Source organism: Acinetobacter sp. YH12135 (assembly GCF_013418565.1).
GTDB lineage: Bacteria > Pseudomonadota > Gammaproteobacteria > Pseudomonadales > Moraxellaceae > Acinetobacter > Acinetobacter towneri.
In genome coordinates this window covers 1-57,671 of sequence record NZ_VPBU01000019.1, presented here as the reverse complement: position 1 = coordinate 57,671, position 57,671 = coordinate 1, and the positions used below count along the sequence as shown (strand labels likewise).

Here is a 57,671-nt window from a genome sequence, read left to right as displayed (position 1 = left end):
CTGGCTGATCATGTTCCTGCCATTTCAGTGCGCGGCAGTCGATATATTCACAATAGCCTCCTTCTCCTTGTTGTTGATCTCCATTTATAGCCAACTGATATTGAAAACTTCCGACATAACCTGCTGCAGCCCCAAATTTAAAATCACCACGACTCTGCGCCTGTAAATGAATTGAGGTGCCATCTTCATCTTGATAACGCCATTCAAACTCACGTGGCAAATACATACACTGACCTGTTGGCGTTTTTACTTTTGGATAAACCCGTTGAATATTAAATTGTACTTGCCCATCAAATACCCGAGTTTGCTCCGTGTTCGCATTTCGCAGATAGATTCGAGATTGCAAAATTCGATTCAACACATCACGACTTTGTAGCAATATCATTTGTTGCTGATGATTCAGATTAATCACTTGATAGCAAAAAAATGCCACAGCGAAATAAGGAAACTGGATTGAGCGGGCAAACTCAAAACTACCCAATTGCTCAATCTGAAAATGCTGATCTTTATAGCGTACACTTCCCTGACACTGACACAGCAAAGACCAATGTTCTGCCAAATTCATTCGCAATTTAGTGAAATATGAAATTGTAGAGCTTGTGGTGATCTTTAAATCAAAGCTAAGTTCGCTATCTTCACGTTGAATATGAAATTGCGGAAAGTGTCCAGTAATGCGCTCTTTATTGGCAAACTGAAAATACTCTGCAGTAAATACGCAATCATGTTGTATTGAATAATGATTGGACTGCCCCACCATGTGTGGGCTGCTACTACAAAGAATACTGGCTGTGTCTAAAGCTGAGGTTGTAATCACATTTTCAGGGCGCAGCATTGCGGTATTTAGGCTGCCCAATAAACCAATAAAGTTGAGATAATGTAAGGGTGCAGGCAAATTAGGAAGAATTAAGCCCTGATAGATAAATTTATAATGATGTTTTGGGGCGTGATAAGGCAGTTTGGCGGTTGCCGCAGGAGTTTGATTGAGTTGTTTGGAACGATCGAGAAAATCTTGAAACAGCTGCATATCAAACTCCTTGTGAGTTGATGCTTTTATGAAAGCTTAATTAACTCACTGCATTTTTTCTTGCCATAAAAGTGGTCACAAAACCTGAAAGTGCATAAATAATTGAAATCACTAAAATTCCAACAGGAATATTATAAGTCATGGCTGCAAGGATAAATACTGCGATTGGCAATACAAAAAACGGCACACGCTTACGATCAAAGGTTTTAAATGAATAATATTTAATATTGGAAATCATCAACAATCCTACTGCAATAATAATCACAGCATTGAGGATTTGTAGACCAATTTCACGAATATCATACAGTTCAGGAAAATCCCGTCCTACCCAAACCAGCGACACGATAATCAGCGCAGCCAAAGGACTTGCAACACCAATAAAGTAGCGTTTATCGACCACACCAATTTGCACATTAAAACGCGCCAAACGGAATGCGGCACAAGCCGTATAAACAAAGCAAGCCGCCAAGCCGATACGACCTAAATCATGCAAACTCCAGCTATACATCAAAATCGCAGGTGCAACACCAAAGGCGAGCATATCGGATAATGAATCAAACTGTTCGCCAAATGGACTTTGCGCACCAATCGCACGTGCCACACGACCATCTAAACCATCAAACAATGCTGCTAGAAAAATGGCATAAATCGCTTGGCTAAATTCGCCATTCATACTGGCAATAATGGAGTAAAAACCCGACAGCAAGGCTGCCGTGGTAATCAGGTTTGGCCACAGATAGATACCACGACGTTTCACCTTTTGCCCTTCACGGGTATGTTCTTCTTCCACCACTTCAAATGTAATTCCGTCATGCTCAAGATCACGGGAACTATATTCTCCTTCGGGTTTGGATGTGTTTGTCATTATTTTGTGTCCTAACTGTAACCTGAACGTCTATTTAAATTTTTTATTCGCCAACTAACCAACGCACTGCAGCATGTCCACCATGTTCTTGCATACGCAAGTGCGGGAACAACCATTGCAGGGCTTCATCTGCATCTTCAGAGAATTTCCATGGTGGATTAATCACCAATAAACCACAACCGTTTAAGCCCACAGGAGTATCGTCAGGCCACACACAAATTTCACAAATGAGTTGACGGCGAATACCTGTTTTAAACATTTTCTTTTCAAAACGTTCAATCATGGCGCGGTCTTTAATTGGATACCACACCGCAAATACGCCTGTTGGCCATTTTTTATGTGCAGCTGCCAATAATTCAACCAACTGAGGGAAATCTTTACGTTCCAATTCATACGGTGGATCAATCATCACCAAACCGCGTTTTTCTTTTGGTGGAATGACGCCCAATAAACCTTCGTAAGCATCACGCTCATGTAAACCTGCGCGTTTGTCACGAATGTTATGACGCAATTGCTGGAATACATCGCGCTGCATTTCAAAAATAGTTGCTTTGTCGATGTCACGCATACCTTGTAAAGCAAACCATGGCGAACCGGGATATGCACCTTGCCCATCCGTTTCACGCATTGCTTCAACCAGTTTTAAATACTGCTGTACGCCTTCTGGTGCCTGACGTTTGATTGAATCATCTAGTTTCACTAAACGATGAATACCATTTAAAAATTCGCCCGATTTTTGTGCAGGTGCTAAAGATAAGTCATATTTACCCGCACCGCCATGTGTATCGACATAGCGATAAGGTTTATCTTTGGCATTTAAACGTGTCAGAATTTGCAGCAATAAAACATGCTTCATGACATCGGCAAAGTTGCCCGCATGGAAATGGTGACGATAATTCATGTTTGGTTCATTCCTAAAATCAACCGACATTTTAGCATGAAAAAAAGTTTCATTCAGGAGCTTGTATTCCTCTAAAATAATCAGCTTGTCTTGCATTTTGTCTGAGTATCTATTTTATGGACGCCACACTGCTTCCAAAATCTTGGAATATTGATCAAATTCTTGAAGATTTAGATTTGCATGGTTTTGCCATGTTGGATGATGCCTATTCACCTGAATATCAACAACAAGTTCTCGCAGAGTGTAGTCAAAATTTAGATCAATTTCGTGAAGCCGCCATTCAAAATGGTGTGGTCAGCAATATTCGTAGCGATCATATTTTATGGATTCATGAAAACTTAAGCACAGCCCATCAACATACCCAAACGCTTTTAGCCTTAGCTGAGCAATTCAATCAGGCGTTTTATTTGGGTATTCGTGAGGTCGAAGCGCATTTTGCCAGCTACCAAGCAGGTTCTTTTTATGCCTTGCACCGCGATAACCCACAACAAAAAAATGATCGGGTGATTTCTGCTGTCTATTATTTACACCCTGAATGGCAGATAGATTGGGGTGGACAACTACGTTTACAAGACAAACATGGAGCATGGCAAATTATAGAACCACGCCCAAATCGGATTGCAATTTTCCAAAGTGATTTATTGCATGAAGTTTTGCCTGCGACACAGCAACGACTTTCTATTACTGCATGGCTACGCAGCGGCAACCAACTTTGGTAAAGATAGACCGCTTTTTTAAATTATTGGCTTTAAAACTGTAAATTTGCCCCGATGTAGAGCAAATATTGCTATCAGGAATTCACCCATGCGCAACTCGACTCAACAGCTTATTCAACGTATTGGGGAAACCGACCAACTTTTTTTACAAGGTAATACGCCTGAATTGGCATTAGAACGTGCCGATTTACGCTTACAATTGGTGAGTTTGAGCGAGTTACGCCAAGAACAGATTTACTTTTTGCAAGAAGCCATTGTGCTGTTAGAACAAGGTCGGGTTGAATTTGAAGAAATGCCAGTGACGTTATATATCAATTTGTCTTTGCATTTGGCCAAAGCCTATATGATGTATTTTGAGCTGACCCGCGATGCAAAATACGCCTTAATTACCCAACAAATTTTAAAAGCCATGACTCATTATGCACATGGAGATATTTTCTTTTTCTTGGCTTATGCCAGCGCCAGTAAAAATGAAAGTGCACTGTGTCGCCACTGGTTAGGCAAGTACAGTAAAACTGCCGAATTTGATTTGGAACTCTTACAAATTCACCCTGCCTTTAACGCCTATCAAACCGAAGTCTGGTTTAAACAAATTCTCAAAAGCAGAATGCATTAAAAAAACGCCTCGTTCTGAGGCGTTTTTAATGAAAACATATTAAATATGACGATGACTTAAACCTAAACAGCTTGTAAACGATAAGCATCTAAATGCAATTGTTGATTGAGTTCATCAATCCAAATGGCCCAATCATCGTCTTGTACCAAATGACTGATTAAAAATTCACGTTGTGATTTATTCCAAAACGGCGCTTCATGTAAATTAATATGTGCAGGTAATTGATGCGTACGTACATACAGTTCAATGGCTGCAGGGCTGCTGGCTAAACCGAGTTGGCTGAATAACATGGCTAATGATGGAGTATTTTGCATGAGCACCTTGCCCCCTTTTATTAGTTTCGTTGTAATTCCTTATTCAACCAACTTATAACACTTTGTATAAAAAACCCAGTCTTCCGACTGGGTTTGTTGTATCTTTTTGTGAGCACGCAGTTTACTGGCGCTTTTTAGATGAAAAGTATTTGATTTAACTTAAAAACTTTTAACTTAAATACCGATTAAACACTCGGATGTTGATCACTATGTAATTGCTCATTTAAGGTTTCAATCACAATGGCCCAATCATCATCTTTTTTCCAATGGCTTTGCAAAAATTGGCGCTGCCCTTCCGTCCAAAACTCGGCACAGTGTAATTTGGTTTCTGCAGGCAATTGATGCTCACGAATAAATTGATCAATTGCTGCATCGTCAGCATCTAGACCCAATTGTTGAAATAACAGTTCTAAAGTCGGTTGTTGGTCAAACATGGCATCCTCCTTTGATTCGTCTTGTACTTTTAATGACCTTAACCTGCTTCGAGCCGCAATTCAGCAGCAGCCGAGTTGCAGCATGTTATTTTTTGTACGATGCGATATACCTAAAGCATCCCACTCAATATTCTTAACACGATGACAGGCAACAAAAAAGCCAGTCAATGTAAACCGACTGGCTTTCATCTACTTAAATTAAAAGTTAGCAACCTGTTAGTTTTTCAGGCTGTGGCTTTTCATTTGGAAAGAAGATTGGGCGCAATTTCACACCAATGGCATTCCCCATAAATGCAAATACTAGCCATAACCAACCATGCACACTGCCCGAAGCAATTCCGCTAAAGTATGCGCCAATGTTACAACCGTAGGCCAAACGTGCACCATAACCAAGTAATAAGCCACCTATAACAGCCGCAACCAGTGAACGGCGTGGAATATTAAAGTTCGGGGCAAATTTTCCAGCCAAACTTGCAGCAAGCAATGCACCCAACATAATGCCAAAATTCATCATAGAGGTGATGTCATGCCACAATGAATTTGCCAATGCTTTAGCATTGCCTGACTGCTGCCAATAATCCCAAGCGCTTACATCTACACCCGCAAAAACAGCAACTTTTGCAGCCCAAACTGCAAGCGCAGAAGTCACGCCCCACGGACGACCAGCCAATACCAAGGTAGCAAAATTCAGCAGCGTTAAAATAAGCCCACCCCAAATTAACGGCCAAGGACCTTTGAGGAAACGCTTCCAACCATGGTACTGACTTTGCGGCTCGACTTCTAAACTGCCATGACGTTTCTTTTCAAAAAACACGGTTGCGGCAGCAATCACAGCAAAAATAACAAAGCTTAGAATAAGTGCAGGAATCACCCCAAAACTTTCGACAATCGAGATTGGCGCCAAATGCGGCAGATTAAACCACCAATCTAAATGCGAAGTGGCAATCAGTGAACCTAAGCAGAAGAAAAATAGCGTAACCAACATACGCGCACTGCCACCGCCTACCGTGTATAGCGTACCCGATGCACAGCCACCCCCAACTGCATGCCAATACCAAAAATAAAAGCACCAATCATGACCGACATCGACACAGGATTGACATTGCCCTTGACGGGATTGCCAAACAACTCACCTGCACCTAAAGCAGGAAAGAACAACAACACCGCCAAGCCCAGCATAATCATTTGAGCCCGCAAACCACGACCACGACGTTCTTTAATAAACACACGCCAGCTAGAAGTAAAACCAAAAGAGGCGTGATACAACGTCATCCCCAAAGCACCACCAATTAAAAATAACAGTGCTTGATTTAGACCCACGATTTGATAGGCGCCGATAGTACCGACAACAAGTAAGATAAAAGCCACCCAAACCGAAACATTCGATCTATGGGCACTTGCAACAATAACTGACATGACAGAGAGAAGATTTGAAAAAGGAAACCCGCGTATTTTAAGCAATTTCCCCTACCATGCAGGTCAATCGACCTATTTTATAGTCGCTTATCCATTCTGATATTTGATAAGCAATATGAGCTTAGCTGATGATAGGCTTTTAATTGCAAAGATAAAATCAAGCGCAAAAAAATGCCAGTCAACTTTTAGGTTGACTGGCATCACTCCCGAAGGAGTTTTAACTTAATCTAGCAGATTAAATTATTTAATCATGTCAGCAATTGCTGCGCGTTCTTCTTCAAGTTCGTTTAACGTGAAGTTGATACGCTCACGGCTGAACTCGTCGATTTCAAGACCTTGAACGATTTTGTATTCGCCATTTTCGCAAGTTACAGGGAAACCGAACATTACGCCTTCAGGAATACCGTAAGAACCGTCAGAAGGAATACCCATAGTTACCCATTCGCCGTTTGTGCCAAGCGCCCAATCACGCATGTGGTCAATTGCAGCGTTTGCAGCAGATGCAGCAGAAGATAAACCACGTGCTTCGATGATCGCAGCGCCACGCTTACCAACTGTAGGAAGGAATACGTCTTTGTTCCATTCAGCATCGTTGATTTTGTCTTTTAAGCTTTCTCCATTTGCAGTTGCAAAACGGTAGTCAGCATACATTGTTGGAGAGTGGTTACCCCAAACTGTCATTGTTTTGATGTCAGAAACAGCAACGCCAGCTTTTTGAGCAAGTTGAGTTAACGCGCGGTTGTGGTCAAGACGTAACATTGCTGTGAAGTTTTTCGCTGGAAGATCTGGAGCAGATTTCATTGCGATGTAAGCATTCGTGTTCGCTGGGTTACCAACAACTAGAACTTTAACATCACGGCTAGCAACTTCGTTAAGTGCTTGACCTTGACCAATAAAGATTTCACCGTTTACTTTAAGAAGGTCAGCACGCTCCATACCAGGACCACGTGGACGAGAACCAACCAATAACGCGTAGTCAGCATCTTTAAATGCCACTTTAGGATCATCAGTACCGATCATGCCAGCCAATAATGGGAAAGCACAGTCGTCAAGTTCCATCATTACGCCTTTAAGCGCAGCTTGAGCTTTCTCAAAAGGAACTTCTAATAATTGAAGGATAACTGGTTGGTCTTTACCCAACATTTCACCGCTAGCGATACGGAATAATAGGCTGTAACCAATTTGACCAGCAGCGCCAGTAACGGCAACGCGAACAGGTTGCTTCATGTAATTATCTCCAATTGAGAGGATAGTCAATGCGATTAAATAGCTGTTCTATCTAATCTTAATAATCATAAACGCGAAAGATTGTACTCCAATCATTCAGCGGATGCATGCAAAAGCGCATCAAATTCCACAAAAGTCTGATAGAAAATATGAATAAAATTTCTCAAAAAGCTTAAAATTCAGAAATTACAGTCACCTAGCAAACTAGTAAGAACCTTTAATGACAAACTGATTCGGGCAATTTGATTCAATCGCTGCACCGCACTGCTTATAGCGTCCTGCGGTGTTATAACAAATTTTGATTTCAGTTAAATAACTTTTACCTTGATGGTTAGAGCACTGAAAATGCACGCTTTTTGATGACATACCTGAATTGGACTTGAGAAACAAACTCCGTAGTTGTGACAATTGCACCGTCTGCGTGTCTTGGCCTGTCAATACCGAAGGCACGTTCATCCGATCTGCATTATTAATAATCATGCGAAAATACTGACTGGCATTCATGGGCACACAGCCGCCAATACCTTGCCACAATTGTATCCGTGCAGCTTCATCAGGCATGACTCGCGCCACTACCTTCGCTTGTAGCGGCGGTAACTTTGCCGATGAATGGGTGCTACATTCACGCGTGGCTACTTCGGGATATAAACCCTCAATATTCAGTGAGTAACCTTCTAAACATTTACGCTTTTTGCTTTTGCTCGAATCGATTAAACACACGGCGGGCGTCATTTGCACGGACATCACATAGCCTTGCACGGGGGCAGAAAATGTATTTTGCGTACACAAAACCAAAGCTGTACCACTCAAACCGAGCAATGTAACTTGAATTGGCTGTAAAACTGTACTCATCCACATTTTCAATGCTTCAGCCCCCTAAATTCTTATACACCCAATGACTCACGCATCTATATATCAACACGCATGATCATCTAACTGTATCACTTGTAACATTTTCCTAAGGTGTATTCCGAGATGGAATATGTTGCATACGGCTACTCATTGATTGTCCACCCTGCCCCAACAGCACACCATAGTGCGTGGCATTGGTCATGACATGCTTGACATAGTCACGTGTTTCTAACAGTGGAATACTCTCAGTATATTGGTCTGCAGCAATCGCCTGAAACTCGGGCTGCCAACGGCGTGCACGGTTCGGGCCTGCGTTGTACCCTGCTGTGGCCAGCACAGGACTATTGCTTAATTGTCGCTGAATGGTCGACAAATAAAATGTGCCATAACGAATATTGGTATTCATATCACTCAGCGCGGCAGGATTATAAGTTTCACCCATTTGTCGTGCAACCAAACGTGCCGTATCGGGCATGATTTGCATCAGTCCACCTGCGCCGACATGCGAACGTGCAGTGGTATTAAAACGGCTTTCCTGACGCATCAATCCATAAGCCCAAGCAGGGTCAATACCTGCATTTTGACTGTGGCTCACAACATAATTACGATGTGGCATAGCATAACGGTAACTATAGTTGTGCTTATTCACAGTACGATCTGCTGCATAAATGGCACGATCATACCAACCCATATCGGTTGCACGTTTAGCCGCTGCCAAAATCAAGCCATCATCTTGTCTTAAATACGCCTGACGCACCGCCCAGTTCCATTCACGATTGACATAATTGGCAGGTGCATTAATTTCACGCAAGGCAAAGGCACGGTTAAAGTGAATATCTTGATTCAAACGCTGTAAATCATTGGTACTTGGTTGGGTATTCGCAGGATTCGTATTGTAAGTTTGCCCAAGACGATCTTTCGCCAACAAGTTGTGATAATCATCACCCTGTGCCAGTTTTTTATAAATATTTTGTGCACTACGTTTTGATGCTGCATCATTGCGTTGTTCTGAAGCACGTGCCAACCAATATTGCCAACGATCTTCCTGTTTTTGGGTCACACTCATGCTATCTACAGCACGAATTACACTTTCCCATGCGCCAAAACGAATCGCCTGACGGGCATAAATTTCTGCTTCTTCGGGACTAAAAGGTAAGCCATAACTGGCATCTAAGGCACTTAACACTTCACGGTTAAAATTGTTTTTCATGACTGTAGTGCCGCCAATATATCCCACTGCACGATACAAGGCTTTTTGTACCGCTTCTGGCGTACCTTCTGCACTGCGTTTTAGTGAAGAAAGTGCCGAGTCTAAATCGCTATCGGCTAAACGTCCCATCGCATAAATAAGATAGGCATGATCTTCATTACTTGCTTTAGGTGCAGACCACAAATAATTCAGTGGATTGGCCTGAATACTGTTCAATTGTGCCAAACTGATATTCATACCTAAACTTTGCGCAGTCGCTAAAGCGAGTCCTGACTGCCCTGCACGCAATTGTGCCCATAAGCGTTGCTGCTTATCTTGCTGAGTCATTAACGGACTCGACAGCATCATCCGCCCTAAACCTGTACAAGATTCAGGTTGTGTACTGGTATTCAGCCACACATCTTTAAATTCCGCGACCACCAAAGGATCACCCGAACGGGTACGAACTTGTGCCATGGCACAGCTTTCGGCCTGATCAGCATTACTCACATAAGCAAGCACAGGTTGTGCACTGCTAAAATCGGCCTGTTTCACTTTTTCTTCGATGTAATCGGCTGCGAGTTTTTCTGCCATCGCTGATTGTGGATGGCGCTGTGCAAACTGAACAATTGCACTGGCAGGTTGCATGCCCAAATTGGTGTTCAATGCCCAGTATTCAGGATAGTAGCCCAAAACATCATTTTGCATGGCATATTGATACTGCTGCAATAAATCGACATCACCTGAATTGGCTGCACGCAGTGCATCATTAAACTGTTCATTTGCGGCATGCGTACCCGTCATCACGGCAAGCGAAACCAGACTTAGCACAAGCTTTTTCGTTAATTTATTATTTTGTTTCATCATTTGCAGCATTCGCTTGCCTTCAGTCATTTACTTCTGCCTCGAGATCCGCATCCAATCATTCAGCTTAGTTTAATTAGTCTAGAACCCAAGTTGTGTTCTGTTATGTAACCTTATGATTAGACACTATTAATCTTGAAATCAATCTTCCAACAATTTTACTTCACATTTCAAGTATGTGATGCACGGATTAAAGGCTGTCAGTTTAGCGTGAATTCCTGCTAAAATATGCGCCTTTCTTTTGTCTAATGACGTTTATTTTTTTAAACGATTTAGTGAACTATCTCTTAGGAGCCTACATGACGGTTCAAACCTTCATCCCCAATGGTGCCCAAGCTGCCTCAGAAAACACTGTTACCCAGCCACAGCACACCCCAGCCGACGGTTCAGTCAAAAAACTGTATATCGAAACGCAAGGGTGTCAGATGAATGAGTATGACAGTCACCGTATGGCAGACCTTTTAGGCGACTCGCACGGCTATGTGCTGACCAGCAACCCTGCCGATGCCGATATTCTGCTCATGAACACCTGTTCGATTCGTGAAAAAGCCCAAGAAAAAGTATTTTCTGAATTAGGTCGCTGGCGTAAGCTGAAAGAAAAAAATCCTGATTTGGTCATTGGTGTAGGCGGTTGCGTGGCTTCTCAAGAAGGCGACAACATTCAAAAACGCGCACCGTATGTGGATATGATTTTTGGCCCACAAACCTTGCACCGTTTGCCACAAATGCTTGATCAGCACCACGATCAGGTCGAAAAACCAAAGAAAGAAAAAATCAAACTGGTGGATATTTCTTTCCCAGACATCGAAAAATTCGACTTTTTACCTGAACCGCGTGTTGAAGGGTTTAAAGCTTTTGTGTCGATTATGGAAGGCTGTTCAAAATACTGTTCTTTCTGCGTAGTGCCTTACACGCGCGGTGAAGAAGTTTCACGTCCTTTAGATGATGTCTTGGCTGAAATTGCAACTTTGGCCGAAAAAGGCGTGCGTGAAATTAGCTTGCTCGGTCAAAACGTAAATGGCTATCGCGGTGAAACTTTTGACGGTAAAATTTGTACTTTTGCCGATTTACTGCGTTTGGTTGCCGAAGTACCTGGCATTGGACGAATTCGCTACACCACATCACACCCGCTTGAATTTAATGATGATTTGATTCAATGCTACCGTGATTTACCGCAAATGGTGTCGCATTTACACTTGCCTGTGCAAAGTGGTTCGAATGATGTGTTACAAGCCATGAAACGTAACCACACCATTGATGTGTATATCGACAAGATTGCCAAGTTACGTAAAGTACGCCCAGACATGCACTTATCTAGCGACTTTATTATTGGCTTCCCGGGTGAAACCGATCAAAACTTTGAAGAAACTTATCAGTTTATTCAAGATATGGATTTTGACCATTCTTATAGTTTTATCTACTCAAAACGTCCGGGAACACCTGCATCGGAACTCGAAGACACCACCCCTGAAGATGTTAAAAAAGAGCGTTTGGCCAAAGTTCAGCAATGGATCAAACAATCTAGTATTGATAAGACCGATGCCATGCTTGGGACGGTACAACGTGTCCTAATTGAAAATGTTTCCGACAAAGACCCGAACATTTTAGTGGGTACGGCCGACAATACACGTTTAGTAACATTTATTGGTGACCCTGCTTGGGTCGGACGCTTTGCGGAGATTGAGATTACCGAGATTAAAACTTTGAATTTAGTTTACGGTGAACTCTTGAATCTTGAGCCTGACGTGGCGTAATGTAGGAGCTAAAGTCCAATAACAGATTAAGGAATTCTCTTGACTGCAGCGATTCGACGTACAGTAACTTTTCCTGGCATTTCAATGGAACGTCTAAAAAGCATGCTCGGTGCTTATAACGGACATTTGAAACAAATCGAACAACGTCTAGACGTCCAAATTTCTCATCGTGGTGACGCCTTTTTTATAGATGGGGAAATTGATGCAGTTGAACGAGCCGAAACGCTCTTGCAACGCCTGCATGAAGAAGCGGAAAGCTCTGCACAAATTAGTGCAGACACGCTCCACATGATGATTCAGGGCAGTCAGACTGACCGTGAATTACAATCGGATGATGGGCAAGAGCATACTGGATTGGATGCTGTTTGGTTGCAAACCCGCAAAGGGCGCATTAATCCACGCGGTGCCAACCAAAAGCGTTATGTGCAACGTATTTTGCAAAGTGATATTTCATTTGGTATTGGCCCTGCAGGTACGGGTAAAACCTATTTGGCTGTTGCCGCTGCCGTAGATATGTTGGAACGCAATGAAATCCAGCGGATTCTATTGGTGCGCCCTGCGGTTGAAGCGGGTGAAAAACTGGGCTTCTTACCGGGTGATTTAACCCAGAAAATTGACCCGTATTTGCGTCCCCTTTATGATGCCCTGTATGAAATGCTCGGCTTTGAAAAAGTTGCTAAGCTGATTGAACGTCAAGTGATTGAAGTTGCACCACTGGCGTATATGCGTGGTCGTACCCTCAACCACTCTTTTGTGATTTTGGATGAAGCCCAGAACACCACGCCTGAACAGATGAAGATGTTCCTGACCCGTTTAGGGTTTGGTTCACGTGCAGTGATTACCGGTGATGTGACTCAGGTGGATTTACCACGTGGTCAGCAGTCTGGTCTGGCACATGCCTTACGTGTGATTGATAAAATCCCTGAAATTCATATTACTCGTTTCCATTCTCGTGATGTCGTGCGTCACCAGCTGGTTCAGAAAATTGTTGAAGCCTATGAAGGCTGGGACAGTGAGCAACAGCGTTTAAGTGCCGAAGCGCGTGCAGAACGTAAAGCGCGCCAGGAAGCATTAATTGCGGAAAATGATGCCGCAGCAGATGCACAGCACTAATCGCTGTGCGCTCTGCAACCTACTGAAGTATTAAGGATTCATTTTGAAATTAAGTCTCAGCCTGCAACAGGACATTCAAGCGCCTGAGCTGGTGTTAAAACGTGCCTATCTGAAAAAAGTAGTCGAAACCACTTTAAGACATATAGACACCCAAAGTGATTGTGAAATTGGAATTGCCTGTGTCGATCATGCCGAAAGTCACAAGCTCAATCTGGAATATCGCAAAAAAGACAAATCTACCAACGTCTTGTCTTTCCCAAGCGATTTACCCGATGAAATGGCACAAGTTTTGCCGAGCTTCCCTATTGGGGATTTGGTAATTTGTATTCCTGTGGTTTTACAGGAAGCAGCCGAACAAGCTAAAACACCGTTGGCACATTTCACTCACATGCTCGTACACGGCACGCTGCACCTCATGGGCTATGACCATGAAACCTCAGATGAAGATGCCGAAGAAATGGAAGCTTTAGAAATTGAGATTCTTGCCAAGTTGGGTTTAGAAAATCCATACGTGGAAAGAGATTGAATTTGAAGTCTAGAACACTATAAAAATAGCGGGCTTAGGCTCGCTTTTTTATTAAAAACTGTTCTACTTTTCATTCCCTCGCGAAGAAGAACGTGAGTTAGAGCCTATGATTGCTAAATACTAGAAGAACATTGCAGAGATCAGATTTTTATTACTTCGTCCTCTGAAAGCCCTTCCTCTAATTCCCTCGTAGGAAGGAGAATGGGGGTAGAATCCTATGATTTTAACATAACACAAAATTCTCTCCCTTTTGGGAGAGAGTTAGAGAGAGGGAAAAACTAGCGCACCTCAAACTCAGCTTCAGCAGGGTCAAAACGCCACGTCCGTACAATCCGCAATTCAGAAATATCTTTCATTTTGGCACCAAATGCACCAAAAGGTGCGGCTTTACGCACCGAAGCTTTGGCTGCTTCATCTAGCATGGCATGACCTGAACTTTCAATTAAACGAATGGCACGAATCCCACCATTGCTGTTTAAAACTACCATTAAACGCACCTCACCCGCTAAATTCTGTGCTTTGGCCTGTTCGGGGTAATAGCGGTTGCCATAAAACTCGACTTTTTGACGGAATTTTTCCATATAGCCCGCAGTATTATCTTGCTTGGCCTGAATTCCATCAATGGTTTTAATTTTTTGCTGACGGCTAAAGTTTTGTTGGCGTTGTAAATATTGCGCTTCAATACTGGCAACCATGGCCGCCTTAGCTTGAAATTGACTATTCAACTCCTGCATGGCTTTTTTGCGCTGATTTTCTGCCGCCTGTTTCTGCCAACTGAGCGTGGTCATCAACACTTTTTCTTCAAAGTTTAATTCACGCTGTTGCTGCATACGCTCTAAACTTTCCAATTGCTGCTCCCCTGCACTTTGTTCAGTCATGGGTGCAGGCATATCACTCGACATGCGATGTTCTTCACGGAACGTACCTGAACCTTGCTGATCGGCTTGGGCTAAGAAATCTGCATCTTCAACTTTTGCATCGCTCATGCGTACCGATACCGCAATCTCTTTGACCGCAGCATCGCTTTGTTGCGGTGCAGCAAACTGCACGGCCAAAATTAATGCGTGCAATACAGCAGCCACCAGCAACGCTGCAGCAAAAATAGGATCTTTCCACCAATCTTGCGTAGAAGGCATCAATTGAATTTTTTTTAGCATCACATTAATCCGACAAAACGTCTGATTCCCCAAGCCGCCAAATGCGGTATAAACTAAAGAGCATATTACTTTGCTCAGTTTTTGCTTTTCTGCAAAACTGCGAAGTTCATCAAAAAGCTGACTACTGAGCCTTAAAATCTTAAAAATGGTGCAACTTATTTTGCTAAACTGCAAGCTTCTATGCCTGTATTTTTAATACAATTCGACAAAATATTTGTATCTGTAAAGAATGAATGAACGACTTGGACGGCCGTATGCAAACCCTGATCACCAATATCTCTCAACGTATCCGTCAAGTGTACCAAAAAGCGGAAGGATTTATTGAGGATGAACGTGAATTTCCATTATCTCAGGTCTTCTTAAATGCGACTTTTCAGCGCTTTGTGACCGATAATGTGAAAATGTTGCAAGATCTGCACGCAGACTTACACGACGACTGGTTACGTCTTTATGCAACCCTAGATTACAACGGCTTGAACATCACTCTGTCTGTCGATTTAAAATTAGTACAGATGGAATTGAATAAAGATACTCAGCTGATTGTGTTTGAACAAATTAGTGACACGCAGGTGATTGAAGCAAGTTATCCAAGTTTTTTGCATAAAATCGCTGTGAAGTGCGCTTTATTTTACTATCAAAAAATACGCAATGATGACCCTTTAGGCATGATTTTAGAAAAACTCAAAGTCATTAAAGTCAAAGATGATTTGCTGCATTTAGATTTAAATCGCTGGTTGGGCAAAAGCCGCTCGATCATTGACACCTTAGGCAAAGTTCACGTGAATCACGCTGTATTACGTGAAGCGGAATTGGTGCTCACTGGCAACGTCAATTTAACGGCGTTGTTCCGCAAAATGTCTGAAGAAAGACTAGAAGATGTGGAAGAATCTCTTGCAGATACGCAAGTCACACCGCTGAAACAAAAATAAAGCTAAGCTGAAACTTTAGAAGAGAATACATACAGGAAAACTACACAAGCCGCATAATTCCTAATTTTCTCTTCATATTCAACGCGTATAATGGCAACAAGCAAGCAAATTGCATCTCCCTACATACAGAGGAAATATCTCAGCAATGGCAAATCATGTATTGAAAAAAATGGGTATGGCAGCCGGTGTGTCTACAGCACTGTTTTTGGCTGGTTTCTCTAGCCAAACATTTGCCATGAGTCCTTTCCAAGCCAGTTATCAATTTAACTACAATGGTAAAAACTTAGGTTCTGCAACACGTACTTTAAGCCAAACAGGTAACCAATGGAGTTATGTGTTTGCTGCCAAAGCAGGCGTGATTGCCTCTGCTACAGAAACTAGCCATTTTAGTTTTAATAATGGCAAAATTGGCTCATCTAGCTTTAGCCGCAGCAGTAAGATTTTGGTGCATAACAACACCATGAGTATTAACTTCAATCCTTCGGCGAAAACCATTAACACCAAAAAGGACAGCGACACCCGTTCTTTTGCGTGGAAAGCGGGCGTGTTGGATGAGTTGAATGCGGAACTGCAAATCCGTGAAGACTTAAAAAGTGGCGGTTTAAAATCGAGCTACTATATTGCCGATAATAAAGAGGTGGAATCACGTCGCTTTATTAAGCAAGGTTCAGAAAAAATCAAAACCAGTTATGGTACTTTTGATACCATTAAAGTGGTGCTGAAACACAACAAACCAAACCGTGATACGATTTTCTGGTTGGCACCAAAACTTGACTACTTGCCTGTCAAAGTTACCCACCAAGACAAAGACAAGTCTTATGGATTATTACTCACAGGCTATAAAGGCCCGACCAACTAATTTAGAATATAACTACTGAGCAAAGCTTGGCAGTTATTCACCATTTGGTAAATTGTTCTTGCATTTTTTCAGGTGCTTTTTAAAATACGCTTTTGCTTTGAAAAGCACCTGCTCTTGAGGATTCTCCCGTGCATGCACTAGAACAGAAAATTTTAGCCGAAGGTATCGTTCTATCTGAAGCGGTTCTAAAAGTCGACTCTTTCTTAAACCATCAAATTGACCCTGTGATGATGCAGCAAATTGGTCAAGAATTTGCGCGTTTGTTTAAAGATGCAGGCATCACCAAAATTATTACCATCGAAGCTTCTGGCATTGCACCAGCTGTAATGGCAGGTTTAGAGCTTGGCGTACCTGTAATTTTTGCACGTAAATATCAATCTTTAACCTTAAAAGATGATTTATACCGCTCTAAAGTATTTTCATTTACCAAGCAAACTGAAAGCACGATTGCCATTTCAAACAAACATATCAGCGCTAGCGACAAAGTCTTGGTGATTGATGACTTTTTGGCAAATGGTCAAGCTGCACTCGGTTTAGCAGATTTAATCCATCAAGCCAATGCAGAAGTCGTGGGTATTGGGATTGTGATTGAAAAGTCATTCCAGCCGGGTCGTGAATTATTGCTTGAAAAAGGCTATCGCGTTGAATCATTGGCACGAGTAAAGTCTTTGGCAAACGGTACAGTTGAATTTGTACGCGATTAAGGTCGATTAAAACTGATGTTGGTTCATCATTTAAACCCGATGATCAAAGAGTGCTTAGGCGCTCTTTTTTTTATGCTTTTTTTAAACTTAAACAACTCATTTACATATATTGAATTTACAAAATAGCCGCGCTACGCCATTCTGCACTTGAAATAACAGTGATTCAGCAGTCTAGTTTTTCTGATTGCAGCTCTAGACAGCACTTTTTAGATCGTCTGCGTGCATTGATGCATGCGGCATGAGCATAAGGCAATTTACAGTCATGACACAAGACAATCCGTTGATGCAACACAGTATCACCTGTCCGAAATGTGGTTCAACTCAAGTTGAAAAACGCAACCATCAACAAAACTTACAAAAAATTGGTGGCGTGTTATTAGGCTCTGCAGGTACGGCAGCAGGTACAGTAGGCGGCGCAGCTTCAGGAGCTTCTATTGGTGCGGCAATCGGTACTGCCGCAGGACCTTTGGGCGTAATTATGGGCGGCACCATTGGAACATTTGTCGGGGCAATTAGTGTGGGAATCACAGGCGGTTTTCTTGGGCATCGCTTTGGTAAAAAAGCAGGTGTAATTGTCGATCAGAATATTTTTCTGGATTTTCAATGCCTCAAGTGCAAACACCGCTTTAAAGAAAAAATTCAAACAGCCAAGCAACTCTAAATAGCCCTAAATCAATTTCAAAAAAATGCTGCACATGGCAACACTTTTTGATTGTATCTTTTTATTTTGCAGTGCTGCTTGCAGAAGTCATCACAGTTTTTTGTGCCGCTAAATACTGTGCTTCCGCAGGTTGTTTTTCAATACGTTGTTCTTCTGGAAAACTCAGACTATGCACAATTTCAGTCGCTGCAACACTCGACCATGAACACCCTAAACTCATTAGACCTAACCCAATCAGCATCCACTTATTCATTTTCACTTTCCTCAATCTCTCATTTTTACAGCAGTCCGTTGTGCTCAATACATTAGGGTCTGTTGACAATTCGTCTATGTTTGCGGCATGAGAGATATATCTCGCAAGGTTTTTTAGCTGATATAAGGCATGGGACAGGAAATTTAGTCATTCTAAATGACTGGCACATAACGCAATAGCAGCAAAAAATATGCTCGCCCCGAAAGGCTGTGGCTAAAACTTTCTCAGATTGCGTTATGAAACTTAGCAATAATCTCGCTATTCCTTGCGTTTCATGCCTGATCTGCTCAGTTTTAGCCTACAGCGCAAGCCATTTATGAAATGTCAACAGACCCTAGCCTGCAAAAAAAATGCTGCGTGAACCGTGACAGAAGACTCTGCTTTTAAAGCGGTTATTAGACGTGAAAAGAGAAAAACTGAATATCACTGCAAATGGTGATTTTAGGTGAAAAGTAAACTTCTTTTTTAGCACGCTCAATGCTACATAAGCCAATCGAATTCAAGTACAAAAGATAAAAGCGTAAAACGATATCCACATTTTACGCTTCATCTTAATTAAAGAAAGAATCTCACATGCCCTGTAATTTTTTTACCATTTCACCTAGGCGTTGTCCTTGCGCTTCACAAAGGATTTTTTCATCCTGACTCAAAGCCTGATCGTGGCGCGGGCCGCTCACATGCGTTGCACCATACGGCGTACCGCCCGTTTTGGTATTTGATAAAGCAGGATGCGCATTATGCAATCCCATAATCATCATTCCGTGGTGAAACAATGGCGGCAACATGGTCAATAAGGTACTTTCCTGTCCACCATGCATCGAACCCGATGAGGTAAAAACGCAGGCAGGTTTATTGTGCAATGCGCCATTCAGCCACAGACTAGTGGTTTGATCCCAGAAATATTTCATTTCAGATGCCATATTGCCAAAACGTGTAGGTGAACCTAAAGCCAAACCTGCACAATTGGCCAAGTCATCCAAAGTACAATAAATATCACCTTCGGCAGGAATACTTGGCTCGGCTTGTTGCACCACGGTCGAGATATTTGGCACAGTTCTAATTTTAACGGGCATACCACTAGCCTCTACCCCGTTGGCAATTAAATGTGCCATTTCTTTGGTAGAACCATATTTACTAAAGTACAAAACCAGAATATATGCTTGCATCATGCTAAGAAATCAGACTAAAAATGAAAACTATACGGTATTTTGCTGCTTTTTTGGTTAAGCTTAACCATGAAAACAGATAAAGATGATTAAAAAAGTTGAGACAGTCACTGTATGATCGTTGAGTATTTAAAGAAACTGCCTTTTTATGACAAACAATGGTTTCAATTTGTCTTATTTGTGCTGCGTCGCTTTGAAGCAGATCGCTGCCGTGAACAAGCAGGCTCTTTAACCTACACTACCCTGTTTGCCGTTGTACCTATGCTCACCGTATTTTTGGTGATCATCTCATCCATTAAGGCACTCGAACCTGCACGGCAACAATTACAACAACTGATTTACAGCAACTTTTTACCTAAAACCACCATCGCCTTTGATAAAGCCTTAAATGCCTTTACCGACAAATCTAGCAACTTAACCGTCATCGGGATTTTGTTTTTATTCGTGACCACGGTGATGATGCTGACCAGTATTGAAACTGTGTTTAATCGAATTTGGCGGGTTAAGGAAACCCGTGGCGGCATTATGGGTTTTATGCGTTACTGGACCATTATCTCATTAGGCCCTATTTTACTGGGCAGTGCTTTTGTCATTTCCTCAACTTTGGCTTCTATGAATGTGCTGAGTAATAACTTTGCAGGTTATGAGCTCAATGGAGCATTTATTTTATGGCTGATTTCATTTGCCCTAACCATTTTAGGTTTTTTTATTCTGAATTGGACCATTCCCAACCGCAGTGTACCTATTAAAGCCGCATTAATTGCGGGGGGTTTCAGTGCTGTTGTATTTGAATTTTTGAAAAACCTGTTTGGTTTTATTATGTCCAACTTCACCAGTTATGAAATTATTTATGGTGCTTTTGCTGCCGTACCTATTTTCTTACTGTGGATTTTCCTGTCTTGGAATATTGTGCTGTTAGGTGTTGAAATTAGTTATGCCTTGACCGCTTTTGAAGCCAGTCGCGAAAAAAAATGCCATCCGCTGCTCATGCTATTGGACTTACTGGAATTGTTTTACAAAAAACAAATGCGCGGAGAAAGTGTCACTGAAGCTGAAGCCTTAGATGTATTGGGACGTAATGAAATTGGGCGCTGGCCGTCTTATGTGCTGATGCTAGAACAACAAAATTTAATTAAACGTACTGAAAATGATGAATTTGTTTTGGTGCGCAATTTATCTCAGGTAGATTTTTGGAGTTTTTATTCACAGCTACCGTATTCATTGCCACGTCGTCAGGACTTGACCAATGTCTATCCTGATGATGAATGGATGCAAAAACTTGGCCCCGTACTCAGTGAAACCGATGACTATTTGGCTGCCAAATTGTCGATTCCGCTCTCTAAGATTTTTGAAGAAAAATAATCTTGTACGCGCTCGCTAGATTTTAAATATCACCCATCTTCAAATTTAAACCCGTATTGAGCTACTAGGTTATTTGAAGATGATTTTTACAAGACAACATTGCTGATGTTGAGTCTTGCTCAAGTTCATGGAAAAGCTGCAAATACTTATTTTCTTTTTAGTACTTGGGTTTTATGTTTAAACCAACATTGAGCATTCACCATCAACACCCCCAGCATGACCAAAACAGCCCCAATCATAAAACTTTGGCTCAAGCTTTCATTCAACAACCATACACCAAACAATACGCCAAATAATGGCGTTAAAAATGAAAACACGCCTAAACTGGATGCTAAATATTGTTTCAGCAACCAAAACCAAGCGAGATAGCTAATAAACGAAATCAATACCGCATGAAAAATCAAACTGCCTATGGCTAAGGCTGTCCAATAAATTTCAGCCTGTCCCATCCACCATGCCATCGGCAGTAAAATCAAAAAACCACCCATCAATTGGTAAAACAAAGTTTGTGTTGCAGGGGCTTCCGATAAACGACTTAGACGTACCGCAACAGTTGTGGCTGCCCAAAGTATGCCTGCACTCAGCGCAAGTAAATCGCCAAAAAGCATCTGGCTGAAGTTTTGGTGGCTCTCTTGTTGCACAGTATCACGCCATAAAAAAGTCACCGCTATGCCAGCAAAAGACAACAGAATCCCGCCCCATTGCAAGCGAGATAAACGCTCTGCAGGTAGTTTCCAATGCAACGCTAAAGCCACAAAAATAGGCGCGGTATATAGTAAAACCACCACATGCGACGCAGAAGTATATTGAATCGCCTGCCCTAACATAAAAAATTCTGCGGCAAATAAAATACCCACCAATATGCCTGCAGGCAGATATTCAGTCGAAGCCCATTGTGTATTTCTTGCAAGCAATAACAAAGGCAACACCATCACAGCAGACAAGCCTGAACGCAGTGCCAATTGCATCAAGGGTGAAATATCTGCCGCAGCAACTTTTAGCACCACTTGTTGCAGACCCCAAAAAACACACAAAATTAGCATCATACTGCTGGCTTTTGCATCAAGTGCTTGGCGTGAACTCATGGCTGAACCTGATCTGAGATAAAAAATAGACTTTAAAGTAAGCAGCGGACTCAACCTAAATCTTTTGGATATTCAACATCATTGAGTACTTGAGGAGTTTTGGCATTATGCGCGACTTTGCATAAAAAAAGCGACCTAAATAGATCGCTAATTTTTAAGGATTAACTTAATCATCTGTTGCGAAAGCAATATCACTGAGTCCGGCTTCACTCGCACGTGACATCACTTGCGCCACAGTATCATAACGCGCATCTTTATCTGCTCTTAACACCACGGTTGGCTGTTGAGCTTGCTGACTAGCATCATTAAAGCGGGTTTGCAACTCATCTAAACTAATGATTTGATCATCCCACGCCACTTCACCATTGGCATTGATACTGACCTGAATTTGCTCAGGCGGTAAATCAACAATTTCTGCGCTGGTTTGCGGTAAGGTTAATGGTATAGATGGGTTGGCAACGGTCGCTGTCACCAAAAAGATGATCATCAATACCAACATAATGTCGATCAGGGGAATAAGGTTCATCTCATTCATGCCTGAATCGTTGTCTTCACCCAATTGAAAAGCCATTAAACCTGACCTCCCACTAAACTTTGTTGTGTTGCATTCACTTCAGTTCTTTGAACAGAAGAATCTTGTTGCAACATGGTGTCAATCAACAAACTATGTGCATGATCTTGCAAATTTGTAGATAAGGTACGGTTCACACGCGAACAAATGTTGTAAGCAATCACGGCAGGAATCGCCACCGCCAAACCGAAGCCCGTCATAATCAACGCTTCACCAACAGGCGTTGCCACTTGAGCCAATCCCGCCTGACCGCTTTTTCCAACCGCAACGAGTGCATGGAAAATACCCCAAACTGTACCAAACAAACCCACAAACGGTGCTAATGACGCAATTGTACCCAGTACCGATACGCCTTTTTCTGCCGATGCTTTTTCTACCGAAATTTGACGCAATAAGGCTTGCTCAGCAACCGCTTTACGCTGCTCAAAATTTAAGGGCACCAGTTTTGCTTTAAGCTGATTTAAAGCCTGTGACAGTTGAGCATAAGCTTGTTGCTTCAATTGGCGCGTGCCTATCAAACGTAATGCGAAGATGGTCCATGTCGCAATCGACATCGCCAATAACACGAAATACAGCGTTTTGCTGACTGCATCTGCGTGTTGCCAATAGACGGAAAAGTTCATACTCGAACTCCTGTTGAAGGTTAGCCGTTAGGGTTCAATGTCAATTCAAAAGGCTGCTCAGCACGAATTGGATAAGCCACGCCATTTTCTTTGTACGGTTTGAATTTTGCACTACGCACTGCGCGTAAAATCTTTTGATCTAAAGCAGGTACACCACTAGAACGCGTAATTTGAGCATCGGTGATCACGCCTTTTTCATTGGCTTCAATCCGAACCACCACGTTACGGGTTTCTCCCTGTAAATCACGATTGGTATAAGAAGGTTTTGGAGAACGACTCCATTGCACGCCTGAGCCGCCAATCGACACTGTTTTTGGAGCAGAAGGTGCGACAGGAGCAGGTGCTGGCGCAACAGGTGCAACTGTCGGTTTCGGTGCAGGCTGTACCACTTTAGTTTCAGTCACCGTTGCTACAGGTGCAGGTTGCACCACACGTTCGACTGGTTTTTCTACGGGCTTCGCCACGGGTTTAGGGGCTTCTGCTTTTTTAACTTGCTGTACTTTTTCTACTTTTTTCGGTGGCGGTGGCAACGGTTTTTCTACCACAGGCACTTCTTTTACAGGCTGAGGCTTGGGTTTTTCAGGCTGTGGTTCAGCCTTAGGTTGCGGTGGCAACGGTTTAGGCTGTTCTTGAATTTTTACAAAGCGTACTTTTAAAGGTTCTTTTTCTATGGGCTTTAAGGTCGGAGTTTGCATTTGCCCCAATGCCCACAACACACCGACATGACCTAATGCAACAACAGCTAAAGCCGTCACAACTTTCTTTTTCATGGCATTGGGCATTTGTAGCATAGCGTTGGGAGATTGGTTCATTAAAGTCAGCGACCTTCAAAAGCAATTGCCAAACCATCACAGTTCCGAACGATCAAACTGATCGGTTAGCACAATTAAAGTAACGCAATAATAAATGAGAAGTGTTTTCATTTGCAACTATTTTTTAATAACAAACGTGAATCATCCAATAAATTTGCTATTTTAAAAACAGTTTAAATAAATGTTATAACATTACAATTTTAGCATAAAAAAACATGCCATGTCGGCATGTTTTAATTCGATTTTTAGATAGCTTTTACCCTATTGAAATACAACAGTTTTGTTGCCATCTACAATAATACGGTCTTCCAAATGCCATTTAACTGCACGTGCCAGTACATTACGTTCCACATCCTGACCCAATTCACGCAGTTGATCTACCGTAAAGTCGTGGTTTACACGCTCTACATCTTGCTCAATGATCGGACCTTGATCTAGGTCTGCTGTTACATAGTGTGCAGTTGCACCAATCAGTTTTACGCCTTTTTCATAAGCTTGTTTATATGGATTTGCGCCCACGAAAGCAGGCAGGAATGAATGGTGAATATTGATCACTTTCATTTCCCACTTAGAGACAAACTCTTCATCCAAAATTTGCATATAACGCGCCAATACCAACAAATCATTGCCTTGCATCAATTCATCAATTTTAGCGTAAGCTTCACGTTTATTTTCTTTATTAACAGGCACTACTTCAAACGGAATACCAAAGTTTTCTACCGCTTCACGCAAGGTGTCATGGTTCGACACCACTTTGGTAATTTCACATGGTAAACCACCACGTGAATGACGCCATAATAGTTCGAGCAAAGCATGATCAACTTTAGACACCAAAATGCCGACTTTTTTCACATCGCTGACCAAAGCCAAACGCCATTGCATTTCATAACGCTCTGCCACGTTAGAAGCAAAGGTTTGCAATAAGCTTTCTTTACGGCTTTGCAAGTGATCCAGTTCAAACTCAACCCGCATGAAATAACGCCCGCCCTGAGCTTCTGTTGCGTATTGATCAAGCGCGGTAATGTTGGCTCCTTGATGATACAAAAAGCTCGATACAGCCTGCACAATACCTGGCTTATCTTCACAGGTAATCAGTAAACGTGCAGTATTCGCAGTCGTCATATTCATGTTGTTTTTAGTCACTACTTGGTTAAATTGAAAAACAAGCCGAGTATTCTAGCGCGTTTCTCAGACATTCTAAATAGCCATTCTCAGTCTCTTAGTCGGCTTGAGTATTTTTACTGGATGATAAACTCTCAAACAGTTCAGATGTGCCTAGTGTTTCTAGTAAACGCTCATAGGTTGCACGACTTTCACCCCGTAAATATGCCCCTTCAAGGAACAGCATTTGACGTAAAGCCTGCCAAATCCATTTTTCTTCCAAATGGTTTGAATCGGTAATGTGACCCGACATATATAAGAAGTTCGTCCAGTTGGTCAGCACAATCCAAATATTGATAATCAAGGCTTCAATTTCTGACTCAGTCATTTGCATCAGACCCGCATCCACAAAGGCCTGATAAATTTTTTGTCCCTGCTGCATGACCTGTCCTGCAAAACGTGGATACATTTTGCGGAAATCTTCATTGGTTTCGACCAAATGATAGACATCACGATGCAAAAAACGATAAGCCCACAGCTGACTACTGAGAACCTGAAAATAACGAATTTTGTCATTGGCATCTAAGCCACGATTTTCAGGCAAAGCCAGCATTTCTAAAGTTTCTTGCTGATATTGTTCCATCAGCTCTTTAATAATTTCGTTCTTATTGCGGAAGTGGTAATACAAGTTTCCTGGGCTCATGCCCAGTTCTGCCGCAATATGATTGGTTGTTACCGAACGCTCACCACGCTCGTTAAACAATTGCAAACTCAATTGCAAAATACGTTCTTTGGTTTTCAACGTTTTGGTTTGAGACATCCTAAAAACAACCATTCTTTAAAATTTGGGGGGCATGAAAACATAAAGTCACTTGACTGATTAGAGTAAATACTCTAAAAATTAACTTATATTGCTTTTATTGAATGGTAACATGCCATGAACAGTCAAACAAAAACAACTTCAATGACCCCACATTCACCCGATTTACAACGTCTGGATGATATTTTGGCATTGCAGAAATATGCCTATCAGCGTCATCCTGTCCCAAGTGCCAAAGAACGCATTGAACGCTTAGCCCGCTTAAAACGTGTGATTGTGAAATATCAGGATCAATTTGCCGAAGCCATTAACCGTGACTATGGCAACCGCGCCATTGCAGAAACCAAAATTGGTGAATTACTTACCTGCTTGGAACATATCAAATATTACAGCAAAAACCTGACCGACTGGATGAAGCCATCTAAACGTCAGGTTGGTATTATCCACCAACCTGCAAAAGCATGGGTACAGTATCAACCTTTAGGGGTAATTGGCATTATTGCACCTTGGAACTATCCGCTGCTGTTGTCTTTAGGCCCACTGATCTGTGCTTTGGCTGCAGGCAACCATGCCATGATCAAAATTTCCAGTGCTTCTGCGCATTTTGGTAAAGTACTGGAAAACGCCATGAGCGAAGCATTTCCACAGGAATTGGTGGCAGTAATTAATGGCGGCGGTATTATTTCCGATGCGTTCTGTCATTTGCCTTTTGACAAAATTATTTTCACAGGCTCTACCGAAGTCGGCAAAACTGTAATGGCTGCCGCGTCACAAAACCTTGTGCCTGTCATTTTAGAACTAGGTGGAAAATCCCCTGTTTTGGTGCATCCATCTAGCGATATGGTCGATGTAGCGCAGCGTATTGCGGTAGGTAAACTCTGGAATGCTGGACAAACCTGTGTTGCACCCGACTATATGTTCTTGCCTAAAGGCAAAACTGCCGAATTTATGGAGCATTTCGAGCAATTTGTGACCGAAATGTATCCGCATATTCGTGATAACCAAGACTACACTTCTATTATTAATGACAAACAATATCGTCGCTTACAGGGCTATTTAGAAGATGCACGTGAGCGAGGTGCAAATATTATTGAAATTAATCCGCAAAGTGAAAATGTGGCTGCAACCCGTAAAATGGCACCAACGGTACTGACCAATGTCAGTCCAGACATGCAAATTATGCAAAATGAGATCTTTGGTCCAGTCCTGCCAATCTTAGAATATGAACAAATTGATGATGTAATCGAGTTTATTAATAGCCGACCGCGTCCTCTTGCTTTATACTATTTCGACTTTGATCAGGCGCGTGCCGACTATGTCGCACAGCGAACCCATTCAGGGCATTTCGGACTCAATACTGTATTGACCCACGTTGCACAAGATGACTTACCATTTGGTGGTGTTGGTGCATCGGGCATGGGGAAATATCACGGTCCAGAAGGTTTTTTCAGCTTGTCACATGAACGGTCGGTAATGTCTAATCCGAAGCTTTACAGCTTGAAGTTCATTCTCCCCCCATTTGATAAGCCGATTCATCGATTGATTTCGAAGACGCTTCTTCGTTAACTGATCAAGGCATGAGCTATCAAACACGCTCATGCTGTTTTTGAAGAAAATCGCTTGTCTTTTAAGCGTATTTTTGATATAAAACGCCCCTTGAATGAATTCATCCGTTTATTTTTGACTGGCCATACAGATTTGCTGTTGGCTAAATCAATGGAGTTACACCATGTCTAAGGTTTGCCAAGTTACCGGCAAGCGTCCAGTCGTTGGTAACAACGTCTCACACGCCAACAACAAAACTAAGCGCCGGTTCGAGCCGAACCTGCACAACCACCGTTTCTGGTTAGAAAGCGAAAAACGTTTCGTACGTCTTCGTTTAACCACTAAAGGTATGCGTATTATCGACAAATTGGGCATTGAAAAGGTTGTTGCTGACCTTCGTGCTCAAGGTCAAAAGATCTAAGTAAGGAGTCAGGACAATGCGTGATAAGATTCGCTTAGTTTCTACAGCTGGTACAGGTTATTTCTATACCACTACTAAAAACAAACGTACTATGCCGGAAAAAATGGAAATCAAAAAATTTGATCCAAAAATCCGTCAACACGTAGTTTTCAAAGAAGCTAAAATCAAATAATTTTAGCTTTTTTAAAAAACGACCTTATTCAGGTCGTTTTTTTTTGCACTTTTTTTGCCTCACTTGTTAAAATTTCCTCGTTTTCTTTTTTGGCACTATTTGTGCTTGTCTTATTTCAGTCTTTTGACCGCACCTTCACCATGGCTTAGGAGTTTCTCGTGCCTCATGATGTAGAACTCATCATCTTACTTGCCGTTGGTTTTAGCTTGGCACTGGTATTTGGCTATATCGCTGCGCGCTTACGCCTTCCACCGCTTATGGGCTATCTGATTGCAGGTGTCATCATTAGTCCCAACACACCGGGCATTGTGGCAGATATTCATCTTGCCAACCAATTGGCAGAACTTGGGGTCATGTTCCTCATGTTCGGTGTTGGCATGCATTTCTCGCTAAATGATTTAATGCAGGTACGACGCATTGCTTTGCCTGGTGCAGTATTGCAGATCGCCGTGGCGACCCTGCTCGGTGTAGGCGTGTCGATGATGTGGGGTTGGAGTTTTGGTTCTGCCTTAATTTTTGGCTTAAGCCTGTCTTGTGCCAGTACCGTTGTGCTCTTAAAAGCATTGGGTGATCGTGGCCTGCTCGACTCCGTGAACGGTAAAATTGCCGTAGGCTGGTTGTTAGTTGAAGACTTAGTGATGGTCTTAGCATTGGTGCTTTTGCCTGCCACAGCTGTATTACTGGGTGGACAAGCTATCGACAATGCCAGTGATGAAAATATTTGGCTAACACTCGGACTGACTTTATTAAAAGTTTCAGGCTTTATTGCCTTCATGCTGATTGTTGGCAAACGCCTTGTGCCCTTCATTATGCAAATTGTGGCTCGCTTAGGCTCGCGGGAACTGTTTACTCTAACGGTAGTCGCTGCTGCGGTATCAATTGCCTTTGGTGCTTATAAAATCTTTGGCGTGTCGATGGCACTTGGGGCGTTCTTTGCGGGGATGGTGGTCAAAGAATCTGATTTCAGTCATCGCGCCGAAGAAGAAACTTTACCCTTACGTGAAATTTTCTCCATTCTATTTTTCGTTGCTGTGGGCATGCTGTTTGACCCGCGTATTCTGATAGAAGAACCACTGCACGTTTTAGCGGTCGTCGGCATTATCATGGTGGGTAAAACCATTGCAGCCATGGCATTGGTCTTGTTCTTCCGCTATCCACTCAACACAGCTTTGACCGTAGGCGCGAGCTTGGCACAAATTGGTGAGTTTTCCTTTATTTTGGCAACACTAGGCGTATCTTTACAACTGCTGTCACTAGAAGGACAAAACCTGATTTTAGCAGGCGCACTCATTTCAATTACCCTCAATTCCTTTGTTTTTTCTGCGATTGAACCTGTGCAAAACTGGATTCGGGAACGCTCTTATTTGGCGCGTTTACTTGAACGCAGCAATGACCCTTTAGCCATGCTGCCCGATGAAGTTTCTCAAGATTATTTACGTGATCAGGTGGTGATTGTTGGACATGGTGAAGTCGGACGCCGCATTACTCAAAATTTAATGGCTGAAAATATTAAGGTCGTGATTGCAGAAGAAAACCGTGAAATTGTCGAAGACCTACGTGAAAAAGGTATTGCTGCGGTCAGCGGGGTTGCCACTGAAGCAGGTGTACTGATTCAGGCACATATTCAACATGCACGACTGCTCGTTCTCTCGCCTATGGACATTTTGGATATTCATAAAATTGTGGATATTGCCAAAACCCTAAACCCTGAAATTCAGGTTTTGGTGTGTGCAGAAAGCAAAGCCGAAGCGGAAGTAATTCGTAAAGACAACATTGGTGAAGTGTATTTTGCCAAAGAAGAAATGGCGAAAAATATGAGCAATTATATTTTAAATCAAATTGAAATTGCCCATCATCAGCCACCAACGCATTGAGCATCATTCATCTAAAACCCATAGCCAAAATCACAAAAAGCGCACCGTTTAAGCTGCGCTTTTTTGTTGATGTATAGATTGGCTTTCACTGTGTTGATGAAAAACTATCTAATACTCTCCATGATTTTAACCAAAGCAGATAGACAATCTATTCATTAAAGATATCTCATCACCGAAAGACCTTTTGGGATTAACTCATAAATTGCGGCTGTTCATCCACAATTTCGGCATGCCATTCATTGACCTGCTTTTCCAACAAGCCAAATAATGCCGCCTGAATCATGTGCTGTGCCACAACAGCCGTCTGATCGCCCAATATGGCTTTGACTTCGTCATTGAACTGGATTTTGACCAACGGCTCTTTTTCAGAGCCTGCATTACGCAATGCCAACTCGCCACCTTCAAGCTGAACCAGCTCTAAAATCGCTTCCTGATTACCAAATAATTCTTTCAATTGCTCTATAGACATATATCCTCCATGCTCGACATGGCGGCAAAGGCGCTTGCACTTTGCATCGTTCAGAATATTTATATCGGGCTGATCAGATTTTTTTCAAGGGCGTTTGGTCGGCTTAAAATTCCACCATTTCATTACGAAAACCATCAATCAACTGGGTTAAGTCACGATGCCATTCGCGCAAAATTTTCGTATCTGGTAGCCATGCTTGCGGAGATTGCGTGACTTTAATAATCAAATTGGATGACGTTTCCTGTTCAGGTTCTGGTGCACTTGGCTCGGGCGTGTACTGACATAAACGATAAGCGCGCTTTAACTCTGCAATAAAACCCGATTTGCTCAGTTGCTCCAAAATTGCCACTTCAGGGGAAATCTGCCCTTTGGCTGCCATCAATTCTTCAATTGATTTAAGGGTTGGATTACTGTCATTTAAACGATAATACCGCACCAATTCCTGCAAAAAAGCCAGCACCGCGCCATTTAAATGAAACACCGCAGCTTCACGATGTGCCTGCGCTTGCTGAACATGCTCGGTTTGCTCGGCCTGCTGACATGAAAGACGGGCGAAATATAATTTCTGATTGGTACGATCTGCATGAAAACGAGCAACACGGGACATGAGCATTTCCTCAATTTAGCGTTCTAAGAAGCTTAGATTAAACCGATTTTCCTGCAACACCCAATAAAAAATACACTATTTTTACTGCGATAAAATCGCGCACCAATGCAGTGCCAATCTCGTATTTTTACTAAAAATCACGCATAAAAAAGGAGCATTTTTTGCTCCCTTTGAACTATTTTGATGCAGGTTTATCTTCTGCTGCTTTGACACGTATTCCATGACCATGCAGACGCAAAGTATTCAGCGCTTTAATGGCTTTTACTGCCTCACGTGCATGTGGCATTTCTACAAATGCAAAACCTTTAGATTTTCCTGTTGCAGCATCCAACACCAAATTACAAGATTCTACAGTGCCATATTCCTGAAAAAGCTTTAACAATTCTTCTTCAGTCACTGTACGCTCTAAACTACGAACTAAAATTTTCATCTTACAACCTTAAAATAGGCAAAAAACATCAAAAAGCACTCGCCTACTCTACTTTTTGCAGGAAACCTTGTGGCATAGTTTAATCGAGATCAATGCCAAAATCTAAATTAATCGCTTGGCGTTCCACCAAGGCACTTTTCACAGTTTGCTGACGGGTACGGTGATGAGTTTCCATCGTACACAACTGCCGTGTCAGATCATTCAAAAAATAACTGTCCAGTTTGCGCCCTTGTTCATCTACCGTATCACGCGCCCATAAATTAAAATTTTGCTTGGTTAAAATCAGTTCATTTTGGGCACGGGTCAAAGCCACGTACAGCACTCGACGTTCTTCTTCAATATCATCAAAACTGCCCTGCGCCCGTGCATGGGGGTACTGTCCTGCTGTCACATTCGCCACATAACAGACTTTTTGCTCAGTCCCTTTGGCAGAATGAATGGTGATTAAAGTGACCACATCGGTATCAGACTGGCGTTCAATTTCAGAAATAGACACAGGATCGAGCACATATTCTTCTAAAAACTCACTTAACTGTGCATGCTTGCCCGCCAATTGTTGCACCAACTGAAAATCACCCTGACGACGATTCCAGTCTTTTTTATAGTTATCAGTCAATTGTTCCTGAATCGCTTCAATGCCTAAACCGACGCAAGCCGCAACTTCATGTCGTAAGACATCCATTTGCTTCATGATCAATAAAGTTTTTTCTGGCAAGCGTCCAAATTTTTCCAGCTTTTCAATCACCTGATCCATTGTCGGTTCAAGTAACAATTGCTGCGCCAACTTACTCGCACCGACATCACCCACGCCATTCCATAAAGTGAGAAAACGCATCCATGCAATATCATCTAAAGGATTGGCAATAACGCGCAATAAACTAAGTAAGTCTTTCACATGCGCAGTTTCCAAGAGCTTCATGCCGCCAATAAAACGATACGGCACACTTGCCGCAATACACGCGGCTTCAATATGTCGCGCTGCAAAACTCGAACGCACCAAGACCATGTGATCTGACCACGGCGCGCCTTGCAAGAAATGTCGCTCTTTAATATCAATCGCAATCCATTTGGCTTCATCAAATTCATTCGGGAAAATATGCATTTTGGGTTTGATGCCATCACCACGATGCGCCTGCAACCGTTTGTTATAGCGAATCTCACTTTGATCTAACAACCAATTGGACAGGTCTAAAATTTCCTGCGTAGAACGGTAATTTTGCTCTAATTTGAAAATTTGAGCATTGGGTACGCGCTCTGTGAAATGATGAATATTTTCAAAATCTGCACCACGGAAACCATAAATCGATTGTGCATCATCGCCCACACAAAACAAACTGACCCGATCTTTTAAAGGCTCAAGCAAAGCCCATTGCAAAGGATTGGTGTCCTGCATTTCATCGACCAAAAGATGCTGACAAATTGACGCGACATAATCGACCAGACCTTCCGACTGCGCCAATGCCGATGCCACCACAGCCAAAATATCGTCATAATCGAGAAAGCCTCGTGCGCGTTTACGGCTTTCATATTCCTGCATAATTTCAGCAATTGGATCTTTTAAGGCCAAATATTCAGGCTGCTGTTTTTCTAAAGCCACACTTAGTTTTTGACGAGTATTCCGCGCAAAAGAATACAAATCACATAATTCTTGAGGCTTAGGCAACTGACTTGGATTTTTCTTATCATCTTTTCCGCGAATGAGGCGAAACATCATCAATTGATCATCACGATCAATAATAGAAAACTGCTCTAAGCCAAAAGCTTTAGGAATACGTCGTAACAAGTACATACAAAAAGTATGAAAGGTCGAAGCACGTAAGCCTTTGGCTTGCTCGCCCAGTGCCAACTCCACCCGTGCGACAATTTCACTCGCCGCACGGCGGGTAAAGGTCAAAATTTGAATTTGATTGGCTGGAATACCTTGATCAATCAAGTACGCTGCACGTGCCACAATGGTTTTGGTTTTGCCACAGCCTGCGCCAGCCAAGACCAGACTATGTTGATATGCTGTCGTGGCTGCTTGTTTTTGCTGGGGATTCAATTCATCAATTAGGCTGGCTAAACTCATAGTGACTCATCGTACTGGGTGGATGAATAGTTTAACAGATCGGTTTAGGAATAAACCCATGAATATAAATGGCTCGGTTCATGCCTAAACACATACTTTTACACAAGCTCTATTGTAGAGATGTGGATAAGTACATGCTTATCCACATTATTTCCAGCCCAATTCTATGGCAGTGATTTCGTTAATACGTGTCTGTTGTAACGATTCAGGCATTTTACTTTTGCTTTGCGAAAGTGGCACATAACCCGCCATCAGTTCAGCCTGTCGTTGTGGATACAATGGTTGCTGATTTGGGTCTGCATAACCAATCGGATAAATCGGCTGACCTGTGCTCAAATCGTATTTATCTGTGGCACCAAAGGTATGCAGTAATTCATGCACCATCACCATCGTATTACGCTGACTGTGCGCAGCAGAAGCAAATAAATTCACCGAGCCAATTTTGCCTTTTTGCAAAGCGGTGGAATGCTTCAAAATTTGAGTTTGACTCGGATCATAATAATTCAGGTACAGCGTCACTGTTGCTGTACCATCACTGCTTTGTCGTTGCTGCCAAGCGTAAAAGCGGAACTTTAAACTCCAAAGTACGGTGCTAAGCAGCGATGCCTGCTCAGGCACTTTCGGTGGCAACTGCTTTAATTCTCGCCCCTGCTTGAAATAGAGCGCAAGCGGTTGCCCACGATACTGCAAAGAAGCTTGTTTTAGATAGTCTTGAGCAGAATTTAAATTATTGATATTTAATGTATTGATATAGTTTTGGGTGTTTGATCGTCCATCGGCATTGATTGGGTGTAACAATACGATGATGGGCTTATTCCAGTCTTGGCTCTGATCACGCCAAGCATTGACTGCAACGACCAGCAAAACCAGCAATAAGCATAAAATTCGGATTTTTTTCCACATACTTTAAATATCTTTAGGCAATCACTTTACCGAGTTTAATCTTATTATCTTTAAACTCGACCCCCACATCGGATTAAGATTCACAAAACCTCTCTGTTTTTTATTTTTCACATTTCAAATTATAGGATTTAAAAAAATGCTGACCGAAGCCAGCATTTTGTAATTTGGATAATTAAGCCTCAACCCATTTACCATCTTGGTAAACCAATGACCATTTGGTTTGTTTGCCTTCAGGCGTTTCCGAACCAATATATTGCGCTTGATTCTTACGGCTGAATTTCACCAAGGTTGGATTACCTTCTGGGTCTGCATCAGGTGCTTGCAAAATAAACTGATATTTCGGATCAAGCTGTTCTGCAACTGTGCGTAATTCCGCGACTTTCGGTGCACGGGTTTCACGTACTTTCGGGAACTTACTGGCTGCCAAGAACAAGCCTGCTGCACCATCACGCAACACAAAGAAATCATCGTGTTTGGTTGAACGTAAATGTTCCATTTTAATTGGATCAACACGCGGTGGCGCAGGCTGACCATTCTTGAGTACTTTTCGCGTGTTTTCACAGCTGGTGCAGGCAAAATAAGGGCCAAAACGACCTGTTTTCAACTGCATTTCGCCATCGCACTTGTCACACGGAATGGTTGGGCCATCATAGCCTTTAATTTTGAACTCGCCTTCTTCTAGCTCAAAACCTGCACAGTCTGGGTTATTCCCACAAATGTGCAGTTTACGACCACCATCAATTACATAACTGTCCATGGCTGTTTCACAAATTGGACAGCGCTTTTTAGACATCAAATCTGCGGTTTCAGCGGCATCATCATCGGATAAGGCGGCAAGTGATTCTACAGGTGTCAGGTTCAGCGTTCCCTTACAACGCTCTTTTGGCGGCAAGTTATAGCCTGAGCAGCCTAAGAATACGCCTGTCGTACCTGTACGAATCTGCATTGGTCGTGAGCATTCTTTACAATGTACTGCATCGACCTCTACAGGCAAGTTACGGCGCATGCCTTGTTCGCCCTGTGCATTGGTTAAACGCTGTTTGAAATCGCCATAAAAACTGTTAAGCAAATCTTTCCAGTTACGTTCACCATCTGCAACTTTATCCAGCTGACCTTCCAAGTCTGCTGTAAAATCGTAGTTCATCAGGTTATTAAAACTTTCATCCAGACGATCTGTAACAATCTCACCCATTTTTTCGGCAAACAGACGACGGTTTTCCAGTTTGACATAACCACGGTCTTGAATAGTTGAAATAATCGCAGCATAGGTCGATGGACGTCCAATACCTTTTTTCTCAAGCTCTTTCACCAAAGAGGCTTCGGTAAAACGCGCAGGCGGTTTGGTAAAGTGTTGTGATGGATCAAGCTTCTCTAATTTAAGAATTTCACCGACTTTAACTGCAGGCAGTAACACATCATCATCCGATTTGTTTTGCCCACGCACTTTGGTAAAGCCATCAAAAACTAGCGTACGACCTTTGGCTTTTAACTCGACACCATTGGCATCAACCAAAATGGTCGATGATAAATATTCGGCTGGTGTCATTTGGCAAGCGACGAACTGACGCCAAATCAGATCATATAAACGCTGTGCATCGCGCTCTACACCCACCAAACTGTCGCCTTTAAGCGCAACATTAGATGGACGAATCGCTTCGTGCGCTTCTTGTGCGCCTGCTTTATTGCCATAACGATTTGGTTTAGCAGGCAGATATTTTTGACCAAACTCCGCTTCAATATGCGTACGCACCATATTGACCGCGTCATCACTCAGGAAGGTCGAGTCTGTACGCATATAGGTGATAAAACCTGCCTCATACAAACGCTGTGCTAGCATCATGGTTTTCTTGACTGAAAAACCAAGACGGGTACTCGCAGCCTGTTGCAGCGTTGACGTGATATACGGCGCACTTGGGTTGACTTTGGTCGGCTTATCTTCACGTGCAGATACGGTGTATTGCGCATCTTTAATCAAGTTCAGTAAAGCATCGGTTTCAGCTTTGTTGCGTAACTTGAGGGTTTTACCCGCTTGCTTAACCGCTTCTAGACGAATGTCATCTTTTTCAGATTTAGTATCTGCAAAGACTTGCCAATATTCTTCGGGTACAAAGGCGCGAATTTCACGCTCGCGCTCCACAACCAGCTTCACCGCAACTGACTGCACTCGTCCTGCCGATAAACCACGGGCAATTTTTTCCCAGAGCAGTGGCGAAATCATAAAACCCACCACGCGATCTAAGAAACGACGTGCCTGTTGGGCATTGACTTTGTTGGTATCTAAACGCGCAGGATGCTTAAAGGCTTCTTGAATCGCATTTTTGGTAATTTCGTTAAACACGACACGTTGATAACGTGAGTCATCTCCACCAATGACTTCTTTTAAGTGCCACGCAATCGCTTCCCCTTCACGGTCCAAGTCCGTTGCGAGATAGACTTCATCGACCTGCGATGCCAGTTTTTTTAATTCAGCGACTACATTTTCTTTGCCTGGCAGCACTTCATAGTGTGCTTTCCAGTCATGTTCAGGATCAACCCCCATACGGTTGACTAATGCTTGTTGAGCTTTTTCAGCTTTCTGAGCCTCGGTCAGTTTGGTTCGGGTGGTGGTTTTCTTTTCTGTGGTTTTTGCGCCACCACTGGTTGGCAAATCACGCACGTGACCGACCGAAGACTTCACAATGTAGTCCGAACCAAGATATTTATTGATTGTTTTCGCTTTTGCAGGCGACTCCACAATCACTAAAGCACGTTTGTGACCAGCTTCAGATTTGGCTGCAGTGCTTTTGGATGTGGACCGAGGAGCGTTCGCCATAAGTAACCGTATTTCCTATTTAATGGTTTAAAAATTAACGTTCAGCCAAGCTATGTAAAAAGGCTTTCATCTCATCTAATTGAGTTGCGCGAAGATCGGCTTCTTCATCCCAATAGATTCCTACACAGTTTGCCTGCATATCAATAGCATAAATGCCCTTTAATGCAATGGGTAAGCCTTGGAATTTCTCATCGCCATGCAACAGCTCTAGCTTTTGATCTGTCACTAAAGCACGCATTAACGGTAAACGTGCATCGGCAATGAGTACGCTGTAATACGCCACCATACTGGCACGTGATTCCGTAGCTTTGGGGATTTTTGTCCAATCAGGTGCAACCACCAAACGAGGGTGTAGTCCCATTTTTCGGGCTTTTTCACGCATCAATCCTAAAGCTTTTTCTCTTGGGCTGACACGCAGACCAAAAATAGAGCCCATCACAAATATAATGATGGCAACGGCAACCCAAATTCCAGTATTTTCCATAGTACAACCTTTCTATTCTTATATTAGAGTTGCATAAGCACAATATAAAACGCAAGATTAAAATAAGCTGTGATTTATTTATTTCAAGTGTTTTAGTCTATCTGCTTACAAACAGCTTAAAATCGTCTTACGTGAAAAGGCATCATTTTCAAAACTTTAAATGGTTGATAAATGATGACTTAAATCAGTCTTATCGATAAAAAAATAATCTTGCAGATGGGTTTTAAATCGACACATACCATTAATCGAAAAATTCTAAAACTTAGCTTAAAAACATCTCATGACTATATAGCACTTCATGTCCATTCCAATAAATATAGCCTTTTTCAATCAGTTCTTTGAGCAATAAACGAATATCAGATTTTGGAAATAACCGTTCCAGCAAATCACGCAATTCATAAATATCTTTTGGTTTTTCACCTTTTAGCTCACGTAACTTTTTGGCAACTTCCCATTGCACAGGGTCAATTTGGCTAAAGTTTTTAAATAAACTGTGCTGAGGATGTGGCTCTACGGCTTCAGTTTGCGCCACGATTGTAGAAGTGACTGTCGCCTCTTGCGTAGATTCTTCCACGACATCTAGGTCAAGTTGAGCCCATTGTTTCAGAACTTTTTTACGAAAGCTAATTTGTTCATCCACCCGCTTTACAATTTTCAGGCTCATCAACATACCAACCACATGCTGCACTTTGTCGGCCTCAAGTTGCAAAATATTGGCAATTGAGTGTTTTAAAGCTTCTAAGTTGGTTGGCTTGCCTGACATTTTTGCCAGCGCATCACAGTACTTTTTTACCAACAGCAATTCAGGTTTGCTGCGAATTGCCATTGGGCTTGGTAAACGATTTTTGCTTTTCCCAGACTGCATTTCAGGCTGAATATGAATCAGGTGACAGGCAATTTCAGATGCTTGCAACATTTCCATTAAAATCTGAATACTGTCAGCCGCAGAAATCACTTCAACTTGTGTTTCTGGCTCTAGCAGTGCCATCAGTTGCCCAACTACCACTGCATATTCAAACTCTTTAAACTCTGCGCGCGGGCTGTCTAAAATCATAAGTTGACCCGTACTGATCCAGCCAGCGAGTTCAGTTAAATCCTGCAAGTTATATTCAAATTTTCCTGCACAATTAAACAGATACACACTCGGATGATGCTCAATAATTTCTCGCAACAAAGTCGCGGTAGGCAGGTTGTTTTCAAGGTCAAGTAATACAACTTTAGAGGACATAAACTTTAGCGGACACAATAGGGTTTAAAAGATTCAGGCACAGCAGCCGAGCATTACAGCGGGAAGTACAGCAAAGGTCAAATTAAAATCAGCACGGAAACCAATACCGTTGATTAAGTACGATTGATTAATAGTGTGGTGGGCGATTGGTCATCGGGTCAAATGGTGCAATCCCATCCGACAAATCTGCCGACTCTACCCGCTGATATAACAACTGCATTTGTTTCTTTAAATCAGCAATTTCCAGACTTTGATGAACCACTTGTTCATTCAATTGCTCAACTAAATCGTCCAAAAATGCAATTCGCACTTGCAAATCTTCAATGGGTGCGGAAAATGACGCCTGATCATCTATACTTTGTTTAGTCATTTCAAATCCTCATTTGAGATTTTTTAGGAAACACTATGGCCTATATTACTTTAAGGGATGTCCAACTTGCATTTGGTGGACCTGCCTTGCTCGACGGCGCGAATTTTAACCTAGAACGTGGCGAACGAGTGTGTTTGATTGGCCGTAATGGAGAAGGTAAGTCTACTCTACTTAAACTGATTGAAGGAAGTTTACTGCCCGATGCAGGTGAAGTGTCCATTCAAAATGGCATCACCATTGCCATGTTGGCGCAAGATGTACCCATGGATTCAGGCAAAGTCGCCGATATTGTGGCCGATGGTGCAGGTGAAGCTGCTGCAGTATTAAAAGCCTATCACGAAGCCAGTGATGCCTGTGTATTGGGCGATATGGATGCCTGTGACCGTATGGGGAACTTGCAACACAAGCTAGATCAGCTTGATGGCTGGGCGCTAGAAAATAAGGTCAATGCCATTTTAAGTAAAATGGGACTTGATCCAAATGCCGACTTAGCCGATTTATCCGGGGGACGTAAACGTCGTGTATTGTTAGCACGTGCCCTGCTCACCCAACCTGACGTGTTGTTGCTAGATGAACCGACCAACCACTTAGATGTGGAAAGTATTGAATGGCTAGAAAAATTCCTACTCGATCAAAATAATTTAACTCTACTGTTTATTTCGCATGACCGTGCTTTTGTCGATAGTATCGCCACCCGCATTGTCGAGTTAGATCGTGGTGTATTACGCAGCTACGAAGGTAACTATTCACGTTATTTAGATTTAAAGGCGCAGCAACTAGAAGCCGAAGAAAAACAAAATGCGCTGTTTGATAAAAAACTGGCCGAAGAAGAAGCATGGATTCGTCAAGGCATTAAAGCACGTCGTACCCGCAACGAAGGACGTGTGCGTGCCTTAAAAGCCTTACGTGAAGAATCAAAAGCACGTCGCTTCCAACAAGGCAAAGTCAATATGGCAGCGCAGGAAGCCAATCGCTCAGGCAAACTGGTCTTTGATATTGAACATTTACAAGTGGCCTTTGGCAATCAAGCTCCGATTATCAAAGACTTTTCAACACTGGTATTACGTGGCGATCGTATTGGTTTAGTTGGCGATAACGGTGTCGGTAAAACCACCCTGATTAAAGCCATTTTAGGTGAAATTGAGCATGGTGGCTCTGTCAAAACAGGCACACAACTGGAAATTGCCTATTTCGACCAATTACGCAATGTCTTGGATTTGGAAAAGTCGGTCAAAGATAACGTGTCTGAAGGTTCAGACTTTGTTGATGTGAACGGACAACGTCGTCATATCTATAGTTATTTACAAGACTTTTTATTCTCACCAGAACGTGCACGCACGCCGGTTAAAGCTTTGTCTGGCGGTGAACGCAACCGTATTTTACTGGCAAAATTACTACTCAAACCATCTAACCTAATTGTGATGGATGAGCCGACCAACGACTTAGATATGGTCACTTTAGAGTTGCTTGAGGAAATGCTCAGCGACTATAAGGGTACTTTATTGCTGATTTCACACGACCGTGCTTTTATGGACAACGTGGTGACCTCGACTTGGGTATTTGATGGCAAAGGCAATATTGATGAATATATTGGCGGCTATCAGGACTACTTGCAGCAACGCCCAGACCAAACTGTAGTTGATCAAAAAAGTGATGTTAAAAAAGCCGTTGCCAAAGCCGAAGCAGCTGCAGCAGCGCCAACGGCCAAAAAAGTAAAATTGAGCTATAAAGATCAACGTGCTTTAGAGCAGTTGCCAGGTGAAATTGAAGCACTGGAACAGGAACAAACCGAATTGGCTGAAAAACTGGCGGATGGTTCTTGGTTTGTAACAGATGCCAATGCAGCCACCAAAGCCTCACAGCGTTTGGCTGAAATTGATGAAGAACTGCTGAAAAAACTAGAGCGTTGGGACGAACTGGAAAACTTAGCGAATGGTAACTAAGCATATTGGCTTAAGTGATTATTCCTAACTTTTTAAGCACAGGACTTGTCCCCAATACCAAAGCTTTGCAAAACCATTTTAAGCATCTTTCCCATTGGACGTATGCTTTTAAATTTTAAAATCGGTTCGTGCTAAACTGCAACGATACAACACTTTACACGGTCATTATGAGTCAACACACTGAATATCAACCAGGCGAATTTCAATGGTCTTTCCTGTTGCCAAAATATTGGGGCATCTGGATTGGCATTGTCTGCCTGATGATTTTAGCCATTTTGCCGTGGGCGATTCAGTATCGTTTGGCGCAGCTTTTAGGCAATCTTGCCTTTAACAGCATGAAGTCACGTCGCGTAACTACGTTACGCAATTTGGAAGTGTGTTTTCCTGAATGGAGCGAGGCTGAAGTACATGAAAATGCTCGCCAAGTCTTTGTTGATCAAATGCTGGGCGTATTTGAAACCTTAAATGCATGGTACTGTCCACAGTGGTTTAAAGGACGCACTCAGGTTGAAGGTTTGGAACATATTCAGCAAGCCCAAGCAGATGGTCGCGGGGTTTTATTGTTAGGCACACATTCTACTCTGCTAGATGCAGGTGGCTATGTCTGTGCACAATATTTTGCCCCCGATGTGGTCTATCGTCCACAAAACAATCCCTTACTGGACATGCTGATTTACCGTTGTCGCGCCACCATTTACGGTCATCAAATTGACCACGATGACATGCGTGGTTTAATCCGCCACTTAAAAAATGGTCGTGCCATTTGGTATAGCCCAGATCAGGACTTTGGTTTAAAACAAGGTGTTATGGCGCCATTTTTTGGCGTGCCTGCTGCGACAGTTACAGCGCATCGTCGTTTACTTAAAATGACCAAAGCCGCAGCAATTCCGTTATATTTTTACCGTACAGGTGAGCTTTCCAACCCTCAATATAAAGTCTTGATTGAACCTGAACTGCTGGATTTCCCAAGCGCAGATGAAGTTGCAGATGCAACGCGCACCAATTTCATTATTGAGCAGCAATTACGGATCGCTCCTACCCAATATATGTGGTTTCATCGTCGGTTTAAGAGCCGCCCCGAAGGTTATGACAGTATTTACTAATCTGTACGGCAGAAGGAAAGATTCATGAAAGTCATGCAGTTATTACCCGAATTAAACAGTGGCGGTGTAGAACGCGGTACGCTCGAAATCGCCCGAGCCTTGGTAGCTCAAGGACATACGTCATTGGTGGTGTCGAATGGCGGACGGATGGTTAACCAACTCGAAGCTGAAGGTTCCACTCATTTAAAGTTAGCCATCCACAAAAAATCATTATCAAGCTTGTGGCAAATCCGTCCTTTACGCCAACTGATTATGCAACATCAACCTGATATTGTGCATGTACGTTCCCGCGTACCTGCATGGCTAACTCATTTTTCCCTAAAAGGTATTCCAGCCGAAAAACGTCCACACTTAATTTCAACTGTACATGGTTTTTATTCAGTTAACCGTTACAGCCAAATTATGACCCAAGCGGAAAAAGTGATCGCAGTTTCTGACAGTGTAGTCAAATACATTCGTGATCATTATCAAAACTGTCCACCTGAAGATATTGTCCGTATTTATCGTGGAATTGACCCTGCTGCATTTCCGCACGGGTATCAACCTTCGGCACAATGGATGCAACAAACCTATCAAGATTTCCCAGAACTTGAACATAAGTTTTTAATTTGTTTGCCGGGACGTATCACCCGCTTAAAAGGTCATGAAACATTGATTGATCTAATTGCGAAATTAAAAACCCAGTATCCACAGATTCATGCTGTTGTTGTAGGCGGTGCAGATGTTAAAAAAGCAGCTTATTTACAGGAACTGGAACGCAATATTCGGGATAAACATCTGACCGAAGCGATAACCTTTGTTGGACACCGCTCTGACATTCGCGAGTGGCTTGCGTTTAGCGATATTGTACTTTCACTTTCCAATCAGGCAGAAACCTTTGGACGCACTGCGCTCGAGGCTTTATCGTTAGGAACACCTGTGATTGGCTGGAACCGTGGTGGTGTGGCTGAAATTCTATCACAACTGTATCCGCAAGGACTCATCGCGGTAGATGACCAAGTCGCTTTATTCAATGCAGTGCAATTGCATCTGGAAACACCGCAAAGTGTCGCCCCTGTTGAATTGTTCAGCTTGGCAGATATGTGTCATCAAACCTTAGATTTATATCAGCAAGTTTTGCAGTCAAAATACGCCTAAAACCAAACCATAGAACTGAATCGAGCTGATTGAAGTTTAATTTTTTTTAAAAACTATGAGAGTGAAAAAAATAAGTCCCCCAAAAATCATCGCCCGAGTTCTACATCCTGTAAAACTCGGGCTCATGAGGTTGTGCTTTCAAAACTTATTGTTATTTTATTGTATGGCGTTCCTTACCTACATCATATCCTTGATGTTTATCCGTCAGCGTCGTCTTCCTTAATGGGATATTCCGTTCCCGAGTCCTTGTGCTGATGAATTAATCTTAACCAGATCAGTCAGAATAAACCATGCGTCATGTGCCTAAATCCGTGTAAGCCATTTCGTACACTTTTCGTTTAATTTCTAAACCGATTTATCCTGTGCTTTATACGGTTGTGCAATTTCATCGGTCACCAGTTTTTCTTCTCGCTCTGCTTTTTCAATCCCCTCCTGAATCGCCTGTTGTGCTTCCTGCTCATCGGCATCAGTTTGGGGCAGCTCTTCCTGAATTCGATCAAACACCCGCCCAGTTTGCAATACCACATACACAGGAAAATGGTCTGAACCGATATGCGCCAAACGCTGCATATCCACCAATGCAAAATCGGTACTATGAAATACATGGTCTAATGACCAACGCAGTAAAGGATAATCGGCATGAAAGGTATTGATATAGTGCCGCCCTACGCGCGGGTCGAGCAAGCCACTGATTCTTTGAAACAAGCGCGTAGTCCGCGACCACGCCACATCGTTTAAATCACCCATTACGATACAGCTTTCATCTAAATCTTTGATTTGATCGCCTACAATCAACAATTCGGCATCTCTTAAAACTGAATCTTTGGCTTCGGTAGGACTTGGTGGTTTAGGATGCAAACAATACAACTGTACAGGCTGCCCCGAAGGCAAAATCACACTGGTATGAATGGATGGAATTTCATCGCTGAGAATAAATTTGATCTCAGTGTCTTTTAATGGCAAACGGCTATACAAATGCATGCCATATAAATTATCTAAAGGCACAGCGACCCGATAAGGATAGTCGGCTTCAATCACAGACAAGGCTTGTTGCCATGCCAAATCAGTTTCTAAAGTCAATACCAAGTCTGGTTTTAAGGCTTGAATATGTTCAATCAACAGATGATATTTCTGATTTGGTGTCAGAACATTGGACACGATTAATGAAATTTGTTTTTCAGGATTTAGCTGTTCTGGACGAACTTGTTTGACCTGTTTTTTCCACAGCAAGGTGTAGGGCAAGACCATTTTGAGCTGATAAGCCAAAGCCGCAATCAGTCCAATTAAAATCACTTGGCTAGACACATCCCACGTCTGCTCCCAAATCAGTAGCAAAACAAAGGCAATGATGCCTAAAACCAAGATCTGTAAACGTGGAAAATCTGCGCCCCGAATCCACCATTCATCACGTGGAATCAGTGACCAAAAACTTAACCAAATGACTAATATTGCAAGCCCTTTTACCCAAATCATCTTGCTTTACTCTTTTGTATTTTTTGTCGTTTTTACATGAAAACCAAAGTTATCAATTTTGTATGTAACACAAACAAGAGATTTCACTCAATAATACTCATGTTTTGTTCATGTAATGCTTGCAGTTGCGCCCCCTTTTGATAGACTTATATTCCTTTATTGTTTTTTAACGCACCGAGGCAAAGTGGCATGAAAGTAGGTCTGGTCGGTTGGCGCGGGATGGTGGGTTCCGTCCTTATGCAACGTATGGTTGAAGAAAATGATTTTGCTCATTTTGAACCATTCTATTTCTCTACCAGTAATGCTGGTGGTGAAGCACCAGCATTTGGTGGTAAGACTGCTCCAGCACTTATGGATGCAACAGATATTGAAAGTCTGAAGCAAATGGATGTCATTATTACCTGTCAAGGTGGTGATTACACTTCTGCCGTTTTCCCGAAGCTTAAAGCTGAAGGTTGGAATGGTTACTGGATTGATGCTGCATCTACCCTGCGTATGGATGATGAAGCGATTATCGTACTTGATCCAGTCAACATGAATGTCATTAAAGATGGCTTGGTGAATGGCACCAAAACATTTGTGGGCGGTAACTGTACTGTTTCACTCATGTTGATGGGCTTGGGTTCATTATTCCAAAACAATTTGGTGGAATGGGCAACTTCAATGACCTATCAAGCAGCTTCTGGTGCAGGTGCGCAAAACATGCGTGAGCTGATCACAGGCATGGGCTACTTGTATAACAACACCAAAGACTTGTTGGATGACCCACGTTCACCAATTTTAGACATCGACTCTAAAATTGCCGAATTACAACGTGGCGAAGGTTTCCCATCGGCAAACTTTGGTGTGCCTTTAGCGGGTTCTCTCATTCCATATATCGACAAACAGCTTGAAAGCGGTCAGTCAAAAGAAGAATGGAAAGGTCAGGTTGAAACCAACAAGATTTTAGGCAATCAGCAGATCGTTCCAATTGATGGTCACTGTGTGCGTATTGGCGCAATGCGTTGTCACTCTCAGGCAATCACATTGAAGCTGAAAAAAGACGTTCCACTGAACGAAATTGAAGATATGATTCGTCAATCAAGCCAATGGGCAAAAGTGGTACCAAATACACGCGAAGCATCAATGACCGATCTTACCCCAGTTGCAGTTACAGGGACTTTAACAGTACCTGTTGGTCGTTTACGCAAAATGAACATGGGTAAAGAATACCTTGGTGCATTCACTGTAGGTGACCAATTACTTTGGGGCGCAGCAGAGCCATTACGTCGTATGTTACGCATCTTAATTGATTACAAAAATGCTTAAGCTTCGTCTTGAGCACTGAATCATTTTTGATTCTGTGATCAATCTCAACAAGCCAGTCAAATTTGACTGGCTTTTTTATGTAATCAACGTGTTAATATTTTACAATCGACCTACAACTCGCTACTCTATCCTTTTCGCCTTGCGATAAATGACCGAGCTAACAATTAAGATGACTGTATATAACAAATTAAAGATCGCCATTTTATCTATTTTGGCTTCACAGCAAATGTATGCAATGAATGTTGACCCGATTCAAATTCAGTCAACAACTGGGGAATTGCTCTATGCCGAAATCAACTTTCGTCAATCGAATGTGAATGAAGCGATTGATGTCAGTTTAGCTACGGCAGAAGATCTGATGTCGATTGGTGCGAGTCACCGTCCGCCTGGTCATCTTAACTTTTTTACACGTCGTAACAGCAATGGTACAGGGGTTATCACCATTACCTCATCTCGACCGTTAACCGAGTCTGAGTTGAATATTGTGGTCAAAATTAAAGAAGGCAATGCAACCCGCCTGCAACATATTCGCACCCCATTAAAACGCAGTGCACCTGCGCCATTGGCCGCTATGCAACGTAGCAATGAACAAGCTTTAATGCCTGTTATGATTGTCAATGAGCAAGATATTGCTTTAAATTTACCTGTAAGTACGGCCTATCAGGTTGAAACACCCAAAGCAATTGAACAACAGGCTTTTGAAGCACCGCTAACCATTAAACGCAATACACCGCCTGCGTTAAACCATCAAGCAGTAACAGTGATTCAAACTGCGCCAAGCCGTAGCGCAGCGAGTGAAAATACGACTGTTGCTGCTCCAAAAGCAGCGCCAGCAAAAACAAATAACAACCCAACACCGACAGCATCTACAGCGACTACGTCAGTCACTGCACAACAATCGGCTGATCCATTGGTACAAAAATTTGCTGAACAGCAACGCACGAAGCAACTGGCACAAACTCAGCCTGCTGCTGCCGTGAAAAAGCCTGCACAAACAGCGGCTGCACAGGCTAAACCAAGCCCTGCCACAGCCATGCCTGCAGTCAATACCCAACACGTGGTGCAATCGAATGAATCATTATGGGCAATTGCCTCACGCATTGCGGGTGAAAATAACCGCCCTGTTGCTGAAGTGATGCAGCAAATTAAAGCCAATAATGAGCATGCTTTTATTCAAGGCGATGCCAATCGTTTGCGTCGTGGTGCGACCTTAAATTTACATGCACAAGCTAACTCTAAAACAGAGAAAAAAGCCGCAATTCCAAAACCAGAAACGGCCAGTACACCACAATCAGGCAAAGCCAAATATCGTTTAAATCAAGCAGAAATGAGCCTCGTGGCAGAGAATCAACAGGACTCCACCCACGGTTCTGCCAAGAAGAACACACAATCCACACAAACTTCGGGTGACTTGTCATTAAAAGTTATGACATCCCGTGAGAAAACCGTTAAATTACAGAGAAACGTAACAGAATTAGAATTGGCATTACGTCAGAAGGATCACAGAATTCAATTACTCAACGCGCGCCTTGCTGAACTGCAACAACAATTGCAAAAACAACAAGCCGCAAATAAGCCAAAACACTAAATGTTACACACAATGATTTTTTTGGGATAAGGTCAAACAGGGACCACATCCTCAAGGGGTATAAACATGCTGATTTATGTGATTCCGTTTATTTTATTACTGGTGATCGCAATTTTCTTGAAAAAGCGTGAAGCAAGTAAAGAAGCCGAACCAAGCAACAAGAAAACAGCAGCGCCAGCCAAAACCAGTGGCAAGAAAACCACAACTACCAAAAAAGTTGCCCAGAAATCGGTGGTGGTTGAAGAGGTTGTTCCAACTCCACAACACTCTACCCCTGTCCCTGTAAAAATCCAAACTAACATTGAAAACCTGATCAAAGAGCGTAATTTCTTTGCTGCAGAAGCGCAAATTAACCAAGCATTAAAACGTGATAACTCATTGCATGGTTTGTATTTGTTATTGCTTGATATTCATTTACAACAAAAAGATGAATTTGCAATTGATCAATTGCTGAATCATTTACGCTCTTTAGAGCTTGACGATATTCTGTCACAAGCTGAAGCAAAAAAAGCCAGTCATGCACATGAAGATATTGCTGAAAAATCAGCAAATGAAGCGCCGACTGCAGCTCCAAGCAGCTTAGATTTTACTGCACCTGTGAGTACGCCAAATCAAACGGCTTCTTTTGACCAGTTACAGCACGAACTGACTTCAAATAAAACTGCAGAACCTGAAGCAGCTTTGAAATTTGACACCTCATCCTTAAATTTCAGCCCTGCTGCCGAACCTGAAGTCAAAGCAGAACCTGCGGCACTGGATTTTAATTTCTCACTCGATTCTGCACCAACAGAAGTAAAAACTGAAGCGCCTGCGATTACAGCTGAACCAAGTGCAAGCCCTGCAGAGAAAGTTAAACCGCTCGACTTCACGTTTGATTTAACACCAAGCCCAGCTGAAACCACAGTAGCACCAGAAACAGCAGCCCCAGAATCAACAATAAGTGAAGCTGCTGCAGTCGAAGCCCCAAGTCTAGACTTCAATTTTTCTACACCAGAAAGTGCACCTGCAGTTGAAGCAAAAGCTGAACCTGCAACGCCTGATTTTAATTTCACATTTGACAGTACGCCTGCTGCGGAAACCAATCTTCAACCTACAACTGAACCAGAAATCATTGCTGCACCAAGTATTGCACATGAACCTGCTGCAACCGTTGTCAGTACAGATGTTGATCTAAATGATCCATTGGTGAAATCATTCCCAGACTTATCTCAAGTAGATGAAATTCAGTTGAATTTAGACTTGGCGAACCAATATGTGGAATTGGGCGCTTATGATGCTGCGAAAGCTTTACTTAGCGAACAAGGCGCAAATTATTCTGCTGAACAACGCCAACGTGCCGATCAGTTACTGAATCAAATCGCTTCTTAATTCAAATCAGATTAAGATAAAGCAGTCATTCTTGGCTGCTTTTTTTATGATGAAAAAAATTGCGTTAATCTATATGGGCGGCACTTTTGGCTGTGTCGGTGAACCACTAAGCCCAATGCCTGCGGAGCAATTTCTGCCACGCTTGGCACAGGTCTTACCCCTAAATTTAGAGATTGAATGCTTTGTTGCCCCTGTCATTAAAGACAGTAGTGCCTGCACAGCCGCAGACTGGTTACAGCTCATTCAATATATTCAAAAATTACAACACGATGATTTTCAACATTTCGTTATTTTACATGGCACCGACACCCTCAGCTATGCCAGCGCAGTCTTGGCACGTTTTTTAGCGCAAAGTACCCATGTCATTCTCACGGGTAGCCAATATCCCTTACTCAATGCCCAAGGCACAGATACCCGTGAATTTAGTGATGCCTTGGACAACCTAAATTTTGCTTTACAACAGATTCATCAAGTGACTCAGGGAGTATATCTGGCCTTCCATCAGCAACTGATTCATGCCGCAACGGCACTGAAACAACACACCACCGAGTTAAATGCATTTACAGGTCAGTCCGCTTTGGTTTGCACGGAGAGCAAATCGCAGAATGAGCCAGCATTCAACATTAGCTCTCAACATATTGAAAAAGCCCAGCACTTTAACTGCCTGAACTGGATGTTACAGCCAATTGCCATTTCCGCTTTGGTCGATAATTTAAAAGCCTTACAGCAACAGCCCCCACACTGCCTGATTTTACAGAGTTATGGCACAGGCAATATGGCAATCAATGCCGAAGTGATTGAGTTAATTCAGGCCTTGCAAGCTCAACAATGTGCCGTCATTCTCACCACACAAGTCACTTTTGGTGGCATGCAACAACGCTATGCGATCAGCCAGTGGTTACAGGACAGTAAAATTTTAATCAGTGATTGCCAAAGTCACGCAGATCTTTATGCCAAAGCCTTAAAAATGTATTTACAATACGACAGCCTTGCACAGTGGTATGCGCATTGGCAGTCTTCAGTGTGATTTGAGGTGATTATGCAGCGTTTTGCAATCGGAATTGAGTTTTGTGGCATTCGGTATCGGGGTTGGCAAACCCAGCAAGCAGGCGTACCTAGTGTGCAGGAAACCATTGAAAAAGTTCTGAGCAAAATTGCCGATGAACCCATTATTTTACATGGTGCAGGACGTACCGATGCAGGCGTGCATGCAACCAATATGGTGGCACATTTTGATACGCATGCCATTCGCCCTGAACGCGGTTGGTTGATGGGTGCCAACAGCCAACTACCCAAAGACATTGCAATTCAATGGATTAAAACGATGGATATGGACTTCCATGCTCGTTTTAAGGCTCAGGCACGGCGTTATCGCTATGTCGTGTATAACAATCCACAACGCCCTGCCTTGCTGCACAAACAAGTCACTCACGCTTATTATCCCTTAGATGTCGATAAAATGATTGCGGCTGCGCAGAAATTTGAAGGGACACATAATTTTGAAAGCTTTCGTGCCGCAGCGTGTCAGTCCAATCAGCCTGTCCGTCATGTCAGCCATTGCCGCTTAATTCGTCACGGCAATTATTTAGTGTTAGATATTCAAGCCGATGGTTTTTTGCATCACATGGTTCGCAATATCATGGGTTGTCTATTGGAGATCGGGCAAGGTTTGTATGACATTGCACATATTGACCAAATTTTTGCAGCTCAAGACCGTAAAGCTGCAGGGATTACTGCCCCGCCAGATGGCTTGTATTTTATTCAGGCACATTATCCTGAACAGTATGATTTACCGAAAGTTCCTTTAGGGCCACATTGGTTAAACATGCCGGAATAATTTAATCCCTCCCTACCTCCCTTTTCCAAAGAGAGGAGCTCCATTTCGAGGCGTTAAAAACGAAAGTCCCCCCTTTGAAAAAGGGGGATTTAGGGAGGATTCTGTTTAGGAAAGGTTTTAAGTTTTCAAACTTAACGCTGTTTACGTTTTCTATATTCCACTGGAGTTTCATTGGTCCAGCGTTTAAAAGCACGATAAAAAGTACTTGGCTCTGAAAAACCCGTTAAGTACACAATCCGCTCCACGCTTTCATTGGTATTCGATAATAATCGTTTAGCCAAACGACATCGATAATCGGACAGAATTTGCTGAAAACTGGTATTGGCTTCGCTCAATTGGGTACGCAAACGGCGTGGCGTGATATTCAATTGCGCCGCTACTGTTTCCAATGTCGTTTCACCGCTTTCTAAAGTTGAACCAATGGCACGGCGTACTTCACCAACCAAGTCATAACGCGCCAGCTCCTGCAGCTTTTCCAATGCCAACTGTTCGTGTAATTGCAATAACTCAGGTTCTGCCTGCCATAGTGGATAATCCAAAATACTCGGATCAAAATACAAACGCGTTTCTTTCTGCCCCAAACTCACAGGACATTCAAAGACCCGAAAATATTCATCATCTGCAGCGCCATCACTGAAGTTAAAGTCGATATAAATAGGCTGAAAACGACCTTCAGTAATAAATTTAAAGAAGCGTAAAACACCCGACATGGCACATTCAGAAAAATGACGATTGACGATATTTTCCGACCACGGCTGCACGCCATTGGTTAAATAGCAGCGTCCATCTTCCACCACCAATTTGGCATCAAAAGCATCACTAATCAGGCGTTGATAAGCCAAAGCGCGTTTTAGGCCTTCACCAAAGTTTTCTGAAGAAATAAACAAATGTTCAATCACCTGCCCGCGATAAAGTGGCAAATGTTCCCCCAGATGTAAACCAATATCAGGGTCTTTACTGACTTCCTCAGCCGCAACCCAAAACGCATATTGTGCATTTAAAGGCGTACGCTCATTGGCTTCGACCTGATTTAAGGCCACACCTGCTTTTGTTAAAATATCTTCGGTTGGCAACCCCGCACGACGAATCGCTTGGTAGCCTAAACGCAATACAACCGATGCATCAGTTAGCTGACCCACGCAAAAACCTTCCTTGTATGTACTTCATTTATACTTAAAAAGATTGAAATTAGATTAACTGCGATTGACCGAACTGACAACCTACCCAAGCCCATTTTTACAGAAAAAGTATAAACCGATGATTCGCTTATTTTACTAACAGATGCGCTGTGTATAGGGTAAAGCATCTTGTTTTTTTCAGAAAAATTGCCTATAATTTGCGCCTTTCCAATTTGATACTCAGGTAGGCTATGGCCAATAAAGAGGAACTCATCGAGTTCGAAGGCGTTGTCACCGAAACGCTTCCTAATACTATGTTTCGTGTACGTTTAGAAAACGGTCATGAAGTGATTGCTCACATTTCTGGTAAAATGCGTAAACACTATATTCGTATTTTAACAGGCGACAGTGTGAAAGTTGAAATGACACCTTACGACTTAACCAAGGGTCGCATCACTTATCGCGCACGCTAAGTTTTAGAGTAAGCTAAAGCCACTTTCGGAGTGGCTTTTTTACGTTCACTTAAAAAAATTCTGTTTAGCCTTTAATTCGTCCCCGCCGCTTATCGAATCACCACATTCTTTTCTTGCATTGCCTTCTACAATAAAGTTTTGAGCAAGGGAGAAAAAGCATGTTATTTCGATCCTGCGTTGCTTGTATAACAGGTCTTTTTGCGCTCAGTTTAGTGGCGTGTAGTAGTAATCCACCGCATTCCACTTTAAACCGCGATGCGTATTTACAGCAATTTATTGGTCAATCTAGCCAATATATCCTGACCCATTTGCAATTAAGCCAAATTGGCTATCAACAGCTTGGTACAGCTCAAGCTACCCCTCAATTGCTACATTACCGTATCATTCGTCCTGTACGTGTTCCGATCCCTATGGCGCAGCATCCCACTACAGGTATTGGTGCTGTTCCGTTAAATATCGGTATCCCGAGTCATGAAAGTTACGATGTTGCACTGACTTGTGATTTGTATTTTCGCCTACAGCAGGGTATTGCTACCGCAGTGTATGTTTCGGGACAACGCTGTTAAGTCTCCTAGCTAAAACACTCTGAAAGTACAAAACCAATAAAAAAACGCAGCCCGAAGACTGCGTTTAATGATTTGATTTTGAGCTGTAAGCGATAGGTTAAATCGCTTAAATTTTTAGTTGAGTGCCGTAACGACTGCTTGACCCATTTCAACAGTACCAACTTTATTCATGCCTTCAGACATAATATCGGCAGTACGTAAACCTTGATCTAATACATTGCCTACTGCATCTTCAATGGCTTTTGCTGCCGCTTCTTCGCGGAAGGTGTAACGTAACATCATTGCCACAGAAAGAATGGTTGCCAATGGGTTTGCCAAGTTTTGACCTGCGATATCTGGCGCTGAACCATGGCAAGGCTCATACATACCTTTGCCATTTTCGTCTAAAGATGCAGATGGCAACATACCAATAGAACCTGTCAACATCGCCGCTTCATCAGACAAGATGTCACCAAACAAGTTACCTGTCACCAATACGTCAAATTGTTTTGGCGCGCGTACCAATTGCATCGCTGCGTTATCGACATACATGTGCGACAAGTTGATTTCTGGGTACTGTTCTGCATGTAACTGAGTCACGGTTTGCTTCCACAATTCAGTCACTTCCAGTACGTTGGCTTTATCCACCGAACATACTTTACCGCCACGCAATTTCGCCATTTCAAACGCTACTTTTGCAATGCGTTTGATTTCTGACTCAGCATATACGTCGGTATTAAAACCTTGTTTTTCACCATTTTCTAATTCACGGATACCACGTGGCTGACCGAAATAGATACCACCTGTCAATTCACGCACGATTAAGATATCTAAGCCTGATACGATTTCAGGTTTTAAGCTTGAAGCATCTGCCAATTGTGGATACAAAATTGCAGGACGTAAGTTCGCAAATAAATTGAGTTCTGAACGCAATTTTAATAAGCCACGCTCTGGACGGATTGAACGCTCAATGTTGTCCCATTTTGGACCACCAACTGCACCCAATAAAATTGCATCGGCTTTTTTCGCTTGCTCAGATGTCACTGCTGGGTACGGTTCGCCATGTGCATCAATTGCAGAACCACCCAATAAACCTTGTTCCCAAGTCAAACCCAAATTGAATTTTTCATTGACACGTGTCAGCACTTGTTCAGCAGCTTTCACAATTTCTGGACCAATGCCGTCACCAGCTAAAATCAAAATATGTTTTGACATGAGAGTTTCCATTGTTCATGACAGTCAAAGACTGTGGGATTAAATTTTTTGTTCTACAAACTCACCCAAGCCATTTAAGACATTGTAGGGTTTGCAAAAACGTCGAATGGTTTTGCTGTTTTGCACCAAATCTACACATAAAGGATCTGGCGCAGACACATTTAATAAGCTGCCTTTAGTACGACTTCGATCACGATACATTCTAAAGGTATATTTTTGCTTGGCATTAAACTTATGAATTACATGCAGTTTTTCTGCACGATCTTTAGAAATGGGATAAAAGCGAATCACCAATTCATGTTGTTTAGGCGGTACAGATAAATACAAGGCATTGGATTTATTTAAGGATGATTCCTGTAAACGTACCAAACCCTCCTGAATGGCAGCACGTGTAACACGATGTTTTTCTGCATCGACAATTGTGACCGTATTTAAACGCTCAAACTCACAATCATCTGTACCCGCACAGTAAATCAGTGCATTGGATTTGCTTTGTTCAGTTTCTTTCACCTGTTTAATGCGTGCTGTATTCCACGTTTGGCATGCGCTTAGCGTGGTGATACATAATCCAATGACAGCAAGCCGACCGAAAATTTTAGTCATTGTTCGCGCCCAACCTCACCTGTTAGATACAAAATATAAAAATTATTATGTGCCGATGTTAGCAAGAGTTAGGCAGCGATGCTATGACAAATTTCAGCGAATTTATGCCTGAATTTCGGCAAAAACCCATGGACGCGACTGCTTAGTTTTCTCTTCATAAGCACGAATGTCATCAGCTGCTTGTAATGTTAAGCCAATATCATCCAAACCATTCAATAAACAGTGTTTACGGAATGGATCTACTTCAAATTTAAATGCCGTACCGCTTGGTGTGCGTACTTCTTGCGCGTCTAAGTCGATGGTTAATTGATAGCCTTCAGTCGCCGCACACTCTTTAAATAATTGCTCGACCTGCTCTTCAGACAAGATCACAGGCAACATGCCGTTTTTAAAGCAGTTATTGAAGAAAATATCGGCAAAGCTTGGTGCAATAACGGTACGGAAACCATATTCATTCAATGCCCAAGGTGCGTGCTCACGGCTTGAACCACAACCAAAGTTGGCACGTGAAATTAAGATTGAAGCACCCTGATAACGCGGCTGATTCAATACAAACTCAGTATTAATCGGACGTTTTGAGTTGTCCTGACCCGGATAACCTTCATCTAAATAACGCAATTCATCAAATAAGTTATCGCCAAAACCTGTACGTTTGATAGATTTCAAAAACTGTTTTGGAATGATTAAGTCTGTATCGACATTGGCACGGTCTAATGGTGCAACGATACCTTGTTCAACGGTATATTTTTTCATGTTTAATTCTCACTGAATCCGTAACCTCTCCCTTGCCCTCTGCTATAGCGAGAGGGAACGCCATCTCTCTGAGAGAAGGCTGGGATGAAGGCATAACTTAGAATGAACGTACGTCTACAAAATGACCTGCGATTGCTGCCGCAGCTGCCATTGCTGGACTCACCAAATGGGTACGACCACCGTTACCTTGACGACCTTCAAAGTTACGGTTTGAAGTCGATGCACAGTGTTCACCCGGTTGCAATTTGTCTGCGTTCATTGCCAAGCACATTGAACAACCTGGTTCACGCCATTCAAAGCCTGCTTCTACAAACACTTTGTCTAAGCCTTCTTGTTCCGCTTGTTGCTTAACTAAACCAGAACCTGGAACCACCATCGCCTGTTTAATACTTGCTGCAACTTTACGACCTTTAATCACTTCAGCGGCTGCACGAATATCTTCAATACGCGAGTTGGTGCATGAGCCAATAAATACGCGGTCTAATTGAATATCTGCCAAAGACTGACCTGCAGTTAAGCCCATATATTGATAAGCACGCGTCCAGTCATTGCGCTGTACATCATCTTTCGCCTGCTCTAAAGTTGGTACGGCTTGTGATACTGGAATGACCATTTCAGGTGAAGTTCCCCAAGACACTTGCGGCTCAATTTCTTCGCCTTGTAATACCACTACGGTGTCAAAGTGCGCGCCTTCATCTGAGTGTAAAGTATTCCAGTAAGCAACTGCTGCATCCCATTGCTCGCCTTTTGGTGCATAGTTACGACCTTTCACGTATTCAATGGTTTTGTCATCCACAGCGACCATACCTACGCGCGCGCCTGCTTCAATCGCCATATTACATACTGTCATACGTCCTTCAATCGACATATCACGGAATACTTGACCACCAAACTCAATCGCGTGACCTGTACCGCCTGCAGTACCAATTTTACCAATGATCGCTAAAACGACATCTTTCGGTGTAACACCTTGACCTAATTTGCCATCTACACGCACTAGCATGTTTTTCATTTTCTTTTGAACTAAGCATTGGGTTGCTAATACGTGTTCAACTTCAGACGTCCCAATACCATGCGCTAAACACCCAAATGCACCGTGAGTCGCTGTATGTGAGTCACCACAAACTACGGTCATACCTGGCAAAGTTAAGCCCTGCTCAGGCCCAACCACGTGCGCAATCCCCTGACGGATGTCGTTGATGTCAAACTGCACCACGTTAAAGGTTTTACAGTTGTCATCTAAAGTTTGTACCTGAATACGTGAAGTATCATCTTCAATACCTGCAATACCGTCCGCACGTTCTTTTTTAGACGTTGGTACGTTATGGTCAGGCGTTGCCACGTTGGCACTTAAACGCCACGGCTTACGTCCTGCAAGTTGCAAACCTTCAAAGGCTTGTGGAGAAGTCACTTCATGCAATAAATGACGGTCGATATACAATAAAGCCGAGCCATCATCACGTTGAGTGACCAAGTGATCATCCCACAATTTGTCGTACAAAGTTTTTGCAGCTGGATTTTGTGCTTGTTGGTTTTCGCCTGCCATGTCAGATCTACTCCACTGGACTGGGTAATTTTTTCATTAATTTGATTATAACCGCGAATTTGTATAAATCTAATTTATCATTTTTATTAATTTAAAAACTTTTAGGAATTATTTAGTTGTTTCTAGCAAAATAATTTTTATCCACTGGAGCGTAAAACCTCGTGGTTCAGCACGAGGATATAAGCGACTGGAGTAAACCATATGAACGACACGAAATGTCGTTTTAAATTTTTGTAATATAGTCACTATTAAGAAAAATACTGTTAAAATAATTGGATGAAGACACTCAAATTACGCATAAAAGACAAACATTGCAAGGTGCTAAATCAGTTAGCATCCGAAGTAAATTTTGTCTGGAATTATG

Annotated in this window: 56 protein-coding genes and 1 pseudogene (1 of these 57 running past the window's edge); 24 read left to right on the top strand and 33 right to left on the bottom strand. The window is 42.5% G+C overall.

Features of this window, described 5'->3' with window-relative positions; genetic code table 11:
- The 3 genes in view from FTU70_RS11115 to FTU70_RS11105 are tightly spaced (at most 43 nt apart) and all read right to left on the bottom strand, a layout consistent with a single transcriptional unit that may run on beyond the window.
- On the bottom strand, positions 1-1,024 hold the 5' portion of the coding sequence (locus FTU70_RS11115; protein WP_104853049.1) for a DUF6670 family protein. The gene continues 59 nt to the left of window position 1, outside the view; 1,024 of the gene's 1,083 nt are visible here — the first part of the coding sequence; the start codon lies at positions 1,022-1,024; its stop codon lies off the left edge, out of view.
- A 40-nt stretch (positions 1,025-1,064) separates the two neighbouring features.
- Positions 1,065-1,889 (bottom strand): CDP-diacylglycerol--serine O-phosphatidyltransferase, encoded by an 825-nt coding sequence (gene pssA, locus FTU70_RS11110; protein ID WP_004976213.1) that lies wholly within the window; start codon positions 1,887-1,889, stop codon positions 1,065-1,067.
- Between the two features lie 43 nt (positions 1,890-1,932).
- Positions 1,933-2,790, bottom strand: a complete 858-nt coding sequence (locus FTU70_RS11105; RefSeq protein ID WP_026438537.1) for a 23S rRNA (adenine(2030)-N(6))-methyltransferase RlmJ — start codon at positions 2,788-2,790, stop codon at positions 1,933-1,935.
- Between the two features lie 116 nt (positions 2,791-2,906).
- On the opposite strand from FTU70_RS11105, the gene FTU70_RS11100 reads away from it, so the two are divergent.
- Together FTU70_RS11100 and FTU70_RS11095 are read left to right on the top strand one after the other, a co-directional pair.
- Positions 2,907-3,509 (top strand): 2OG-Fe(II) oxygenase, encoded by a 603-nt coding sequence (locus FTU70_RS11100; protein ID WP_180060588.1) that lies wholly within the window; start codon positions 2,907-2,909, stop codon positions 3,507-3,509.
- Between the two features lie 85 nt (positions 3,510-3,594).
- Positions 3,595-4,122 (top strand): hypothetical protein, encoded by a 528-nt coding sequence (locus tag FTU70_RS11095; RefSeq protein WP_019836939.1) that lies wholly within the window; start codon positions 3,595-3,597, stop codon positions 4,120-4,122.
- A gap of 62 nt (positions 4,123-4,184) precedes the next feature.
- Here FTU70_RS11095 and FTU70_RS11090 read toward each other — a convergent pair whose 3' ends face one another.
- From FTU70_RS11090 to FTU70_RS11065, 6 genes and pseudogenes are all read right to left on the bottom strand, one after another.
- The gene (locus FTU70_RS11090; RefSeq protein WP_026438086.1) at positions 4,185-4,442 is read right to left on the bottom strand and encodes a DUF2789 family protein; all 258 of its coding nucleotides are present in this window, start codon (positions 4,440-4,442) and stop codon (positions 4,185-4,187) included.
- 179 nt (positions 4,443-4,621) lie between these two features.
- Entirely contained in the window at positions 4,622-4,870 is a 249-nt protein-coding gene (locus FTU70_RS11085) for a DUF2789 family protein (RefSeq protein ID WP_096901745.1), read from the bottom strand.
- A gap of 205 nt (positions 4,871-5,075) precedes the next feature.
- Positions 5,076-6,286, bottom strand: a pseudogene (locus tag FTU70_RS11080) (YeeE/YedE family protein).
- Positions 6,287-6,526: 240 nt separating this feature from the next.
- On the bottom strand, positions 6,527-7,513 hold the full coding sequence (locus FTU70_RS11075; protein ID WP_019836931.1) for a malate dehydrogenase: 987 nt from the start codon (positions 7,511-7,513) through the stop codon (positions 6,527-6,529).
- A gap of 204 nt (positions 7,514-7,717) precedes the next feature.
- On the bottom strand, positions 7,718-8,365 hold the full coding sequence (locus tag FTU70_RS11070) for a ribonuclease I (protein ID WP_179988453.1): 648 nt from the start codon (positions 8,363-8,365) through the stop codon (positions 7,718-7,720).
- Positions 8,366-8,471: 106 nt separating this feature from the next.
- The gene (locus FTU70_RS11065; RefSeq protein WP_171066643.1) at positions 8,472-10,358 is read right to left on the bottom strand and encodes a lytic transglycosylase domain-containing protein; all 1,887 of its coding nucleotides are present in this window, start codon (positions 10,356-10,358) and stop codon (positions 8,472-8,474) included.
- A 359-nt stretch (positions 10,359-10,717) separates the two neighbouring features.
- On the opposite strand from FTU70_RS11065, the gene miaB reads away from it, so the two are divergent.
- The 3 genes from miaB to ybeY are packed head-to-tail and all read left to right on the top strand — an operon-like array spanning position 10,718 to position 13,811.
- Positions 10,718-12,172, top strand: a complete 1,455-nt coding sequence (gene miaB / locus FTU70_RS11060; protein WP_004976194.1) for a tRNA (N6-isopentenyl adenosine(37)-C2)-methylthiotransferase MiaB — start codon at positions 10,718-10,720, stop codon at positions 12,170-12,172.
- Positions 12,173-12,211: 39 nt separating this feature from the next.
- Positions 12,212-13,285, top strand: coding sequence for a PhoH family protein (locus tag FTU70_RS11055; RefSeq protein WP_004976193.1), 1,074 nt, complete (start codon positions 12,212-12,214; stop codon positions 13,283-13,285).
- Positions 13,286-13,328: 43 nt separating this feature from the next.
- Positions 13,329-13,811, top strand: a complete 483-nt coding sequence (gene ybeY, locus FTU70_RS11050; protein WP_180060587.1) for an rRNA maturation RNase YbeY — start codon at positions 13,329-13,331, stop codon at positions 13,809-13,811.
- A 278-nt stretch (positions 13,812-14,089) separates the two neighbouring features.
- On the opposite strand, the gene FTU70_RS11045 is transcribed toward ybeY, so the two are convergent.
- Positions 14,090-14,947 (bottom strand): energy transducer TonB, encoded by an 858-nt coding sequence (locus FTU70_RS11045; RefSeq protein WP_218946881.1) that lies wholly within the window; start codon positions 14,945-14,947, stop codon positions 14,090-14,092.
- 275 nt (positions 14,948-15,222) lie between these two features.
- On the opposite strand from FTU70_RS11045, the gene FTU70_RS11040 reads away from it, so the two are divergent.
- The 4 genes from FTU70_RS11040 to FTU70_RS11025 all read left to right on the top strand — a co-directional run bounded on the left by FTU70_RS11040 (position 15,223) and on the right by FTU70_RS11025 (position 18,121).
- A complete protein-coding gene (locus FTU70_RS11040; protein ID WP_180060585.1) occupies positions 15,223-15,897 on the top strand; it encodes a hypothetical protein in 675 nt (224 codons plus the stop codon).
- A gap of 145 nt (positions 15,898-16,042) precedes the next feature.
- Entirely contained in the window at positions 16,043-16,756 is a 714-nt protein-coding gene (locus FTU70_RS11035; protein ID WP_179990496.1) for a DUF3108 domain-containing protein, read from the top strand.
- Positions 16,757-16,884: 128 nt separating this feature from the next.
- The gene (locus tag FTU70_RS11030; protein WP_004976172.1) at positions 16,885-17,460 is read left to right on the top strand and encodes a xanthine phosphoribosyltransferase; all 576 of its coding nucleotides are present in this window, start codon (positions 16,885-16,887) and stop codon (positions 17,458-17,460) included.
- 262 nt (positions 17,461-17,722) lie between these two features.
- Positions 17,723-18,121 (top strand): hypothetical protein, encoded by a 399-nt coding sequence (locus tag FTU70_RS11025; protein WP_154321055.1) that lies wholly within the window; start codon positions 17,723-17,725, stop codon positions 18,119-18,121.
- 61 nt (positions 18,122-18,182) lie between these two features.
- Here FTU70_RS11025 and FTU70_RS11020 read toward each other — a convergent pair whose 3' ends face one another.
- Both FTU70_RS11020 and wrbA read right to left on the bottom strand, forming a co-directional pair.
- Positions 18,183-18,374 carry a hypothetical protein gene (locus FTU70_RS11020; RefSeq protein ID WP_004976167.1) on the bottom strand — a complete coding sequence of 64 codons (192 nt, stop codon included), beginning with the start codon at positions 18,372-18,374 and terminating at the stop codon, positions 18,183-18,185.
- Positions 18,375-18,943: 569 nt separating this feature from the next.
- A complete protein-coding gene (gene wrbA, locus FTU70_RS11015; protein ID WP_026438329.1) occupies positions 18,944-19,540 on the bottom strand; it encodes an NAD(P)H:quinone oxidoreductase in 597 nt (198 codons plus the stop codon).
- 114 nt (positions 19,541-19,654) lie between these two features.
- Here wrbA and FTU70_RS11010 point away from each other — a divergent pair, with 114 nt between their 5' ends.
- The gene (locus FTU70_RS11010) at positions 19,655-20,902 is read left to right on the top strand and encodes a YihY family inner membrane protein (RefSeq protein ID WP_180060584.1); all 1,248 of its coding nucleotides are present in this window, start codon (positions 19,655-19,657) and stop codon (positions 20,900-20,902) included.
- A gap of 146 nt (positions 20,903-21,048) precedes the next feature.
- Here FTU70_RS11010 and FTU70_RS11005 read toward each other — a convergent pair whose 3' ends face one another.
- The 6 genes from FTU70_RS11005 to FTU70_RS10980 all read right to left on the bottom strand — a co-directional run bounded on the left by FTU70_RS11005 (position 21,049) and on the right by FTU70_RS10980 (position 25,914).
- The gene (locus tag FTU70_RS11005; protein ID WP_131261036.1) at positions 21,049-21,987 is read right to left on the bottom strand and encodes a DMT family transporter; all 939 of its coding nucleotides are present in this window, start codon (positions 21,985-21,987) and stop codon (positions 21,049-21,051) included.
- Positions 21,988-22,153: 166 nt separating this feature from the next.
- Positions 22,154-22,558, bottom strand: a complete 405-nt coding sequence (locus tag FTU70_RS11000) for a biopolymer transporter ExbD (RefSeq protein ID WP_004976158.1) — start codon at positions 22,556-22,558, stop codon at positions 22,154-22,156.
- Entirely contained in the window at positions 22,558-23,181 is a 624-nt protein-coding gene (locus FTU70_RS10995) for a MotA/TolQ/ExbB proton channel family protein (protein WP_096901723.1), read from the bottom strand. Before FTU70_RS10995 ends, FTU70_RS11000 begins: the two co-directional genes overlap by 1 nt.
- A gap of 20 nt (positions 23,182-23,201) precedes the next feature.
- Positions 23,202-23,993 carry an energy transducer TonB gene (locus FTU70_RS10990; RefSeq protein WP_104853035.1) on the bottom strand — a complete coding sequence of 264 codons (792 nt, stop codon included), beginning with the start codon at positions 23,991-23,993 and terminating at the stop codon, positions 23,202-23,204.
- A gap of 261 nt (positions 23,994-24,254) precedes the next feature.
- Positions 24,255-25,121: a formyltetrahydrofolate deformylase gene (gene purU, locus FTU70_RS10985; protein ID WP_004976151.1), complete on the bottom strand. Its 867-nt coding sequence runs from the start codon at positions 25,119-25,121 to the stop codon at positions 24,255-24,257.
- Positions 25,122-25,212: 91 nt separating this feature from the next.
- Positions 25,213-25,914, bottom strand: a complete 702-nt coding sequence (locus FTU70_RS10980) for a TetR/AcrR family transcriptional regulator (protein WP_004976150.1) — start codon at positions 25,912-25,914, stop codon at positions 25,213-25,215.
- A gap of 117 nt (positions 25,915-26,031) precedes the next feature.
- Here FTU70_RS10980 and FTU70_RS10975 point away from each other — a divergent pair, with 117 nt between their 5' ends.
- The 4 genes from FTU70_RS10975 to FTU70_RS10960 all read left to right on the top strand — a co-directional run bounded on the left by FTU70_RS10975 (position 26,032) and on the right by FTU70_RS10960 (position 29,926).
- On the top strand, positions 26,032-27,480 hold the full coding sequence (locus tag FTU70_RS10975) for a coniferyl aldehyde dehydrogenase (RefSeq protein WP_004976148.1): 1,449 nt from the start codon (positions 26,032-26,034) through the stop codon (positions 27,478-27,480).
- 163 nt (positions 27,481-27,643) lie between these two features.
- Positions 27,644-27,880, top strand: coding sequence for a 50S ribosomal protein L28 (gene rpmB, locus FTU70_RS10970; protein ID WP_004976147.1), 237 nt, complete (start codon positions 27,644-27,646; stop codon positions 27,878-27,880).
- Between the two features lie 16 nt (positions 27,881-27,896).
- Entirely contained in the window at positions 27,897-28,052 is a 156-nt protein-coding gene (gene rpmG, locus FTU70_RS10965) for a 50S ribosomal protein L33 (protein ID WP_004976146.1), read from the top strand.
- Positions 28,053-28,210: 158 nt separating this feature from the next.
- Entirely contained in the window at positions 28,211-29,926 is a 1,716-nt protein-coding gene (locus FTU70_RS10960; RefSeq protein WP_104853033.1) for a cation:proton antiporter, read from the top strand.
- Positions 29,927-30,116: 190 nt separating this feature from the next.
- Here FTU70_RS10960 and FTU70_RS10955 read toward each other — a convergent pair whose 3' ends face one another.
- From FTU70_RS10955 to FTU70_RS10915, 9 genes are all read right to left on the bottom strand, one after another.
- Complete coding sequence (locus FTU70_RS10955) at positions 30,117-30,395, bottom strand: hypothetical protein (RefSeq protein WP_131261040.1); 279 nt, start codon at positions 30,393-30,395, stop codon at positions 30,117-30,119.
- Between the two features lie 103 nt (positions 30,396-30,498).
- The gene (locus FTU70_RS10950; protein WP_179988458.1) at positions 30,499-31,002 is read right to left on the bottom strand and encodes a DUF6586 family protein; all 504 of its coding nucleotides are present in this window, start codon (positions 31,000-31,002) and stop codon (positions 30,499-30,501) included.
- Between the two features lie 175 nt (positions 31,003-31,177).
- Positions 31,178-31,432, bottom strand: a complete 255-nt coding sequence (locus FTU70_RS10945) for an RNA-binding protein (RefSeq protein ID WP_004976139.1) — start codon at positions 31,430-31,432, stop codon at positions 31,178-31,180.
- Between the two features lie 79 nt (positions 31,433-31,511).
- Complete coding sequence (locus FTU70_RS10940; protein WP_180060583.1) at positions 31,512-33,500, bottom strand: ATP-dependent helicase; 1,989 nt, start codon at positions 33,498-33,500, stop codon at positions 31,512-31,514.
- A 147-nt stretch (positions 33,501-33,647) separates the two neighbouring features.
- Positions 33,648-34,403, bottom strand: a complete 756-nt coding sequence (locus FTU70_RS10935) for a hypothetical protein (protein WP_179988460.1) — start codon at positions 34,401-34,403, stop codon at positions 33,648-33,650.
- A gap of 172 nt (positions 34,404-34,575) precedes the next feature.
- Positions 34,576-37,215 carry a type I DNA topoisomerase gene (gene topA, locus FTU70_RS10930; RefSeq protein WP_179991458.1) on the bottom strand — a complete coding sequence of 880 codons (2,640 nt, stop codon included), beginning with the start codon at positions 37,213-37,215 and terminating at the stop codon, positions 34,576-34,578.
- A gap of 34 nt (positions 37,216-37,249) precedes the next feature.
- Positions 37,250-37,699, bottom strand: a complete 450-nt coding sequence (locus tag FTU70_RS10925) for an ammonium transporter (protein ID WP_004976129.1) — start codon at positions 37,697-37,699, stop codon at positions 37,250-37,252.
- Positions 37,700-37,961: 262 nt separating this feature from the next.
- Positions 37,962-38,927 carry a hypothetical protein gene (locus FTU70_RS10920; RefSeq protein WP_179989444.1) on the bottom strand — a complete coding sequence of 322 codons (966 nt, stop codon included), beginning with the start codon at positions 38,925-38,927 and terminating at the stop codon, positions 37,962-37,964.
- 127 nt (positions 38,928-39,054) lie between these two features.
- Positions 39,055-39,297 carry a SlyX family protein gene (locus tag FTU70_RS10915; protein ID WP_004976120.1) on the bottom strand — a complete coding sequence of 81 codons (243 nt, stop codon included), beginning with the start codon at positions 39,295-39,297 and terminating at the stop codon, positions 39,055-39,057.
- Positions 39,298-39,332: 35 nt separating this feature from the next.
- Between FTU70_RS10915 and FTU70_RS10910 the strand changes: the two genes are divergently transcribed.
- The 3 genes from FTU70_RS10910 (at position 39,333) to FTU70_RS10900 (ending at position 43,480) form a co-directional block, all read left to right on the top strand.
- Complete coding sequence (locus tag FTU70_RS10910; RefSeq protein ID WP_179990480.1) at positions 39,333-41,240, top strand: ATP-binding cassette domain-containing protein; 1,908 nt, start codon at positions 39,333-39,335, stop codon at positions 41,238-41,240.
- 167 nt (positions 41,241-41,407) lie between these two features.
- Entirely contained in the window at positions 41,408-42,343 is a 936-nt protein-coding gene (locus tag FTU70_RS10905) for a lauroyl acyltransferase (protein ID WP_180060582.1), read from the top strand.
- 24 nt (positions 42,344-42,367) lie between these two features.
- Complete coding sequence (locus FTU70_RS10900; RefSeq protein ID WP_131261050.1) at positions 42,368-43,480, top strand: glycosyltransferase family 4 protein; 1,113 nt, start codon at positions 42,368-42,370, stop codon at positions 43,478-43,480.
- A gap of 345 nt (positions 43,481-43,825) precedes the next feature.
- On the opposite strand, the gene FTU70_RS10895 is transcribed toward FTU70_RS10900, so the two are convergent.
- Entirely contained in the window at positions 43,826-44,953 is a 1,128-nt protein-coding gene (locus FTU70_RS10895) for an endonuclease/exonuclease/phosphatase family protein (RefSeq protein WP_096901696.1), read from the bottom strand.
- A gap of 189 nt (positions 44,954-45,142) precedes the next feature.
- Between FTU70_RS10895 and asd the strand changes: the two genes are divergently transcribed.
- The 5 genes from asd (at position 45,143) to truA (ending at position 51,054) form a co-directional block, all read left to right on the top strand.
- Entirely contained in the window at positions 45,143-46,261 is a 1,119-nt protein-coding gene (asd, locus tag FTU70_RS10890) for an aspartate-semialdehyde dehydrogenase (protein WP_004976115.1), read from the top strand.
- A gap of 169 nt (positions 46,262-46,430) precedes the next feature.
- A complete protein-coding gene (locus tag FTU70_RS10885) occupies positions 46,431-47,849 on the top strand; it encodes a FimV family protein (RefSeq protein WP_228153767.1) in 1,419 nt (472 codons plus the stop codon).
- A 66-nt stretch (positions 47,850-47,915) separates the two neighbouring features.
- Entirely contained in the window at positions 47,916-49,217 is a 1,302-nt protein-coding gene (locus tag FTU70_RS10880) for a fimbrial protein FimV (RefSeq protein ID WP_180060581.1), read from the top strand.
- Positions 49,218-49,263: 46 nt separating this feature from the next.
- Entirely contained in the window at positions 49,264-50,244 is a 981-nt protein-coding gene (locus FTU70_RS10875; RefSeq protein ID WP_180060580.1) for an asparaginase, read from the top strand.
- Between the two features lie 12 nt (positions 50,245-50,256).
- A complete protein-coding gene (gene truA, locus FTU70_RS10870) occupies positions 50,257-51,054 on the top strand; it encodes a tRNA pseudouridine(38-40) synthase TruA (RefSeq protein ID WP_154321070.1) in 798 nt (265 codons plus the stop codon).
- A 131-nt stretch (positions 51,055-51,185) separates the two neighbouring features.
- On the opposite strand, the gene FTU70_RS10865 is transcribed toward truA, so the two are convergent.
- A complete protein-coding gene (locus FTU70_RS10865; protein WP_004976104.1) occupies positions 51,186-52,193 on the bottom strand; it encodes an AraC family transcriptional regulator in 1,008 nt (335 codons plus the stop codon).
- A 230-nt stretch (positions 52,194-52,423) separates the two neighbouring features.
- Between FTU70_RS10865 and infA the strand changes: the two genes are divergently transcribed.
- Both infA and FTU70_RS10855 read left to right on the top strand, forming a co-directional pair.
- On the top strand, positions 52,424-52,645 hold the full coding sequence (infA, locus tag FTU70_RS10860; RefSeq protein WP_001284370.1) for a translation initiation factor IF-1: 222 nt from the start codon (positions 52,424-52,426) through the stop codon (positions 52,643-52,645).
- Between the two features lie 158 nt (positions 52,646-52,803).
- Complete coding sequence (locus FTU70_RS10855; protein WP_004976100.1) at positions 52,804-53,211, top strand: hypothetical protein; 408 nt, start codon at positions 52,804-52,806, stop codon at positions 53,209-53,211.
- 114 nt (positions 53,212-53,325) lie between these two features.
- On the opposite strand, the gene leuB is transcribed toward FTU70_RS10855, so the two are convergent.
- The 4 genes from leuB to leuC form a co-directional block, all read right to left on the bottom strand.
- Entirely contained in the window at positions 53,326-54,405 is a 1,080-nt protein-coding gene (leuB, locus tag FTU70_RS10850) for a 3-isopropylmalate dehydrogenase (RefSeq protein WP_004976098.1), read from the bottom strand.
- A 39-nt stretch (positions 54,406-54,444) separates the two neighbouring features.
- On the bottom strand, positions 54,445-55,008 hold the full coding sequence (locus tag FTU70_RS10845; RefSeq protein WP_180060579.1) for a hypothetical protein: 564 nt from the start codon (positions 55,006-55,008) through the stop codon (positions 54,445-54,447).
- 102 nt (positions 55,009-55,110) lie between these two features.
- Positions 55,111-55,761 carry a 3-isopropylmalate dehydratase small subunit gene (gene leuD / locus FTU70_RS10840; RefSeq protein ID WP_004976094.1) on the bottom strand — a complete coding sequence of 217 codons (651 nt, stop codon included), beginning with the start codon at positions 55,759-55,761 and terminating at the stop codon, positions 55,111-55,113.
- A gap of 97 nt (positions 55,762-55,858) precedes the next feature.
- Positions 55,859-57,307, bottom strand: coding sequence for a 3-isopropylmalate dehydratase large subunit (leuC, locus tag FTU70_RS10835; RefSeq protein WP_004976092.1), 1,449 nt, complete (start codon positions 57,305-57,307; stop codon positions 55,859-55,861).
- Positions 57,308-57,671: the final 364 nt, after the last annotated feature.

What these genes read in the sequence shown, in the direction of transcription:
- rpmB (WP_004976147.1), top strand. Translation starts at nt 27,644, where the DNA reads ATGTCTAAGGTTTGCCAAGTTACCGGCAAGCGTCCAGTCGTTGGTAAC.
- truA (WP_154321070.1), top strand. Translation starts at nt 50,257, where the DNA reads ATGCAGCGTTTTGCAATCGGAATTGAGTTTTGTGGCATTCGGTATCGG.
- FTU70_RS11000 (WP_004976158.1), bottom strand. Translation starts at nt 22,558, where the DNA reads ATGGCTTTTCAATTGGGTGAAGACAACGATTCAGGCATGAATGAGATG.
- FTU70_RS10875 (WP_180060580.1), top strand. Translation starts at nt 49,264, where the DNA reads ATGATGAAAAAAATTGCGTTAATCTATATGGGCGGCACTTTTGGCTGT.
- FTU70_RS10905 (WP_180060582.1), top strand. Translation starts at nt 41,408, where the DNA reads ATGAGTCAACACACTGAATATCAACCAGGCGAATTTCAATGGTCTTTC.
- FTU70_RS10955 (WP_131261040.1), bottom strand. Translation starts at nt 30,395, where the DNA reads ATGTCTATAGAGCAATTGAAAGAATTATTTGGTAATCAGGAAGCGATT.
- miaB (WP_004976194.1), top strand. Translation starts at nt 10,718, where the DNA reads ATGACGGTTCAAACCTTCATCCCCAATGGTGCCCAAGCTGCCTCAGAA.
- FTU70_RS10880 (WP_180060581.1), top strand. Translation starts at nt 47,916, where the DNA reads ATGCTGATTTATGTGATTCCGTTTATTTTATTACTGGTGATCGCAATT.
- FTU70_RS11005 (WP_131261036.1), bottom strand. Translation starts at nt 21,987, where the DNA reads ATGAGTTCACGCCAAGCACTTGATGCAAAAGCCAGCAGTATGATGCTA.
- FTU70_RS10925 (WP_004976129.1), bottom strand. Translation starts at nt 37,699, where the DNA reads ATGGAAAATACTGGAATTTGGGTTGCCGTTGCCATCATTATATTTGTG.
- purU (WP_004976151.1), bottom strand. Translation starts at nt 25,121, where the DNA reads ATGAATATGACGACTGCGAATACTGCACGTTTACTGATTACCTGTGAA.
- FTU70_RS11040 (WP_180060585.1), top strand. Translation starts at nt 15,223, where the DNA reads ATGCAAACCCTGATCACCAATATCTCTCAACGTATCCGTCAAGTGTAC.
- leuB (WP_004976098.1), bottom strand. Translation starts at nt 54,405, where the DNA reads ATGTCAAAACATATTTTGATTTTAGCTGGTGACGGCATTGGTCCAGAA.
- FTU70_RS10855 (WP_004976100.1), top strand. Translation starts at nt 52,804, where the DNA reads ATGTTATTTCGATCCTGCGTTGCTTGTATAACAGGTCTTTTTGCGCTC.
- FTU70_RS10895 (WP_096901696.1), bottom strand. Translation starts at nt 44,953, where the DNA reads ATGATTTGGGTAAAAGGGCTTGCAATATTAGTCATTTGGTTAAGTTTT.
- FTU70_RS10915 (WP_004976120.1), bottom strand. Translation starts at nt 39,297, where the DNA reads ATGACTAAACAAAGTATAGATGATCAGGCGTCATTTTCCGCACCCATT.
- FTU70_RS11045 (WP_218946881.1), bottom strand. Translation starts at nt 14,947, where the DNA reads ATGCCTTCTACGCAAGATTGGTGGAAAGATCCTATTTTTGCTGCAGCG.
- FTU70_RS10885 (WP_228153767.1), top strand. Translation starts at nt 46,431, where the DNA reads ATGACTGTATATAACAAATTAAAGATCGCCATTTTATCTATTTTGGCT.
- FTU70_RS10920 (WP_179989444.1), bottom strand. Translation starts at nt 38,927, where the DNA reads ATGTCCTCTAAAGTTGTATTACTTGACCTTGAAAACAACCTGCCTACC.
- FTU70_RS11020 (WP_004976167.1), bottom strand. Translation starts at nt 18,374, where the DNA reads ATGAATAAGTGGATGCTGATTGGGTTAGGTCTAATGAGTTTAGGGTGT.
- FTU70_RS10980 (WP_004976150.1), bottom strand. Translation starts at nt 25,914, where the DNA reads ATGTCTCAAACCAAAACGTTGAAAACCAAAGAACGTATTTTGCAATTG.
- FTU70_RS10990 (WP_104853035.1), bottom strand. Translation starts at nt 23,993, where the DNA reads ATGAACCAATCTCCCAACGCTATGCTACAAATGCCCAATGCCATGAAA.
- FTU70_RS10975 (WP_004976148.1), top strand. Translation starts at nt 26,032, where the DNA reads ATGAACAGTCAAACAAAAACAACTTCAATGACCCCACATTCACCCGAT.
- FTU70_RS11100 (WP_180060588.1), top strand. Translation starts at nt 2,907, where the DNA reads ATGGACGCCACACTGCTTCCAAAATCTTGGAATATTGATCAAATTCTT.
- FTU70_RS11025 (WP_154321055.1), top strand. Translation starts at nt 17,723, where the DNA reads ATGACACAAGACAATCCGTTGATGCAACACAGTATCACCTGTCCGAAA.
- FTU70_RS10945 (WP_004976139.1), bottom strand. Translation starts at nt 31,432, where the DNA reads ATGAAAATTTTAGTTCGTAGTTTAGAGCGTACAGTGACTGAAGAAGAA.
- FTU70_RS11105 (WP_026438537.1), bottom strand. Translation starts at nt 2,790, where the DNA reads ATGAATTATCGTCACCATTTCCATGCGGGCAACTTTGCCGATGTCATG.
- FTU70_RS11010 (WP_180060584.1), top strand. Translation starts at nt 19,655, where the DNA reads ATGATCGTTGAGTATTTAAAGAAACTGCCTTTTTATGACAAACAATGG.
- FTU70_RS11035 (WP_179990496.1), top strand. Translation starts at nt 16,043, where the DNA reads ATGGCAAATCATGTATTGAAAAAAATGGGTATGGCAGCCGGTGTGTCT.
- FTU70_RS11085 (WP_096901745.1), bottom strand. Translation starts at nt 4,870, where the DNA reads ATGTTTGACCAACAACCGACTTTAGAACTGTTATTTCAACAATTGGGT.
- wrbA (WP_026438329.1), bottom strand. Translation starts at nt 19,540, where the DNA reads ATGCAAGCATATATTCTGGTTTTGTACTTTAGTAAATATGGTTCTACC.
- FTU70_RS11095 (WP_019836939.1), top strand. Translation starts at nt 3,595, where the DNA reads ATGCGCAACTCGACTCAACAGCTTATTCAACGTATTGGGGAAACCGAC.
- pssA (WP_004976213.1), bottom strand. Translation starts at nt 1,889, where the DNA reads ATGACAAACACATCCAAACCCGAAGGAGAATATAGTTCCCGTGATCTT.
- FTU70_RS10995 (WP_096901723.1), bottom strand. Translation starts at nt 23,181, where the DNA reads ATGAACTTTTCCGTCTATTGGCAACACGCAGATGCAGTCAGCAAAACG.
- leuD (WP_004976094.1), bottom strand. Translation starts at nt 55,761, where the DNA reads ATGAAAAAATATACCGTTGAACAAGGTATCGTTGCACCATTAGACCGT.
- FTU70_RS10900 (WP_131261050.1), top strand. Translation starts at nt 42,368, where the DNA reads ATGAAAGTCATGCAGTTATTACCCGAATTAAACAGTGGCGGTGTAGAA.
- FTU70_RS10950 (WP_179988458.1), bottom strand. Translation starts at nt 31,002, where the DNA reads ATGTCCCGTGTTGCTCGTTTTCATGCAGATCGTACCAATCAGAAATTA.
- infA (WP_001284370.1), top strand. Translation starts at nt 52,424, where the DNA reads ATGGCCAATAAAGAGGAACTCATCGAGTTCGAAGGCGTTGTCACCGAA.
- FTU70_RS10910 (WP_179990480.1), top strand. Translation starts at nt 39,333, where the DNA reads ATGGCCTATATTACTTTAAGGGATGTCCAACTTGCATTTGGTGGACCT.
- FTU70_RS11070 (WP_179988453.1), bottom strand. Translation starts at nt 8,365, where the DNA reads ATGAGTACAGTTTTACAGCCAATTCAAGTTACATTGCTCGGTTTGAGT.
- FTU70_RS11065 (WP_171066643.1), bottom strand. Translation starts at nt 10,358, where the DNA reads ATGACGGGTACGCATGCCGCAAATGAACAGTTTAATGATGCACTGCGT.
- FTU70_RS11075 (WP_019836931.1), bottom strand. Translation starts at nt 7,513, where the DNA reads ATGAAGCAACCTGTTCGCGTTGCCGTTACTGGCGCTGCTGGTCAAATT.
- leuC (WP_004976092.1), bottom strand. Translation starts at nt 57,307, where the DNA reads ATGGCAGGCGAAAACCAACAAGCACAAAATCCAGCTGCAAAAACTTTG.
- asd (WP_004976115.1), top strand. Translation starts at nt 45,143, where the DNA reads ATGAAAGTAGGTCTGGTCGGTTGGCGCGGGATGGTGGGTTCCGTCCTT.
- topA (WP_179991458.1), bottom strand. Translation starts at nt 37,215, where the DNA reads ATGGCGAACGCTCCTCGGTCCACATCCAAAAGCACTGCAGCCAAATCT.
- FTU70_RS10940 (WP_180060583.1), bottom strand. Translation starts at nt 33,500, where the DNA reads ATGAGTTTAGCCAGCCTAATTGATGAATTGAATCCCCAGCAAAAACAA.
- rpmG (WP_004976146.1), top strand. Translation starts at nt 27,897, where the DNA reads ATGCGTGATAAGATTCGCTTAGTTTCTACAGCTGGTACAGGTTATTTC.
- FTU70_RS10845 (WP_180060579.1), bottom strand. Translation starts at nt 55,008, where the DNA reads ATGACTAAAATTTTCGGTCGGCTTGCTGTCATTGGATTATGTATCACC.
- FTU70_RS10935 (WP_179988460.1), bottom strand. Translation starts at nt 34,403, where the DNA reads ATGTGGAAAAAAATCCGAATTTTATGCTTATTGCTGGTTTTGCTGGTC.